We start from the raw sequence: 55,665 nt of genomic DNA on the forward strand, positions 1-55,665 counted from the left end.
ACGGACGGCGACATCAACGACAACCGGGGTGCGGGCAGCTTCACCTTCGGTGTGCGCGCGACGAACCTGACCACCACCACCGGTTCCCTCGTGGTCCGGAATGCGGGCGTGGACTTCGGAACCACGACGGTGAACAATACGACCCCTGCGCTTCGCACCGTCATCACGCTGCGCCGGGCGACGGCCAGCGGCACCATCGGCGGGCAGGAATTCGACGTGAGCTACGCCGCTTACGGCGCTCCGGCCGGCAGGGACTTCAAGTTCAGCGACTACCTCTTTAACAACACGGATGCCCTTGCTGGCAACGTCTTCGTCGGCAACCTGAACGCCACCACGCTGCCCCTGCAGCCCCGCATCACGGTCGTCGCTGGCAACACCACGTCCGCGGCCGTGGCCGGTGCGGCGACGACGGGCACTGGCACGCCCTTCGCCGGTGTGCGCGCCGCCGTGAAGCCCAACGCGGACAGCACCTTCGCGGTGTCCTACGCCACGGGCGTGGGCAACCGTTCCGCTCTGGGAACCGACTACAACCTCAAGTTTGGCGCCGTGAGCGTCAAGGGTGAGGGCGTCCTCAGCGTGCCCAACAGCGGTGCCAACAACGTCCTGGCCGGTGGACTGCAGCGCGCCATCACCAACGGTAACCGTGCGTTCTACACGGAAGTTCGTGCAGACCTCGGCGTTGCCAAGTTTGGCGTGAACTTCCGTGCGGTTGATCCTGCTTTCGCTCTCTCGACGGGCAACTACGCGGGCCTGTCGGTCACCGACTCGATGCCCTACAAGCCGAACCAGGTGGGCTTTGGCGGCGCGCTGGGCACCAACCTCGGCCCGATCGCACTGGGCGCCTATGCCGACAGCTACGTTCCCTACACCGGTGGCACGCGCACCACGGCCTTCGGCGTGAAGGCGGGCGTCAAGCTCGCGGCGCTGGAACTGGTGGGCTTCTATAACCGCGGCACGGTGGGCAATGCGGTGCAGGAGTCTGTGAACAACGGCGACCTTGCCCCCGTGGGCATGGGCATCTCCGACGTGCCGCTGACCAACACCAGCACCTTCGGTGCGCGCCTGCGTCACGACGGCAGTGCCGACAACGCGCTGGTGAAGAACCTGAACTTCACCATTCAGGACGGCTACTACTACAGCAGCCGCACCAACGACTTCCAGGCGTACGCCGACTACTCCACCACGGTGGGCGGCCTGACCCTGCAGCCCCTCGTCCGCTACCACATGAAGAGCAATGCCTCCACCGACGTGTCGGGCGAAGGCACCACCTTCAAGGCTGGCGTGAAGCTCAGCACCGCGCCCTTCGCGGGCGTGCCCTTCCAGCCCAGCTTCTACGGCAACGTGGTCTACCGCACGACCAACCCCGTCGCTACGACGGCCACCACGACCGAGCTCCTGGCGCAGACCGGCCTGGCGTTCAACGAGTTCCTGGCCGCCAACACCTCCGCCCGGATCGGTTACTCGTACTACGAGGGCCGCAACCTGGCCAACGCCGCTCTGGTGGGTGACACGAACGACGTGAGCCCCTTCAGCGCTGCTGACGACCGCGTGTACAACGCAGCCACCGGCACCAACTCTGCCCGCGTGCAGGGCGTCTACGGTCAGCTCGGGTACAACGGCCTGAACGCCAACTACGGCGTCTTCCGCTACACCAACATCGCCACGGGTGCCCAGACGGTTGCCCAGGGCTTCAAGGTCAGCTACACCTTCAAGTTCTAAACCCTCTCTCGCTCAAAGGGACCCTTCGGGGTCCTTTTTTTTCGTTTGGTCACCGGCCTTCTCGTGTCTGTCCTTCTGGGCCCGCGGCTTTGCCCTCCACGTTAGAATTCCGGAATGCTTCCTGTCTTTGGCCACACCAACCCCGACACCGACGCCATCACCTCCGCGCTGGTCTATGCGCGGCTGCTTACCCGGCAGGGTGTGGAGGCGCAGGCGTACCGGCTGGGTGATCTGAACTTTGAGACGCCCTTCGTTCTGCGAGAAGCGGGGGTTGAGGTGCCTCCCCTGTTGCCCCCTCTGGAAGCGGGAGCAGCGGTGGCCCTGGTCGACCACAACGAGAGCTCTCAGTCGGTGGCCAATTTGCAGAACCTGACTGTGACCCGGGTGGTGGACCACCACAAGCTGGGGGACCTGACCACCACGCAGCCGGCTTACCTGCGCTTCGAGCCGGTGGGCTGCACAGCGACGCTGCTGCTCAAGTTGCACCACGAGGCGAAGTTGCCGGTGGAACGCACGGACGCGCGGCTGATGCTCAGCGCGATTCTGAGCGACACGCTGCATTTCCGCAGTCCCACCACCACCCCCGAGGACCGGGAAGCGGTGGCTTTTCTCGCGCCTATCGCTGAGGTCAACGATGTGGAACGTTATGCCCTCGCCATGTTCGCTGCCAAGAGTGACCTCGGCGACACCCCGGCTGAGACCCTGCTGAAGATGGATTACAAGGCGTTTCCCTTCGGGGACTCAGCCGACCCGGAGTACTGGGGCATCGGCGTGATCGAGACGACCAACCCCGCCTATGTGCTGGGGCGCCAGGAGGAGCTGCGCGAGGCCATGGCGCAGACCCGGGCGCGTGAGAACCTCAGCGGCATCCTGCTTTCCGTCGTGGACATCCTGAACGAGACGAACGTCACGTTGCTGGCTTCCGAGGCGGAGGAGAAGGTGGTGGGGGAGGCCTTTGGCGTGCTTGCGCAGCAGGGCCGGGCGGATCTGGGCCACCGAATCAGCCGCAAGAAGCAGATTGTGCCCACCCTGGAAGCGTATTTCGAGCCACGGGCATGATCCATGGATGACGGCGCGGTAACGGGAGATCTGGCGTGGCTGTTCGCGCGGCAGCGGTTTGGCGTTCATCCCGGCCTCACGCGCGTTCGGTCCCTGCTCGGCCGTCTGGGGGAGCCGCAGAACGCCTTCGAATCCATTCTGGTGGGGGGAACCAACGGCAAGGGCAGTACCGCGGCCAGCCTCGCGGCCATGCTGACGGCGTCCGGGGAGCAGAGCGGTCTGTTTACCAGCCCCCACCTGACCCGCTTCTCGGAACGCTTCACCGTCGGCGGGCGAGAACTGCCGCAGCAGACCGTTCTGGCCGCGCTGCGCCGGGTGCGCCCGGCAGCCGAGGCGGTGGAAGCGTCTTTCTTCGAGATCGTGACGGCCCTGGGCTGCCTGCTGTTTGCTGAGGCGGGGGTGCGGCGCGCTGTCATGGAGGTGGGACTGGGAGGCCGGCTCGACGCCACCAACGCCCTGGAACCGGCGCTGAGCGTGATCACCAACGTGGATCTGGACCACACGGACATCCTGGGCGCAACGCCCGAGGCCATCGCCCGTGAAAAGGCCGGCATTCTCCGGCATGGGCGGCCGGCCGTCACGGCGGTGGACCACCGCCTGTTGCCCCTCCTGGAAGTTCACGGCGCCGACCTGTGGGTGACAGGGCGAGAGATCGAGGTGCGCGCGCTTCCGCTGGCCTGGGAAGGCTGGGCCCTGGGTGTCAGGGTCCCTGGCCTGGAACTGGAGGTGCGAACTCCTCTGCTCGGACGCCACGGTGCGGCGAACGCAGGACTGGCGGTGGCTGCGGCTGTGCGGCTGGGTTTGACCAGGGAAGCGGTCCGCGCGGGCGCGCAGGCCACGCACTGGCCGGGCCGCCTGGAGCGTCTGCCGTGGCGTGGCGGTCACCTGCTGCTCGACGGAGCGCACAACCCCAGCGGGGCAGAGGCGCTTGCGACCACACTGCGGGAGCTGGGCGCGGGTCGGGTGCCCCTGATAGTGGGCGTGGCCGCAGACAAGGACGCCGCCGCGGTGGCGGCCCACCTGTCGCCGGTGGCCTCGGAGGTGATCCTGACCCGGGCGCGTCTCAGTCCACGCGCCGCTGATCCTGGGCACCTCGCGCCCCACTTTGCGGACGTTCCTGTTCGCGTCGTCCCCGATCCCGCTGCAGCTCTGGCATTGCTGCCGGCTGGAGGACTGGCGGTGGCCTGCGGCAGCCTTTACCTGATCGGGGAGCTGCGGCCCTTGGTTCTGGGCGGGGAGAGTGAGGCGTATGAGCGGTGGCAGTGATGGCCGCAGCTCCCCAGTGTGGACTGGCCGCCTGAACAATCGAAGAGAACCCAGAGAGGGAGCGGAAGGAGGTCACAGGCCTTCTGCTCCCTCTCGTTTGTTCTGAACTAGACGGCCTGTCTGCGCTCGGCCTGCGTCACCAGGTAGGCGCGGGTGGCACCGAGCCACGCCTGGGCCAGGTGACTGTGGGGATGCTGCCGGTCGCGCAAGGCGCCCACACTGACGCTCAGGTGGCGCTCAATCTGACGCACTGCGCCCAGACCGCCCTCGTTTTCGGCCTCAATGAGGGTATTCAGGACGGTGGTCGGATGAACGGAACCGAGACGCAGGCTCTCGGCAATGGTTTCCAGTGCGCGCATGGGGCCCTCCTGGGGCGGGAAAGAATCAGGAAGCGTGAGCCAGGCTGATAGGGAGATGGTAGCAGGCTCTCTTGTGAGAGGCAAGAAGCGGCGTCCTTTATTCTGTATTGACCGTATCCAAAAGGGGTGTTACACTCCGACTGGGAGTGCCGTATTCTGCCAGTAGGCAAATGCACTCTCAGGCGGCACGCCTGCTCTCCACTGCGCGGAAGAGGCAGGTGCAGTGACGCCGCAGCCAAGGAGGTGAAACATGAAACTGCACGAACGACTTCGTGAACTCCGCAGTGAACGTGGGCTGCGGCTCAAGGATGTGGCGGAGAGCGCGAGCATCAGCGTCCCCTACCTCAGCGATCTGGAGCGCGGCCGGACCAACCCCAGCCTGGAAACCCTCCAGACGCTGGCTTCGGCCTACGCCATCACGGTCCATGACCTGCTGCAAGGGGTGGAGTTCTACGGCGACTCCACCGAGGGAGCGCTGCCCAAGGGGCTGGCCGATCTGGTGGCCGACGCCACGCTCGGCCCGCAAATCACGCCAGACTGGGTCAGGACCCTCTCCCGCATCGAACTGCGTGGGAAGCGGCCCCGTGATAAGCAGGACTGGTACGAGATTTACCTGCATCTCAAGCGCATCCTGGGATAAGGAAGACGCTTTCTCAACTACGCCGGACCGGAAACACACTGTTTTCGGTCCGGCGTGCTGTTCACTGCTTCTGGAACCTGGCGAAGGCGGCGTGGGGACCGGATCGCAGGCGCCCCGCGCATTTGTCTGGACGGCGCTGCGCGTGGAAGGGCAGTCCTTGCGGCGCCATTCTCCCCCATGTGCATTCAAGTTCGCTCGCCGGGCCCGGTCAAAAAGAAGTCTGCACTTTGTGCTAATGGGACGCGGAGCGTTCCCCCCCAGTCTGTGTCAGAAGCAGGGTGCCCAGCCCCCACGCTCCACCGGTGAGCGCCAGGCCCAGCGCCAGCGGGGGCCAGCCCAGGCTGAGGGCGACGGCAAGCATTCCCAGGACTGCTCCCGTCCGCTCGGGCTGTGGAAACCGAAGCCGGTGGCTGACCGTGCGGCCCAGGTCGTAGGCGCTCACGCTCAGGCCGGTGGCGACGAGCAGCAGGGCAAAGGCCGCCGCCAGCAGTGCCGGGGCGAGCAGGCCGGTCAGGGCCAGCCCGAGGGCCGGGGCCAGCAGGGTGGCGAGCGCCAAGACGCCCAGCGCCAGCGTCCGGACCGGGGCATGCCGTTGCCGCCGCGCCAGCAGGGGGGCGGCCCCGACGAGAAACAGCAGCAGCAGCATCGTGCCGGTCAACATTCCGAAGACGGGGCCCCAGGCGGCTCCGCCCAGCCAGCCCAGCAGGGGGCGAAAGGCCGAGGCTGTGGCGAGGTTGAGTCCCTTTGGCGGCGCGGTCTGCAGGGCAGCCACGTCCCCCGAGGCGTGCCCGAGCAGGGCGTTGACCCGGCCGCTCACCCGCGCCCCGTCTTCCCGGCGCACGTTCCCGAACAGGGTAACGACCTCGCCATGAACTGAGGCGTCGCGCGCCAGGGTCACGTCTCCGCCAACGGCGATCACGTTGCCGGGCACCTGTCCGTGCACCGTCACGTTGTGGCCCACCGTGACCCCGCTGCGGGCGAGGGCCGCGTAGAGGGGCGGCAACGTCAGGGCGGCCGAAAGGGCAAAAGCCGCGACGCCGAACTGCTGCACCCCCCGGGTGGGGCGCCAGGCGACCACGAGGCTCGCGGCCAACAGCAGCGCCAGCCCCACGCCGGCCAGCGGCGAGACCTGCGTGACCAGCGCCTGCAAGACGGTGGCGCCCGCCGACAGGTTCGGCCAGGCCTGCGTGAGCCCCAGCAGCGTCAGGCCGGTGAGCAGGCCCAAGACCAGAAGGAGGGGTGCGGGATTTCGGGCCGGGCTCTGGTTGGAACGCTGAATCAGCCCTGTCTGTGAACTGCGTTGTTCGGGCATGTGAGGTTCCGGGACCGAGGCTCCCAGTTGGCCTTCACGTTCCTGCCGGATGCGCTGCTGGAGCCCGGCAGCGACCGATCCTGCCGGCGTTCGGGCGGGAACTTGCAGGCGTGCCGCCCAGGCCACTTCGGACGCCACCTCAGCCGCGAGGGAACGCGGCAGGGGCGGAGCGCTGCTCAATTGTCGGGCCGTCCGGACCCCCAGCACCACCTCGGGAGCGACGGCCCGTGCGGGAGGTGGGACGCCCTCCCGCGTGAGCCGGGCGCTGAGGGCGACCTCTGCGGCGACGGCCGCCGCCACCGACCGGGGAAGAGGGACGGTCAGGCAGGCGCTCCAGCGGACATCGGAGGCCACCTGGGCCGCCTGCCGGTGAGGCGGCGGCAGGGACGGGAGGGCCGTCAGGGCGAGCTGGACCCGCTCCAAGCGTGTGCGGGCCTCCAGAACTTCGGGAGACGCCATAAGGGCGCCAAGCTGTGCCCGCTCGGCGGCGCTCAGGTCCTCCTCCGCCTCACGGTGCAGCAAGTCCACCCAGGGTTCATCCCACGTCACGCCCATACGGTTCCTTCTACGTTGAAAGGACTGGCAAAGTTCCCTCCCACCCGGAGATCAAGCCGCGGAAGCTGATCCGGGTCCGGAAGAGGCCTGGGCGCTCCCGCGCGGGAAAGGTAAAGGGCGCAAGTCCTCTCAGGCGCCTGTGCCCTCAGGCATCCCAGTGGAGTCAGGAGCGACGGCGTAGTCACCACTCTTGCCGCCCGTTTTGCTCAGGAGACGCACCCCCGTGATCTCGATGGCTTTGCTGGCCGCTTTCAGCATGTCGTACACGTTCAGGGCCGCGACCATCACGGCGGTCAGGGCTTCCATCTCGACGCCCGTGGGCGCGTTCGTATGTACGGTGGCGCGAACGCGAATCCCCGCTTCCTCCAGCGTGATCTCCATCTCTGCCCCGGTCACGGGAATGGGATGGCACAGCAATACGAGATCGGCGGTCCGTTTGCTGCCCGCCAGTCCGGCAAGTCGGGCGACGTCCAGCGGATCCCCCTTGGGATTGCCGCCCGCGAGCAGCGCAGTCCTCGCCTCTGCTGGGAGCCGGATCCAGGCCTGTGCAGTGGCCGAACGCCGCGTGGCCCGCTTGTCGGTCACGTCCACCATACGTGGCACTCCCTCCCGAAAGTGAGTCAGCTGGGGAGCGTCGTCGTGCAGTTCACTCACGTCGGTTCATTCTTCGGGCAGCTTGAAGTCGCGCAGGGCCGCAAAGGGGGTTTGTTTGGCATGAACAGTTCCCTCCGGGACCCCGAGCTCGTCGTCGATTTCCTCGACGGGAACCTGCGCCCCATGCTCGCAGGGACCCTCATTGAGGTCGTGCCCACAGACCTGACACAGGCCTTTGCAGTCGGGGGCGTGCAGCACGCTCAGCGGCGCGGCGAGCAGGGTGGTTTCCGCGAGATAGTCGCTGAGGTTCAGGTCCGGGTCACCGAAGACGAGCACTTCCTCGCCTGTCTCAGCCTCTTCGAGATAGGGAGATTCCACAGACGGGTCGTGCCGCATCAGGGTACCCAGCTTGATTTCCAGCGGCACTTCCACGTCCCGTAGGCAGCGGGCACATTCCATGATCAGGGCGGGCTCGAACAGTCCCTGCAGGTACATCTCTGCACCGCCCAGAGGATTGACATCCACGGAAAGGGGAGCGGGGCGGGCAAAGCGCAGGGTCTGCGCCCTTCCTCCCTGTTCGTAATCGAGGTGATCGAGTTCCCCCTCCGCAGAGGCGTCCGAGGACGTGCGGAGCAGCGAACCCAGGTGAAGGCGGGGCGTATCCATCATCCGTCCATGATAGGCGCTTCTCTCCCCCTTCACCGGGAAGAGAAGCACGGTCTGCCCAGGGGTACCGGGTTCAGGCGAGCTCGACCACACTGGCGTCAGACAGGGTGAGCTTATGGGTGCTGGGAACCCGCCGCCCCCCACGCACCTGAGCCGCCACGCCAATCAGACAGTCCTGCAGGCGGGTGTTGACAGACTCGATTTGCGCCTCGGCGTCCACCACACTGTGTTCCACCTCGGCCTGACGAATCAGGCTCCCAGGACCGATGCTGGTGAAGGGGCCAATATAGGCGTCCTCCACCACCACGCCCTCGCCGAGCAGCACCGGGCCGACGATCTTGCTGCGAATGACCCGCGCGGAAGCGGGCACGATGACCCGCCCCGTGATCCGCGACTCGGTGACCTCGCCCTGCACATCCGCGGTAATCTGTTCCAGCAACAGCCGGTTGGCGTCCAGCAGGTCTGCCGGACGTCCGGTGTCCTTCCACCAGCCCCCCACGCGTTGCCCCACCACCCGCTGTCCCCGTTCGATGAGGCCCTGAATGGCGTCGGTAATCTCATATTCGCCCCGTGCCGAGGGCGGCATGCCGTCGAGCACCTCGAAGATCTCGGCCGTGAAGCAGTAGAGCCCGGCAACGGCCAGGTTGCTGGGCGGGACCTTGGGCTTTTCGACCAGCCGCGTGATGCGGTCACCCTCCATCTGCGCCACCCCGAAGGCCGTTGGATCGGCAACCTCGACCAGGGCGATGACGGCCGCCGGGCACTCCCGTTGAAACTGTTGAATAAACGGCGACACGCCGTGCTCGAACAGGTTGTCTCCCAGGTACACGCAGAAGTCTTCTCCCGCAATCCACTCGCGTGCGGTGAGGACGGCGTGGCCCAGGCCGAGCTGCTCATGCTGATCGATCAGCGTCACCTGGGCGTCCGGCACTTGCTCGAGGGTCTGTGCAATTTCGGTTCGCGTGGCGTCCGACACCACGATGGCCACCTCATTGATGCCGGCTGCCAGGAGGGAGCGGAGGGCATGAACGATAATCGGGGCGCCAGCCACGGGCAGCACCGGTTTGGGCCGCGTGTAGGTGAGGGGACGCAGGCGGGTGCCGAGCCCGGCAGCAGGGATGACAGCTTTCATGACATGCATTCTAGGAAGATTCAGCGTCTCATGAAGCTCAGGGCTCCTTTACGGAAGTGGTCCGAAGGTCCCCGTCTTCTTTCGGCCAGGCGTGAGAAAACAGCTTTGTAGGCTTCGGCAGGACAAATGTCATGCGGAGCCTCTCCCCCCTATTCTTTAAGTTCCGTCAGAAGAACGTGAGATGAGCGGGTAGACTGACGAGCAGAGCAGTGGCGTTACCGCAGGTTGGAGTTCCCAATGATACAGAAAACAGGTGATGAATCGGTGGTGTTAAAGCTTCGTCGGGGCATTCGAGATTTTGGGACGGCGCTTTCTGCGGGGACGCAGAGATGACGTTGACGAATTTCTTCCCAGTTATTCTCGCAGGAGGAAGCGGGGAGCGGTTTTGGCCTCTCTCACGCAAGCATCGTCCCAAACAGTTTTTGACGCTCGACGAGACGGGGCGGAGTCTGCTGCAGGCGACCAGCGACCGCTTGACGCAGATCAGCGGAAGCCCGGAGCAGGTCATGGTGGTGACGGGTGGGGAATACCGGGCGCATGTTCTGGAGCAGTTGCCGGAGATGCCGCTGGACAATCTGATCGTCGAGCCTGTCGCGCGAGATACGGCGCCCGCCGTGCTTTATGCGGCCCTGCGTCTGGCTCAGGAAGTACCTGATGCGGTTATGGGTGTCTTTCCAGCTGACCACCGAATTACCTCGCCAAAAGAGTTTGACTCGGTGGTACGGCGTGCAGTTGAGGTTGGGCAGACCAGCGATTATCTGGTGACCCTCGGCGTTACCCCAACCTTCCCTTCTACAGGCTATGGGTATATTCGAAAAGGGCAGCTCTTGGTGGATGGCGCTCTGCCTGTTTTCCGCGCTGCCCAGTTTACTGAAAAACCTGATGCTGAACTGGCCAGAGAGTTTTTGATCGATGGCAATTACAGCTGGAATAGCGGAATGTTTGTCTGGACTGTTCAGTCCATTCTAAATGCCTTCAAGAAATACCAGCCACAAATGTATGACGCTCTTTCTCTTGCTATGACCAGGCGTCGGTCTACAGGCGAGGTTAAGGCTGTGTTCCCGACTTTGCAAAAGATCAGCATTGATTATGCGATACTTGAGAAATCGGATCAAGTTGTGGTTATACCAGCAGAATTTGGATGGGATGATCTAGGAGACTGGAATGCTCTGGAGCGATTGCTCAAGGGCGAAGGTCAAAACGTCTCCGTAGGGCGTCATATTGGCTTGGACACCGATGGCGCCATTCTTTATACCACTCAAGGTGATGATTTGATCGCCACCATAGGATTGGAGGATGTGGTGGTGGTTCGGACGCCTGAGATAACGTTGGTTGTTCGCAAAGATAGAACACAAGACATAAAAAAAGTTGTTCAGCAGCTTAAATCCCACCCCGAACTGGAGCGTTTTGCGTGAGTGCTTATCAAAAGTCTGGTGAAGTGCCCGTTGGATCTTCGCATCTTGAGAAGGAAATGGAAATAGACCTTGGATCGCTGTGGCAAGGTATTCGGCGGCGACTTGTCTGGGTATTGCTCACTGCTGGTGTTTTAGGAGTAGGCGTCTATTTTTGGTCTAAATTTCAGCCGCCTGCTTATGAGGCTTCCTCCAGCCTTGTTACCGCAGGTAACACCAACCTTAATAATCTTCGTGAAGCTCTCGTCACTGCGTCACTGCTACCTGAGGGCGCCTTGCAGGAGGCCCTGCAGGGCCCGATTGTACTTGGTGAAGTTCTAAAGAAGATTAGATTGGACGCTTCTATTCCTGGCAAGGCGAGGGAAGACATGGCACTCAAGCTCCAGAAGGAGCTGAGTGATAGGAAGCTCGAGACTATTAAATTGTCTCCTCGTCTTGATCTGAGCGGTAATGGCGTTTATACGGTTTCTGCAAGGGGGCCAACACCCCAGGCTGCTGCTCGACTGGTGGACACAACCGTCTCTGCTCTACTCAATTGGGATCAGAATAGGGCTTTGAGAGGTGTGCAACGCGCAGAGCGGAGTTTGCGTGCTCAACTCGCCGAAATCGATCGGCAGTTGGCAAGTGATCAGAACACCAGGCTAGAGCGGGACACGTTGATTGCCGCCCGCGCTACTGCTCAAAGGAATTTGGCTCAAGCCCGAATCCAGGCAGAAGGCATTACTGGCTCTCTTGAGCTGGTGGCTCCTGCCGTTGTGCCTCTCAGACCTGTAGCTCCAAAACCTTTAAGGAATGCAATTCTGGCAACAATGCTGACCTTGTTCCTTGGGGTTGGTGTGGCCGCTTTGCGAACAATTCTCGACAGGACTGTGCGAAGTGAAGACGACCTCCTGGCCTTTGGTCTTCCTACATTAGGGACAATCCCTCGTTTGCAACGTCGTGATATTGTTTTCAATGGCATTGTACGGGCCGCTCGTGAAGCAGGTCTATACGAGGCTGTTGGCTTTCTCAGAGTCAATTTGCTTTCGCGCTTGGGTAGTCGCTCAGGACAGTATGTCATGATTTCTTCCACAGTTCCTGGAGAGGGTAAAAGTAGTCTGACAGCTACCCTTGCCGATGGGTTGGCGACAAGCGGACAGAAGGTCCTGATTATTGACGCCGACTTACGTCGTGGTACACAGGAAGAAGTTTGGGATAAGTATGAGCGAGAGCATACCTGGGTGCAACTTGTCGGTGTTGAAGGAGCAAGAACGTTTCGGGAGGCCCTGATCCGTCCTGAGAACGTTCAAGTCATGCAAGCAGAGCCGAACGTGTATGTTTTACCTGCAGGCCCAGGTCTGCATGACAGTTTAGGATTGCTCAACCGTCCGGATCTGAACCAGATTTTGCGTCAGTGGGGCCAGGGCTTTGATGTTGTTTTGGTAGACAGTGCACCACTGCTTGCGCTGGCAGATGGACTTGTCCTGGGCAAATACATGGACGCAGTTCTCCTTGTAACGGAATCGGGTAAGACAAGTATTCAATCCGTGAGGCAGGCCTTACGTCGAGCCCAGGGTGCAAGGGTTCCTATTCTTGGTTTTATCATAAACAAAATCAACTTTTCCAATTCGGAAGCCCGTCTCTATGGCTATAATTATGCTTATTCTCCCCGTAATAAGGAAGTGCGCTGATTTATGGGCATGCGATTGTCATCAGAAAGAGTGGCAACGCGAGCGGGTCGTGCCCAGGTAGCCCTGAATTTTCAAATATCTTTTGCACTTCAGGTGCTGGCACTTCTGATTGGAGATCTCGCGTCTGTTCTGTTGGCATATGGGGTGTCTTCTTTAATTGTAAAAACGATTGGCGGACCATCTCTTCGTTTGGAAGCAGTTATAACGTGGATGGCTCTCTGGATCTCCTGGAGGGCTTATCAGGGACTGTATCCAGGATATGGGCGCTCTCCACAAACTGAGTTGCGACTTCATACTGTCGGTACTACCTTGATCGCTCTGACACAATTGGCGGCTTCTTTTGCTGCACATTCCTTTCCACTAAGTGCGCGAAGTGTAATTATTGAATGGTTGGCAGTGCTTTTTGTTGGTCTCTTTGTCAGATACTTTATTCGTAATATACTCATACGATCTGGGAATTATGGCCGACCTGTTAGTATTATAGGCGCAGGCTCGACCGCATCTCTTATAATCACACACTTAAAGAGGCACCCCGCCTATGGACTCAATCCTGTGGCCGCTTATGATGATAATGTCGTCTTGCACGGATCTATGTTGTGTGAGATCCCTGTTCTTGGGTCTATAGAGCTTGCCTTGACCCAACCGGCAACTCAACACGCCCTCATATCAATACCGAGTGCAAGATCTGAAGTGCAACAGCGCCTGATTAATAGCATCTATGCCGCTTTTCCTATAACCTGGGTTATCCCTGATCTATTTAATGTTCCTAATCAAGCTCTCCAGTTTCATAATATTGGGACCGTTGCAAGCCTAGAACTCAAGAACAATCTAAGAAGTATAAGATCGAGATTGGTTAAAAGGAGTCTTGACCTGATAGGCTCAACTCTCGGTCTTATTATCCTGTTGCCAATCTTGGTTTTGATCGCTCTTGCTATTAAGATAGACAGTCCTGGCCCAGTGGTGTACCGTGCTCGTCGTCTTGGTAGGTATGGAAAAACATTTGATTGTTTCAAGTTTCGCAGTATGCATCGTAATGCAGAAGAGAAGCTTCAGAGGATGCTGGACAATGACCCTTCACTAAAAGAGGAATTTGACTCTACACATAAGCTGAAAAATGATCCTCGTGTGACACGTGTCGGGCGTTTTTTGCGTAAAACCAGTTTGGATGAACTTCCCCAGCTTATCAATGTCATCATTGGTAATATGAGCCTTGTTGGTCCCCGCCCTATCGTTGAAGCCGAAGTTTCTAGATATAAGAGTGTTTATGAAGTGTATAAGCAGGTTCAGCCGGGTATGACGGGATATTGGCAAGCCAATGGCAGAAGTGATACAACGTATGACGAACGAGTTGATATGGATAAATTTTACATTACGAACTGGACAGTCTGGCTTGATCTAATTATATTGCTTCAAACGGTAAGAGTGGTGCTTATGGGTCGGGGAGCGTATTAGATGGGTGCAAAGCTTGGAAAATACTTTGTTCTTTATGGTGCCCATGGACTAAAGCTGTTCTCATTTATTATTCTGATACCACTTTTTACTAAAATTTTCCCCAAGTCGTTGTGGGGGCAGGTGCTTATAGTCCAAGCCCTGGCATTGTGGTTGCAGATGGTTATCGAGTACGGATTTAACCTCTCTGCCACAAGAGGGATGGCCAGGGTAAGGAATGATACCGATGCGCTCTCGGCGCTGGCCTCGGGAGTCATCGGTGCAAAAATCATTCTTGCTGTCATAGTTATAGTAATTGCGTTCTTTGTCGCATCCTTTGTTCCAGCTTTTCATGGTTTGGGCAATTTGGTCTTCTGGTCAACTCTGTTCGCTGTTGTGCAAGGCTTCAATCCCATCTGGTACTTCATGGCCACTGATCAGTTTGGGAAATATGCTTTAATAGACTTTGCTTCACGGGCAAGCTATCTTCTGCTTTGCTTTTTTCTGATAAAATCACAAGGAGATGCCTACAAAATTTTTGGTGTGGGTATCTTGACTGGGATTTTTACCTGCTTTCTGGGCTACGAAAGAATGTACAGGCAGATGAAATTTAAGGCCCCGTCACGAATAGAGTCGATCGCGGCGCTGAGAGATGGTGCCAGCCTCTTCTTTTTTATGGCGGCCACCAGTATTTATACAACTCTTAATCTTCCAATACTAGGATCATCTCAACCAAGTGCCGTCGTTGCTGCATATGGTACTTCGGACAGGATTGTTCGGGCAACCAGTGGGTTGCTTGAGCCACTGAATCGTATTGTTTATGCTCGACTTTCCTATCTATACAAGAATAAGTTTGAGGATGCAATTAAGTTTTTGAGGACTGCCGCTTTAATTGTGATTCTTGGTGGACTTATACTATTTATTTCATTTGAGATACTTTCACCTCTATTAATAAAAATTGTTGCTCCAAGCTACCCGGAGGCAGTGAAGTATATCAGGGGTCTCCTTATTGTTGTTCCCATTGTAGCAATAAATAATGTTCTTGGGTTTCACGTAATGCTTCCACTTGGTTTGGATAAAGCATTTAATACAATATTTATATCGGTCAGTGTTATAAGCGCACTGGCCATGCTCGTCTTGACCCCTAGGTTTGGCACCTATGGAATGACGCTGGTAACAATATCAACAGAGGTTCTTGCTTGTCTAGCGATGTTGTATTTCATTCGTTCGAGCGGTGTGCTTTTGAGGAAGACGGTTGCGCGATGAATTAATAGGTGATTCGATAAGTAATCGGCAGAGATAGTAGTTTCTAGAAGATTATTGGAGGTGTCTGGCATGTTGAGAAGAGTTGTTCGGGTTTTTGATGAGAAGGGCGGGACATATTTTATTCGGCTTATTTATTCAATTGTTAGATCAAGATATATGGTGAAAAAATATGGATATGGAGGAGGTTTAAAGCTATCGGAGAGTGCTTATATTTCTGGACGTAGGGATATTATTATTGGGAAGGACGTTACTATCGGTAAGCGATCTCGAATTGAGGCAATATCTAGGCATGGTGAACGTAGATATATACCACACTTATCGATTGGAAAAGGTACTGCTATAAATGATGATGTCCATATTGCCTGCATTTCTAGAGTCAGCATCGGAGAAGATGTTCTGATGGCAAGTAGGATCTATATTAGTGACCACAATCATGGGATATACAATGGATCAAATCCAGATAGTCCATATAATCCACCCAATAATAGACCTCTGTCTATCCAACCAGTGCATATTGGAAGTAAGGTCTGGCTTGGTGAGGGGGTCTGCGTGCTGCCAGGAGTTTCTATAGGAGATGGTGCAATAGTTGGAGCGAACAGTGTTGTAACCCGGAATATACCCGCCAATTCTATAGCGGTCGGGGTCCCTGCTCAAGTGATTAAAGTCTTTAAAGAAGAACTAGGCACCTGGATTGGAGTAAAAAAAGATGGCTAAGCGTTCAATATTCACAATAGTCAACAATAATTATATCCACTTCGCTCAAGCCCTGGCTGAATCAATCTTCAGGAATTCGCCGGGCCAAGACTTCTTTATTATACTTCTTGATGATAAAGAAGAATATTTGAATTTTGATCCAAGAATTAAAATTATACGTGCCGAGGACCTCCGAATAGAGGACTTTGTCCATAGAGCATTCTATTATGACATTACAGAGCTGGCAACAAGCATAAAGCCGGATGTATTTCTTCACATGTCCGACTTAGGATATGACTCTGTCATATATTTTGATCCAGATATTTATTTATATGAAAATCTGGGCGATTTATATAGTTTGATCGAAGATAATAATATCGTTGTTACTCCTCATTTACCTGCTCCCATAAACACACCTGATGGACTGCGACCAAATGAATTGGACATTTTAAGAACCGGTGTTTACAACCTTGGCTTTATTGGTATTCATCTTACCGATGAATCGATTAGGTTTTTGAGGTGGTGGGCATCGCGTCTGAAGTACTATTCATTTGAGTCGTACGATAGCGGGCTCTATACCGACCAGAAGTGGATCAATATAGCCGCCACGATGTTTAGTGGCCTCCGTGTGCTGGATACTCCTGGGTACAACCTGGCTTATTGGAACTTACACGCACATAAAGTAACTTCCAATAAAGATAAGCATTTTGTAGATGGAAAAAAACTCATTTTCTTTCATTTTAGTGGCTTCAAGATTGACGCTGAGCAGATATCAAAGAATCAGAACAGATATAGTTTCACAGATAAACCAGAGCTGAAGGTCATATTTGATGGATACCGTTCTGAGGTGTTGAAATTCTATAATAAAAAAAGAAGTCTGGTATATAAATATGCTAATTTCTCGACAGGAAAATCTATATCCAGTTTTCAGCGATCGACTTATTTTATGATTTATTGTAAAAAGAATCTTACCTTCAATCCCTTTGACTGCGACTGGCATGGAATCATAGATCAAGCTGTTGCATCAGAGGACGCGGTCAAGATAAAAATACATACAACGGACAGTCTGAGCCGATATGTGAAATCAAAACTTATAAGATCGAGTGCAAGGTTGATGGTTCGACGAGGAATGGGAGTAAATCGTTCGTTCAGTTCGGTCATCCATAACATACACTTAATGACAAATAGGCTTAACTATAGCAACTTGCTCTCTATTCTGATACTTACTGGGGAAGACTGAGTGCGTGTACTACAGCCCTGGTGGATGGCCATATATAGCTTTATGGCAATAGTGTTATTTTCCCTATTGCCTCCCTCAGTCTACTCTTTTTATACAAAAGAGAGAGACATAATGTACTTGAATGAAAAATTCTATGTCTTTGCTCTGGCGTGCACTCTCGTTTTTTGCCTTATATCATTGATCTCTGCGAGGCTAACCTCTGTTCTTCCTGGCTTCAGAATAATTAGACCTTATCGAGTATTTTATTTTCTTTCAATATTAAATGTAGGCCTCTCTTTAGTAAAGATTGCCTACATTCAAATCTCCTTTGGTCTGGGACAGATCTTTTCGTCTTACTTTGGTAACACGGCAGGATATACTGTAAAAGACGAATTAAATGAGGTGATAGCCGGAGGGAAAATTGGATGGATTGGCGATGCTACTTTGGGAGCAATGTGCGGGATACTATGGATTTATTTCTACCTCTTGAGGCGCAGAAAAACCGATACCACTATTCTACTATTTAATATACTACTTTTCACTATTTCTGCGTTTCTCTCGCTCGCTCGAGATTCTCTCACTACACTTGTAATTGTAGGATTTATTGTTTATCTTTCCTCGATTGATGGGAATAGCTTGAAGAGGTTGTATAAATCGGTAAGAGCAATTCTACTATCACTAATTGTTGTAACAAGTTTATTCTATGTAATTGATTCTGCCAGGAATAAAACTAGCGGGCAGAATGAATTCATAGCACAATTAATTGGCTATTTTCCTGCCTCTGTTAATAGGGGGGCCGCAGTGGTAGGAGGACAATTGGTATATCCCAATAATAATTCTGGGTACTACTCTACCCAGTTTATATGGGATCTGCCCCTTATGTCTCGATTGCTTGCGCTTCCCGAGAACGCCCGTCAGGTTGGTCTTGATATACCACTAACGCCTGGCGAGAACTGGAAGGAACAATTCGCACACGTTCGCAGTTATGGGTTTAATCAAAGATACATATGGGCAACAATATATGGTTTTACGTTTAACGATTTTAAATGGGGTTCAATAATATATTTTGGGCTATACGGCGTTATTATTGGGTTACTCTACTCCAGCTATAGAAAAAATTCAATTTTTGGTACTTTTTTATATCCATTTGGATTGGCCACAATAGTAAAATGGGTGAGCGTCTCAGCTTTTTCTCAAAGGGTCACGCTTATCATTCTGGCGCTGGTCTTTTTGACTCTTTGTATAGATAGAATTAAGTTGACAAGAAAGGTTTACGATGAGAAAAGTTTCTCTGCTGGCCTTTGAAATTGTCTATTCCTCTGTAAAGAAGGGGGGAGGGTTGGAAATTAAGCGTCGACACAACGCTCTACTTGGGGAAAACATAGAATCAGCTGTTTGGAGCTATTCAAGACGCACTGACAGGACGACTGGACCAGAGTACGAAACCCTATTACAGCGTACGCCTTTTTCCATCTTGGCCTTCCTGCTACCCTATCCTGTTGTCTCAAGGTCTCCCTCTGCCCAGGTCGTAGAAGTTTTCAATCAGACTGGAGAGGAGGGAGGTATAAATCTTATAGAAGGAATTCAATCGTCCCTGCTGGTTTTAAAGTTGAATAAGACGGCTCTCCGGAGGACGATACTCAGAATTCACAATTGGGAATCGAAATATCACCTCGAAATGTCCCTTGCCTCCCATGGAATTAGAAAACTCTTACATTATATTGTTTCAAAGCAATATCTATTATACGAAAGACACCTACTCAAGCGTGTGGATTGGGTATTCCACATCTCTGCAGATGAGTTAAAAGGAATGCAAAAAGCGTTTTCTGCTCCCGTCTACCAGGCAAAACATGTACTGTGCCCACCCATCGCCAAAGCAGTTATAAATCCAGATTTTTCTAAGAAAACTGGAGAATTTGATAGTATATTTATCTTCGGTGATATGGGTATTCCTGGAAATGCGATAGGTATTGAGTGGTTTGTTGAGAAGGTGTGGAGCATACTACACAAGGAGTACACAGAATTGACTCTGCACATTGTTGGCCTGGGCTCTGAAAAAATACACGCAGATGGCGTGGTGGGTCATGGTTACGTCGATAGCCTCGAAGAGTTCATTTCTGGAATCAACTGCCTTTGTATTCTGCCAATCGCTTATGGAGGAGGGGTAAAAATTAAAACGATAGATGTTATGGCATCCGGTATGCCCACAATCTATTCTACGAAAGCTCTTGAAGGGATCGTTGGGGTCTCTGAAATTTCTCCCTATGCCTTCGAGATTTTCGATGTTGACGACGCGACTACAATTTGCAGAATGGCTTTGCGCATGCCTGATGCTATTCGCAATAGATCTCGATATGCTCAGGAGCACACCCAAAGATTTTACAGTGAACAATCCTTCTTAAACTTGCTTCACAGTACTTCAAAATCAATGGAGAGTGTTAATTAAGATGAGAGTTTGTGTTATTGTGCCAACATTAAATCCTAGTTTGCTCGAGCTGTCCCTTCTCGTTTCGAGGGTAAAAGCGAACAGAGAGCATGATGTTCGGGTACTGTGTATCGACTCCGGCTCCCGGGAGTCGGAGATCATAAAGTGCTTTGCAGACGAATTTATTTCTATCTCTCCAAACGAATTCGACCATGGGGGCACCAGGAACAAAGCCGCCCTACTGGCACAGGATGCGGAAATTCTAATATTTATGACGCAGGATGCCGTTCCCATTGATGAGTCAATGGTGGCGAGGCTTATTGAGCCTCTTGGAGATGATGTCGTCGCCGCTTATGCTCGACAGCTCCCAAAGCGAGATGCCAAGCACCTAGAGGCGATTACCCGCTTGACAAACTATCCACCTGTATCTCAAATCAAGAATATGGACTCCCTAAAACTGCTCGGCGTAAAGAACTTTTTTTTCTCTAACGTCTGTTCGGCAGTAGATAGGGATCAGTTTTTTTCTTTAGGGGGTTTTCCTGAACATATTATCATGAATGAGGATATGGCTTTCGCTGCAAACGCCATTAGAAATGGCAAATCAATACAGTACGCAGCCAATGCGGAAGTGTACCACTCTCACAACTATTCCTTATTGCAGCAATTTAGAAGGAATTTCGATGTTGGTGTTTTTTTTCGAGACTACGCACGGCAGGTCGAGGCTGGTAAAGTAGGGACGGCGGGAGCAAGATTCGTTTTGGATCAGGTTTCTGCTCTCGCGAAAGATGGTCGCTGGTCTATAATTCCTGAAGCGGTGCTTGAAGCGGGAGTAAAGTTTCTAGGCTTTCAGTTCGGACAAAGGTACAGTCTTTTTCCAGTAAAGGTGCGGAAAAAGATGAGCATGCACAGTTTCTACTGGCAGGGGAGGAAGTAGATGACACCAATCAAGAGAATGCTCGTAACGGGTGGTTGTGGTTTTATCGGCAGTAACTTCGTACGCTACTGGCTGAAACAGCATCCTGAAAGCCAAGTGGTGGTCTACGACAAGTTGACCTACGCCGGACGCAAGGAGAACCTGCATGACCTCTGGGAGAACGACAACCTGAGTCTGGTGGTGGGGGATATCGGCGATTTGACACTTGTGCGCCGAACCTGTGAGGAGCGGGAAATCGACCTGATCGTCAACTTTGCTGCTGAAACCCATGTGGATCAGAGCATCCTGGGCCCACTGGTCTTTACAGACACGAATGTGCGGGGCACCCACGTGCTCCTGGAAGTCGCGCGGGCGCTGGGCATTCGGCTGCACCACATCAGTACCGACGAGGTGTACGGCCATATCCCGGACGAGCACCAGAGCGTAGAGACCGACGAGCTCGCGCCGCGCAGCCCCTACGCAGCGAGCAAGGCTGCGGCAGACCAGCTGGTTCAGGCCTACTCCATCACCTACGGACTGCCCGTGACCATCACGCGTGGGGCCAACAACGTCGGGCCCTACCAGTACCCGGAAAAGGCGGTGCCACTATTTAGCACCAACGCCATTTTGGGAGAGCCACTTCCGGTTTACGGAGACGGGCGTCAGATGCGTGACTACGCACACGTATACGATCACTGCACGGGCATCGAGGCGGCACTGCTGCGGGGTGAGATCGGGCAGGTCTACAACGTGGGGACCGGGCGCGAGATGACCAACCTGGAGATGGTGGACATTGTTCTGGAGACGCTGGGCAAGGACCACAGCCTGGTCAGACACGTAACGGACCGTCCTGGGCACGACCGGCGCTACTCCATGAACGTGGACAAGCTCAGGGCACTGGGCTGGGAACCAAAGTACGATCCCCGGCAGGCGGTCGCTGAGGCCGCGCGCTGGTATGCCGAGAACAGTTGGTGGTGGGAGCCGATTCGCAGCGGGGAATTCCGGGAATACTATGAGCGGCAGTACGCCAAGCGTCTCATTGGGACTGCGCCCCGATGACGGTGCCCACAGGAATTTCCCGCCGGGGCATCATCCTGGCTGGGGGGAGCGGCACACGGCTGTACCCAGCGACCCTGGCCGTGTCCAAGCAGTTGCTGCCCGTGTACGACAAGCCGATGATCTATTACCCGCTGTCTACATTGATGCTGGGCGGTATCCGGGACATCCTGATCATCTCGACGCCCGAGGACACCCCCCGCTTTCGCCAGTTGCTGGGCGACGGAAGCCAGTGGGGACTGCACTTGGAATATGCCGTTCAGCCCAGGCCCGAGGGTCTCGCACAGGCCTTTCTGATCGGCGAGGATTTCGTGCGTGGGCATGAGAGCGCCCTGATTCTGGGCGACAACATCTTTTACGGCAACGATCTCTCGGACCTCATGGCAGTGGCGAGTGCCCGGGAGAAGGGTGCGACGGTCTTTGCCTATCAGGTCAGCGACCCGGAGCGTTACGGCGTGGTGGAGTTCAACGATGCGGGCCGCGCGCTGTCCATTGAGGAAAAGCCGGCGCAGCCGAAGTCCGACTTTGCGGTAACTGGGCTGTACTACTACGACCGCAACGTGGTGGACATCGTCAAGGGAATTCGGCCCTCGCCGCGCGGGGAGTTGGAGATCACCGACGTGAACAACGTGTACCTGTATGAGGGGCTGCTGGACGTGCAGCTGATGCGCCGCGGCTTCGCCTGGCTGGACACCGGGACGCACGAGAGCATGCTGGAAGCCAGCCTCTTTATTCAGACCATCGAGCACCGGCAGGGACTGAAGGTGGCCGCTCCCGAGGAGATCGCCTGGCGCAACGGCTGGATATCGACCGACATGCTGCTCGAGCAGGCTGCGCGCCTGGCCAAGAACAGGTATGGGCAATACCTGCTGAAGATCACCCGCGAAAAGGGAGGACCCCATGACTGATATGCCGGCCACACAGGCGCAACACCGCATCCAACTCGCCCCAGCCTTTACCCAGGCCCTGAAGTTCGAGGCTTATCCCGCCTCGCCCCAGATTGAAGGGGTCTGGACACAGGCGCTCCGCAAGAATCGCAGCGAGAATGGCGCATTTATGGAGTACCTGCGCCTGGATGAGCAGGGCGTGCAGCAGTTGCCGGGGCAGCTTGTTCCGCGGCAGATCAGCGTGTCCTGGGCAGCACCGAGCCGCATCAACGCCTTCCACATTCACGTGAAGGAAGAGCAGAACGAAATCTGGTGTGTGATCAGCGGTCAGCTGACCGTCTGGTTGGTCGATTGCCGAGCGGGCAGTCCGACGCTGGGGGTGCAGCGCAAGCTGGTGCTGAGCGGTGAGCAGCCTACGATGGTGCATATTCCGAGCGGTGTGGCCCACGGCTACCAAGCGGGTGACGCTGGGGCCACCCTGATCTACACCATGGACGCCCAGTTCAACCTCGCCGATCCCAACGAGGGCCGCTTGCCCTGGAACTTCTTCGGCGAGGCCCTGTGGGCGGAGGACCGCGGGTGAAGATCCTGCTGACCCGGGGGGGTGGGCGGTTGGGCACCGAGTTGCGCGCCCTGCTGCCCGGGATTGTCGCTCCGTCCTCGGCGGAGATGGACGTGACAAACGCGGCGCAGGTCCTGGCGGTGGCCGAGCGGGAACGCCCGGACGTGGTGGTCCACGCAGCGGCCTACACCAACGTGGGGGGGGCCGAACGCGAGCGGGACGCCTGCTGGCGCGTCAATGTGGTGGGCACCCGCCACGTGGCGGCGGCGGCGGACGCGGTAGGCGCGAAGCTGGTTCACATCAGCACCGATTACGTCTTTGGCGGTGAGCGCGGCAATTACGGGGAAGAGGACACGCCGGGTCCGGTGGTCAACTACTACGCCCTGACCAAGCTGGTGGCTGAGGAAGCCGCTCGCGCGGCCAAGCGTTTCCTCATCCTACGGACCAGCTTTCGCCCCAGAGAATTTGCCTATCCTGTGGCGTTCAGCGACGTGTTCACCAGTCAGGACTACGTGGACATCATCGCGCCAGAGATCGCCCTGGTCGTTCAGCACGCTCGAGAAGTCGGGGAGCCGGTGCTGCACATCGTCACCGAGCGCAAAAGCGTATACGAGCTGGCACGCCGCCGCAAGCCCGACGTACAGGAAGGGACACGGGCGCAGGCTGGGGTGACCCTGCCCGGCGACGTGAGTCTGAATACGGACCGGTGGCAGGTCCTGCGGCAGGAACTGCTGTCCAGGAGCTGAGGTGAAGTTCTGGACCAGGGGCTTCCAGGTCAACTTCGTCTCACCAGCCTCCCAGTTCGCCCATGACTTTCCCGAGCCCCGGCGTTCCCCCTCGGCGCGCCGAACTGCATTCGGCGTTGCGGACCGACGGACCCGAATGAACGTTGGTGGAGGGACCATCAACGTTCATTCGGCGATCAAGGGGGCGTTCCCGCTTGAAGTCGGCCGGCCCGAAACAGCAGGCGGTAGATCAGAGCCAGGAGCAGGAGGGTAAGGGCGGCCGCCAGGGTGAGCGCTCCGTGGGGAGAGAGCGGCGGGGGTGACGTCAGTTCCAGGCGCTGGACGTAAAAGGGGGCTGCGCCGTACAGCCGTTCAAGCTCGGCCACGCTGTCATTGGGCGTGGCGCCCCGTGGAACACCGGACGTGGCGGTGATGGTCACGCGGTGAAGCCGTCCGTCCAGCGCCAGGGGCACCCGTCCGGAGAGGAGGGGACTGGGTCCCGTCGGTTGGAGGACTTTGACGACCTTGTCATCCAGGCGGATGCTCAAAACCTGCGCTTTTTTAGCGGTGACCAGGCTGTAGGCCAGCTCTCCGGGGCCCCGCTTCGTGGAAAAAAAGGTGACCTGGCCAAAGGGAGCGGGCCAGTACGCCTTCGGACCCGGCGATTCGAGGGTTCCGTAGAAAGAAGGCTGAGCCGGAGAGGTCAACCCGCTTACTGGGGCAAAGGAGAGATCAAAGAACGCGGTGGAGAGGTCGCTCGGGTCGCCTGGAGCGAAGGGAGTTCTTCCTGGGAAACGGTTGCTGCCGTTGGTTTCAAAGCTCAGTTCGTTGAGACCGCGCTTCAGGAAGAGGGGCAGTTGAAGGGTGAGGTGTTTTTTCTCCTTCTGAGGTGGAATGGAGCCGGCGGACGTGCCGTTGAGCCGAATCAGAAGAGACTGGTTCTGGGCCGGCAATTCGAATTCCAGGCGCAGGGCAACCCAGCCGTCCCCCTCGGCCCTGAGCTTCAGGTTGCTCTTGAGGCCGAGCATCCAGCGGCCCCAGGGTTCCGGAGCACGAAAATGATTGAGCGACTGGAGCGAGAGGTCTGGCAAAACGCCGTCGAGGTGCGGGATGGGCTTGGCGCTCTTCATGGGGGGGCCTTCACCTTGATTCCTGCGAGAGTCAGGCCGACGGCCACCCACCACAGTTCAGCAAAATGTTGACTGGGAAGGGCAATCACCACGTCGACCATATTGATGGCTGTAAATCCGTACAAGATGGCCACGGTCAGCGCGTCTCTCAGGTGGGCTGACCACCACAGGGCGTAGCCCACCACCAGGGCCAGGCCAGCCAGACCGAGAACTCCGGTTTCAAGTAACCACTGCAGCCAGGCGTTGTGGGCAGTCAACCAAAGGCTGCTCCAGCGGACCAGGGAGGCGGGGCAGGCGACGCCGTTGCGTTCCAACGTCGGGGTGAGCAGGCAGCCGTCTTTGAGGAGAAAGGTCAGCCGTTCTCCCCCCTGGTAAACGCCCACTCCACCGATGGGAGAGGTCTGCCAGGCCTGAATGGCGTCCCGCCAGATGTAGTTCCGCCCCGTGGTCTGATCGTTGAGCAGGCGTTCCACCGGGAGGATGGGCAGCTCGGCGCCCTGGGTCAGGCTGGCGAAGCCCAGGCCGACGATGGCCGGCAGCAGGAGCCACCAGCGCCGCTGCCGGCCAGCGAAGGCCAAGACCGCCAGGCTCCCCACGGTCAGGGCGAGCAGGGGTCCCCGGCTCCCCGTGGCCAGGAAAGTCGCCACAACGAAGAACACGGCGGGAACGCGCCACCACAGCGCGCTTCCCTGCCAGAAGACGATCAGCCACAGCGCCACCACCGCCACGAGCCCAAGAGACACGATGAAGTAGTAGGGATGGCCCAGCCGTTCCTGTACCCCGCCCAGCCCCTGGGTGCTCAGCGTGTACACCCAGGCGGTCACACAGACGGCCAGCTGTCCCCAGAGCAGGGGGCGGAGGTTGCGGCTGTCACGCAGGTAGGCGCCCGCTCCGATCATGGCGAAGATCACCAGCGTCCGCGCCGCAGCCAAGCCCAGGGACAGCAGGGGGCGTGGCGTGAAGAGGGCGGCGATCAGCTGCGTCGCCGCGAAGAAAAACAGCACCTGCCGTGCCCGCAGTGGCAGGAAGCGCAGCAGCGGAAGGCTGCCGAGAGCGGCGGCGTAAAGCGCCGGAAATACGGGAATGATGGCGAGAAACCAGCTGACCCAGCGCGGCGGTGTGAAGGAGGGAGCGTCTGGGGAAGAACTCACGCCCGTCAGTATAGAGACGGCGGCTCCAGGGGGACCAAAGGAAAAACTCCCGCCACAGCGTGAGCTGAAAGCGGGAGACTTTCTTGGTGACCCCAACGGGATTCGAACCCGTATCGCTACCTTGAAAGGGTAGTGTCCTAACCGTTAGACGATGGGGCCACACCACTTCAGTTTTGCGAGCGCTGGAGCGCATTTCGCTGACTGCCTTTCAAGGGGTGCCGTTTCCGGCACGCACAGAAGAATACGGGAGGAACTCGAATTCGTCAAGCGTGCGTGGCCACCCTGAGGCTTGTTAGAGTGGGGAAACGGAGAATACATGCCCATTAAATTCGGAACAGACGGCTGGCGCGACATCATCGCGGAGGACTTCACGTACGAGAACGTGATGCGGGTGGCCCGTGCACATGCCCAGGCGCTGCGCGCCACGGGTGGAACGTCGGTCGTCGTGGGCTTCGACACCCGCTTTCAGGGAGCTGGCTTCGCCCGCGTGGTGGCGGAGGCACTGGCCGAAACTGGGCTGAACGTGCTTCTGGCAAGTGAATATCTGCCCACGCCCGCTCTGTCCTTTGCGGTGGTTCACCGAGGCGCGGCGGGGGGCGTGATGCTTACCGCCAGCCACAATCCACCCCAGTACAGCGGCTACAAGATCAAGGGGGCGTATGGAGGCAGCGCAACGCCCGCCCTCGTGGCCGAGGTGGAGCGGGCGTTGCGGGAGCCTCAGCCGCATAACGGCCCGCCTGGGTCCATTCGGTCCTTTGATATTCGGGAAGCGTATTACGCCCAGCTGGACCGCCAGCTTAATCTGGCTGCCCTGCGGGCCTACGAAGGTCACGTGGTCCACGACGCGATGGGTGGGGCAGCGTGCGGTTGGCTGACGGGGTACGCGCAGCACGCGGGGCTGAGGGCCCAGGTTACCGAGTTGCATGGTCGGCCGGACCCCATGTTCTACGGCGTCAACCCCGAACCCATCCCCCAGAACCTGGGCGAATTGATGGGCGTCATGGCGGGCGAGACGGGCACGGCGCTGGGTGTCGTCACCGACGGCGACGCAGACCGGGTAGGGGCTGTTACGGCGGGGGGCAGGTTCTTCAACAGCCACCAGATTTTCGCGGTCCTGATCCGCCACCTGCATGGACGGGGGCTGCGGGGGCGCGTGGTCAAGACCGTCTCTGGCAGCCGGGTGATCGAGCTGCTGGCGGGGCATCTGGGCCTGGAACTGCTGGAGACGCCCGTGGGCTTCAAGTACATCACCGACGCCTTCCTGGAGGGGCAGGCGGACGACGCCAAGGCAGTGCTGATCGGCGGTGAGGAATCGGGCGGCCTGTCCTCACGCGGACACATCCCCGAGCGTGACGGCCTGCTGAACAGTCTGCTGATGTTGGAGGCGGTAGCGGCAAGCGGCAAGAGCCTGGACACACTGTTCGCTGAGATTGAGGCCGAGGTGGGCTTCCGCCACGAGTACGACCGGGCAGACCTGCACCTCAGCCCTGGCTTCGATAAGGAAGCGCTGATGCGTGAGGTTCAGACCTACACCGATGTTGCGGGGCATCCGGTGGAAGGCAAAAAGACCATCGACGGCGTGAAGCTGCTGCTCTCGGGCGGAGCTTCCGCGATGTTCCGTGCCTCGGGCACGGAGCCCGTAGTGCGCGTGTACGTGGAGGCCCAGACGCCAGGTGACGTGCAGGCGATTCTGGGCGAAGCGACGCGGCGGGTGCTGGCGCTGGACCCCGGACAGCGTGCCTAAGGAAGCAAAACACAGGAGCGGGAAAGCCCCCGCCCCTGTGTTTTGCTGACCGCTACATGTGCAGCGCGCGCTTGTCCGCGGCCAGCGCCGCTTCCTTCACCACTTCGCTGAGGGTGGGGTGGGCGTGGACGGTGCGGGCGAGGTCTTCGGCGCTTCCGCCGAACTCCATAATCGCCACCGTCTCGCCGATGAGTTCAGAGACGTTGGGACCGATCATGTGGACGCCCAGAATCTTGTCGGTCTCGGCGTCGGCGACCACCTTCACGAAGCCGCGTGGATCACCGTGGCCCAGCGCGCGCCCGTTGGCGCTGAAGGGGAACTGTCCGGCCTTGACCTTGAAGCCCTTGTCCTTGGCCTGCTTTTCCGTCAGACCCGCCCAGGCGATTTCAGGCGAGGTGTAGATCACCCAGGGCACCACGTCGTAGTTGACGTGTCCGGCCTGCCCCGCGAGGAGTTCGGCCACGGCCACGCCTTCTTCTTCCGCCTTGTGCGCCAGCATCGCGCCGCCCACCACGTCGCCGATGGCATAAAGGCCGGGAAGGTTGGTGCGGTAGTGCCCGTCCACCTTCACGAAGCCGCGCTCGTCCAGTTCCAAACCAACCGCCTCGGCCCCCAGACCCTTGGTGTGGGGCACGCGGCCGATGGAGACGATGAGCTTGTCGAACTGCGCGGTTACGTCACTTCCCTTTTCCTCATAGATGACGGTGACGCCCGCTTCGTCCTGCTTCACATCCTTGATCTGGACGCCGAAGTGGAACTCCAGGCCCTGCTTCTGGAATTGCTTCAGGGCTTCCTTGCTGACAGCGTCGTCGGCAGCCATCAGGAAACCGGGGAGGGCTTCGAGAATCGTGACCTGCGCGCCGAGGCGACGCCAGACGCTGCCCAGTTCCACACCGATCACGCCCGCGCCGATCACGCCGAGGCGTGCGGGCACCTGCTCGAAGGCAAGAGCGCCGCTGTTTTCCACGATGTGCCCACCGAAGGGGGCGAGGGGCAGTTCGCGGGGGCTGCTGCCCGTCGCCACAACCACGTTCTTTGCCCGCACCTCAGTTCCGGCCGCGTCCACGATCCAGCCCTCTCCGTCCTGCCGCACCAGGCGGCCCAAACCGTGAATGCTGGTGACCTTGTTCTTGCGAAACAGGAAGGCCACGCCGCCGGTCAGCTTGTCCACCACGGCTTCCTTGCGGCCCAGCATTTTCGTGAGGTCCACCCGCGCGCCGTCTACCTGGATGCCGTGTTCGGCCGCCTCGTGGTTGATCATCTCGAAGCGTTCGCTCGAATCGAGCATCGCCTTGGAGGGAATGCAGCCCACATTGAGGCAGGTGCCGCCCAGCGAAGCTTTGCCGCCCCGCTCGAAAGCGTCCACGCAGGCCGTCTTGAAGCCCAGCTGTGCGGCGCGAATCGCGGCCACGTAGCCTGCCGGGCCGCCGCCAATCACCACTACGTCGTATGCGTCCATAACCGTTCCCGAGCGTACCACCCGGTTCTCACGGAGATTGCGGCGCGTTCCTGCCGTAGGGACAGGGCGTGAGGTCCAGTAGGCTAAACCGCCTGCCTGTTCAGGGCAGCCAGGCGGTCAGCCTTTCAGATGGTCAGGCCGGCGCTGTTGCCAGTTGTGCAAAAGCCTCCGCCACCCGCGCTGCCACGGCCGCGTTGTGGCGCACGAGGGCGATGTTCGCCGCGAGGCTGCGGCCCTCCGTAATCTGCACGAGGCGGCCCAGCAGGTAGGGCGTGGTTTCCTTGCCTGTCAGGCCCAGCGCGTCCATGTCCTTCAGCGCCTGCTCAATATGGGGCGTGATCTCGGCGGCGGGAATCTCGGCCTCGGCGGGGATGGGATTGGCGAGCAGCACGCCGCCGGACAGGCCCAGCGTCCACTTTGCGTGCAGCACGCGGGCGGCTTCGGCCTCGGTGGTGACGGACAGGGGAGAGGCAAAACCGCTTGAGCGCGAGTAGAAGGCGGGGAATTCCCCGCTGCCCAGCGTGATGGCGGGCACGCCTTGGGTTTCGAGCACCTCCAGCGTCAGGCCGATGTCGAGGATGCTCTTGACGCCCGCGCTGACCACGCACACGTCTGTGCGGGCGAGTTCGGTGAGGTCCGCGCTGATGTCCATCGTCTGGCCAGCGCCCCGGTGAACGCCGCCTGTACCACCGGTGGCAAAGACGCGAATGCCCGCGAGAGAGGCGATCCGCATGGTGGAGGCGACGGTGGTGGCTCCGTGTCCGCCGAGGGCCACAGTCACGGGGAGGTCGCGGGTGCTGATCTTCTGAACAGCCTTATCGGTGGCGAGGAGCTCGAGTTCATCTGGCGTGAGGCCCACCTTCAGGCGGCCGCCCAGCACAGCGATGGTGGCGGGGGTGGCCCCATTCTCGCGGACAACGTTCTCGACGCCGTTTGCCATTTCCACGTTCTGCGGGTACGGCATGCCGTGGCTGATGATGGTGCTTTCCAGGGCCACGACGGGCCGGCCCGCGTCGAGGGCCGCGGCGACTTCGGGGTGAAGGTCCAGGTGATGGGCAATTTCGGGGCGGATGGTCATGGAAACTCCTTGAGAGGGGCAATGATCTTGCTGGCGACTGAACCCTGGCGGCGGGCGACGTCTACTCCAGCCTGGCCTGCACTGCCACGAGCGTGAGGCTGGGGGAGACGGCGTGCGTACTTTCAACAGTGAGGGCAGCGGCGGCGTGGCCGTGGCGGGCCGCTTCGGGAGCGGGAGCTCCGCTCAGCAGCGCGGCGAGGTAGGCGGCGAGCATCGCGTCGCCTGCGCCCGTTACGTCCAGGACCTGGGCGGGAAGGGCCGGGATTTCGGTCACGCCTTCCAGGGTGGACAGCAGGCTGCCGCGCTCACCCCGGCGAATCCAGACGGTCTCGATGCCCCGCGCGTGAAGTTCATTCGCCGCTTCCCCCAGCGCCTCCGCCGTATCTGCCACTTCCCGCCCCAAAAGTGCGGCAAGTTCCGCCACGTTGGGGGTGACGGTGTGTGGGGCCAGCCCACGCGAAAGTGCGCGCAGGAGGCGCGCGGCTTTGGGCACACTCACAGGCTCAAACACCACGGGCACGTTCGCCTCCCGGCAAAGGGTCAGCAGGTGCGTCAGCGTTTCTGTGCCCAGGTTGCCATCGGCCACGACCCAGGCCGCACCTCTGAGCACGCTTCGGCGTTCGTTCAGCGCGGCGGGCGTGAGGGCGTCCATCACCTCCATCGCGGCCACCGCAATCACGAGTTCACCCGCGTGGTCCAGCACCGCCGTGTACGTGCCGGTAGGAACGTTCGCGCGCAGCATTGCCCGCACGTCCACGCCCGCCGCTTCCGTACCGCGCAGCAGCAGATCACCGGGAGGATCGCGCCCGATGGCAGCGATGAGTTGCGCCTGCACCCCCAGCCGTGCCAGGTTCTCCGCAATATTGCGGGCGACGCCGCCCGGCGCCTGCGTCGCCTGCCCAGGATTGCTGGTACCGGGAATGGCGGCGGCCAGCGTGCGCGCCTTGATGTCGAGGTTCGCGCCGCCAATCACCACCACCCGGCGGCTTTCCTCAGGAGCCACGACGTAGCCCCGCCCCAGCAAGGCTCCCTTGCGGGTCAGACTGCTGACATGCACGTTGACGGCGGCGCGGGAGGTGCCCAGGCGGCGGGCGAGTTCTTCGGGGGGGCTGAGGGGGAATTCACGAATAAGAGCGAGGAGGGCGCGCTCGCGTTCGGTCAGGAGCATGTCTTAAGTATTTTAAGGATCTTTACTAGGATAAAGCAAGGGAGATGAGGAGGTGGGAGCTCGCCTTCAGGCAAAGTGAGGGCGAGTTGCGCTCGCCGCACCCCACCCCTTCTGGGCAGCTCTACAGGAGGGGGAAAGCGCCTACTTAGCCTGCTGTTCCCTGCGTCCACAGCGCGAGCACCTCGGCGGCCTCGTCCGCGTGCATCTGCTCGACAAGTGCGCCCCCATGGGTGGCGACGCTTTTGCCCTCTGCACGGGCCTGGTTCCAGGCCTGCAGCAGCGCCCGGGCCGTTTCCACCTCGGCGGCGGTCACGCCGAAGGCCCGGTTCGCCGCTTCCACCTGGGAGGGGTGAATCACCGTCTTGCCTGCAAAGCCCAGGGTGCGGCCCTGCCTGCACTCCCGATCGAAGCCTTCTGGGTCACGTACATCGTTGTACACGGCGTCCAGGGGCACTTTGCCGTAGGCGCGGGCCGCCAGCACCACCGCCGACAGGGCGTGCAGCAACGGCAGGCGCTCGGGGTGGGGGCGGGTCCGTAAGGCGCGGGCGAGGTCGTTGGCCCCCACGATCAGTCCCGCAACGCCAGGCACCCCAGCGATCTCTGCGGCGTGTAGCGCGCCGAGGGGCGTTTCGATCATGGGCCACAGGGGCACGCGCAGGTGCAGCGCGCCCACGGTGCGGGCGTCCTCCACTTTGGGCAGGACCAGGCCGTCCACTCCGGTAAGCAGGGCCATCTCGCGGTCCGCGTGTTCCCAGGGCGTGCCCAGGCCATTGACCCGTACGAAGACGGGGCAGGGCCAGCGGTTTGCCAGCGCGCCCCGTACGTTCTCGCGCGCTGCGTCCTTGTGTTCGGGGGCGACGGCATCTTCGAGGTCCAGAACCACGGCGTCGGCCCCCAGTGTCCGGGACTTGTCGATCGCGCGCGGCTTGTCGCCCGGGACGTACAGCACCGAGCGCAGCGGCTTAACGCTCATGCCGGGCGTCCTTGCGGCGGCGCTGGGCAGCGGTGGACGCGAGCAGGAAGGGGAGCAGGACAAGCAGCAACTTCAGGGGACGGGGCATGGGGTCAGGGTATCCGGATTCAACGGTGGGTGACCCAGCGGTGGCCTCCTCGGGCTGGGCCAGCGCCTTGTGCATGGGCGGTGTTCGCGCCGCACAAGACCCAGACGCTCATAGAAGGGCAGGGCATCGGGGCCGGAATCCAGAACCACCTCGGGGAAGCCGCGCCGCCTGGCCTCCTTCTCGGCCTGGGCCATCCGCTGCTGTCCGGTGCCCTGCCCACGGCAGTCGGGGCGCCAATCAGGCCCAGCAGCCCGGTATTCATGTACGTGCCCACCGGCGCGAAGCCCTGGGCCACTTGCCGTTTCGGCCGCTCCAGGTAGGTGCTCAGGTCCACATGGCGTTGAAGTTCATGCGTGGGCCTGAAGGCCGAGGGAAACGCTGCAGGTTCGGGGCGGCGCAGGGTGACGGCGGGAAGCCTGCTCACGGCGCGCTTCACTCTCCAGAGGCCCGTTGAAGCGGAGAGGAGGTGGAAGGCAGGCCGATCTCGGGGTTCCCCGTACCTTCTTGAACGTCACTGACGATGAATCTCCGGCGCGTTCCAGCCTCAGATGCGTGCTGGAATTGGCTCCAGCACGTGTTGCCCTCCGGGTCCTTGAAGTGCACGCTCTTGCCCCGATTCCCCAAGGTGCGGCGGGCGACCTTCAGGCCGTGACCCCCAGCCGCGCCTGCCGGGCGTTCGTCTCCTCGCGGGTGATGCTCAGGCAGACGTGGTCGCCCGACTTTCCCGTGTGCGGCGGCACCTCGCCGGGCTACGCGTTTGCCCGTGAAGATGCGGAGCATGGAGCCTTTGAGCTGGTCAAACGGATGCCGCCCCTACACTTGCCCGTACGGCGTCAGGCCGAGGACCTCCGAATAGAAGGTCCCGGACGGGGTGAGGTCGCGGGCATACAGGCAGGCTTTGGGAGCGCGCCTGCGGAGGGGGGCCCCTTCAGGCGGGCAGCTCAAGTCCGGCGTAGGCGCCCAGGGCGCCATACAGGGGGGAGACCATCGCCGCCGGGGTGTCCGGCCGCAGGCCGAAGTCCACTGACCGGCGGAACCCGAAGCGTGGGTAGTAGTCGGCGTGGCCCCACAGCGCAGCACCACCATCGGTTCGGCGCAGGCGCGTACCCTCTCCAGCACGGCGGGCGTCAGGGCGCTCCCGCTTCCCCGCCTCTGAACACCGGGGAGAACGCTGATGGGTCCCAGCAGCAGGACACGCCGGGGTCGCCCGGGACGCGTCAAATCTCCCCGCGGGTCCGTCGGGGCGACGATGACGTGACCGACCACCTGGCCCTCCACCTCGGCCACCAGCGAGAGGGCGGGCAGGAAGCGGCCCGAAGCGCGGATCTGTTCAATCGTTTCATTCTCCCGCAGACCACCGTTGTAGGTGAAGGCCAGGCGCGTCACCTCAGCGGTGGCCGCGGTGTCGGCGGGACGTTCGGGGCGGAGATGAAGGTTCAGGGCAGCACGACGCGCGGCGCCGGACCCTGACCTGCCGCCCGCCGCTGCACTTCGCGCAGGGTCGTTTCGCCGTCTGCCTGGATGCCGTGCTTGCGGAAGCTGGTGGCGAGGCTCTGGGCGTCGCGTCGCAGCAGTTCGGTGAAGTTGGGGTTCTGACGGGTCGTCAGTTGCGGGAAATCGATGATCGTCACGGTGTTCTCCCACCACAAGAGGTTGTAGGTGCTGTAGTCGCCGTGGGCGTAGCCCAGCCGGAGCAGATCGGCCATGCCCTGTACCGACTGCTTCCAGGCGTTGCGCGCTTCTTCGGGGGTGAGTGGAGCGTCGCTCAGGCGGGGGGCGGGCTGGTCCTCGGTGCCGATCAGCCGCATCAGGACGGCGGGGGTGGTCGCGCTGTATTCAAAGGGACTGGGGCCGACGAGGGGTTCGGGAACCTGAAGTCCGGCGCTCCAGAGGTGCCACAGGTGCGCGTACTCGGCGCTGACCCAGCCCGCCTGGAGCATTTCCAGGCCCTTGCGGCTGCGGCTCGCCATCGCGCGGGCGGCCCGTTGGTCGAGGATGACCTGTCCCTCGCGGTACACGCCGTCACGCTTGAACGAACGGGCTTCGAGGTCGCGGTAGAGCTTGACGAGAACGCTGCCGTGTGGGCCGCGCGCCACGTAGGCCGTGGCCTCCTTGCCGCTCTTGAGTTCGGCCACCACCTCGGTGATGTGCCCGAGCGCCATCAGTCGGCGGATGATGTCGTCGCCCGCCTCGCCCGTTTCGGCGTCGGCGGTCAGTGTCTCCAGGCGTCGGCGGCCCAGGGGCTTTTTCGCCTTGTGCTTGGTTCGCCGCTCGGCTTGGATACCGGCGCCGTTCAGCTCGTCTTCGAGCCAGCGGGCACTCATGGGTGCCCCGGATGAAATTTAGTGGCGGCTGAAACCTCGGAAGGCCAAGACGTGAACAGTCTTTGCTGGTGGTGCGGCACGGTGGCTCCTATCTGCGGAGACGAAAATTCCTCGTTCGGTCGCGTTCAGGCTGACAATGATGTTGATGTCGGTCATGCACAGCACCTCCTTCCGGTGTTGAGCCCACGGTAGCAGGGGAATGCGGCGTGAGGAAGCCAATCTGCCTACGCTAGGCCACCATGCTTAGGGGTACGTCGCAACGGGCGTGGCAGACACCCCCGCCGCCTTCCCCCAGCATCGCCGGACCGCACCGCACCGAACGGGAGCGGCGGCGTAGCATGAGGGCCGGGACACCATGAACCGCACCTACCTGTTTGACGCCGACGGAGATGACCACGAGGTGACCCTGAGTGCCGAGCAGGTGCGGGGGCTGCGCGAGGACCAGCTGCTGTGGGTGGACCTGTCGCGCGGTGACGCGGGGGAGACCCAGCAACTCGCGGCGCTGCTGGACCTGCCGCCCCGCCTGCTCGAGCGGCAGCTGAACGATTCGCCCCACCCACAGGTGGTCAGCGACGGCGGAGCCTTCCGGGTGGACGTGCAGTCGGTGCGTGTGGATGAGGGCGGGCGGCTGACGGGCATGGGGGTGAGCGTCTTTGTCGCGCCGAATGTCCTCGTGACCGTTCACCAGGACGGCATCGACTTCCTGAAGGAATTTGCGGCGCAGCAGCGCAGCAACGGCAAGGTGGGGCGGCTGTCCTCGGGGTTGTTTCTGGCGGCGCTCCTGGGGTGGCACCTCACAAGCTACCTGCGTGAAGTCGAGCGGTTGGAGGAACGGGTGGACCGGCTGGACGAGGCCATCTTGCGCTCGGCGCCCGAGCGGGATTTTCTGGAGGACTTGGCTGCCCAGCGCCGCCACATGGGCGAGCTGCGCCGCCTCCTCACTTCGCACCGCGGTGTGTACGCCACCCTCTCGCGCCCTGACTTCAAGGCCCTGGCCGACGGTGAGACGGCCGCCGCTTTCGACGCCCTGGAACAGCGCTTCGAGCGGGCCGTAATGTCCGTAGAGGGACTCCGGGACGTGATTCTGGGCTCCTTTGACCTGTACATGTCCAGCCTGGGTCGGCGTACCAACGACATCGTTCGCCTGCTGACGGTGGTGACGGTCCTGACGGGCGTAGGGTCCCTCATCGCGGGGCTCTTCGGCATGAACTTCGAACTGACCTTCGAGAAGTCGGGCTGGCGCGGCTTTGCCTTGGTGGTGGGTGCGCTGCTGCTGCTGTTCGTGGCTGTGCTGTGGGCGGCGAGGCGGCGGCGGTGGGTGTAAGGCTGGCGGGTTCGTAAGGGATCACACCGCTGGACAGGAGGGTTAAAGCCAGGTGGGGACGCCCAACATCCGCCGCTGCCTGCCAGGCACGACGCTGGGATGCCCAAGGAGTCCCCCGTGCCCAGACCCAGTAGAGACATGCAGCGGGCGCAGAGAATCGCCCACGAGATTTTCGGCTATGACCGTCTCCACCCTGCCCAGAAAGAAGCCGTCGCCTCGGTGCTGCGGCGTCAGGACACCCTCGCCATCATGCCCACGGGCAGCGGCAAGTCGGCCATCTACCAGATTGCGGCGCTCTCGCTGGGCGGCCCGGCCATCGTGGTATCGCCGCTGATCGCGCTGCAACGGGACCAGGTGGACGCGCTGGAAGCGGCCCTGCCCGGTCACGCGGCCCTGGTCAATTCCACCCTCAAGCCCCCAGAACGGGAGGAGGCGTTCGCCCGGCTGGAAGGCGGCGCGCTCGACTTCCTGTTTCTCGCCCCCGAGCAGCTGACCTCCGAGGACACCCTCACCCGGCTACGCGCCGCGCAACCCGCCCTGTTCGTGGTGGACGAGGCCCACTGCGTCTCCGAATGGGGCCACGACTTCCGGCCCGAGTACCTGCGGCTGGGGCACGCGGTGGAGGCGCTGGGCCACCCCACCGTGCTGGCGCTGACCGCCACCGCCGCGCCGCCCATGCGCGCCGAGATCGTCGATCGGCTGGGGATGCGCGACGCGCAGGTGCTCGTGGGCGGCTTTGACCGCCCCAACATTCGGCTGGAGGTGCGGCAGTTCGGAGACGCAGGCCACAAACGCGCGGCCCTGCTCGAGGAGGTCGTGGGGACCGAGAAACCGGGCATCGTCTACGCGGCCACGCGCAAGGCCGCCGACGAACTGGCGCGCGATCTGGGGGAGCGGCGTGTGCGGGCGGCGGCTTACCACGCGGGCCTGGGCGCGGCTGTGCGCGAGGAGGTGCAGGCGGCCTTCATGGCGGACGAACTGGAGGTGATCGTCGCCACCACGGCCTTCGGCATGGGCATCGACAAGCCGAATGTGCGCTTTGTCCATCACCTCGACATCTCCGGCTCGGTCGACGCCTATTACCAGGAGATCGGGCGGGCCGGGCGCGACGGAGCGAACGCGGAAGCGGTTCTCTTCTACACGCCCGCCGACCTGGCCCTGCGCCGCTTCTTTTCGGGCAGCTCCCTCATCGACGCCGATCAGGTGGAGCGGGTGATGCGCGCCCTGGAGGAACGCGGCGGGCCGCTGGACCCGGTAGAACTCGTGGAGGAAACGGGCCTGTCGCGGACCCGGCTTCTGGGTGCCGTGAACCGTCTGGAGGAGGTGGGCGCGCTGGACGTGCTGCCCGGCGGCGAGGTCACGCTGCTGGAGGGCACGGACGTGGAGAACGTGGCGGCGCAGGTGGCCCAGGCCCACGCGCACCACCGAAGCTTTGAGCGTTCGCGGCTGGACATGATGCGCGGGTATGCGCAGACGCCGGGCTGCCGCCGCGAGTACCTGCTGAACTACTTCGGTGAAGGGTATGCGCCGCCCTGCGGCCACTGCGACGCGTGCGAGTCCGGGCGGGTGGGGAAGGAAGCCCAGGCCGAGAATGTGCCCTTCGAGATTGGCCTGCGCGTGGTGCATCCCACCTTTGGGGAGGGCCAGGTGGTGCGCTACGAGGGCGAGAAGGTCACGGTGCTGTTTGACCGGCAGGGGTATCAGGCGCTGGCGCTGGGCGTGGTGCTGGAAAACGAACTGCTGAGACAGGCCTGACGCAGGGGTTGAGATCCAGCGTGTTGGAAATTCCGGAAGGGCAGCAGCCCGCGGAAAGGCGCCACCGAGACGCGGAGCTTGCCCTCTCCCTTGCCGTAGCGTATGAAGTTCCAGCCCCGTTTCAGGGAAAGCGTGATGGGCGCGCTCAACTCACCCGCACAGCAGATTCCCCGTCAGCGTATCGCCCCGGGGAATGAAGAGGGGCGCAAGCGGTGAGCCGCCCTCCCCGCTGATGGAGGGCAGGAGCCTGAGCGCCACGCCGCCCTCGCTCGTGCTGAAGTCCGCTGTGGTCAGCATCACCGCTCGGGCGCTGTGGTCACGCTCCGGAAACGTATCGGTGCAGGCTGTGGCCAGCACCTTGCGCGCAAGGCGCGCAGGGCGCGCAGGGCGTGGTGGCGAGGGCCACCTACCCTGCGCCTCCCCCGGCAACGTCAGGGTCCCGCGTCCCAGGGCGTTGCCGGGCCCTGCGGTCACCACGGCGCCCCCGATTGTCCAGCGTAAAGGCCCGCTGCGCCACGTCGTCCACGCCTGGAATGGAGGTGTTGGTGGCCGAGCCGCCGCAAGCCGAGAGGAGCAGGGAAAGCATCAGGCTGCCCGTCAGGGTCTTGAGCAGGAAGCTGTGCATGGCTCCGCGGTGGGGACCCGGCCGTCAAGAGGGCGTCAAACCCGGGGTGGACGCGGAACGTCGGAAACCCCTCCGTTCCGAAAGCAAGAACCGATAAGCGGGCGTGAAGGTGGACCGGATTCAGCTCAGACGGTGGCCCAGATAATCGACATCAGGAGGTAGGCGAACGTGGCGAAGCTCAATCCCATCCAACTGCAAAAGTACCTGGGGGGCGTGGATTACCCCGCCAGCAAGGAAGATCTGGCCCGTCAGGCCGAACAGAACGGGGCGGACAACGATGTGCGTGCCCTGCTGGACCAGTTGCCGGATGGAGAGTACCAGACGCCCGCCGACGTCAGCAGGGCGCTGGGCGGTCTGGATGACGACGGGAGCCGCGGGGAAGAGGGCCGGTCTCCGGGCAGGGGACGGACGGCGGCCAGTGGCGGCGATGACGAAGGTGGCAATGACGCCCAGGGCAGTGGCGAGATCAACCCCATTGAGCTTCAAAAGCACCTGAAGGGTGTGGACTATCCGGCCAACAAGCAAGACCTGACCCGCCAGGCCGAGGAGAACGGCGCAGACGGGGGCATGCGCGCCGTGTTGGACCGCCTGCCGGACGGGGAGTACCAGACGCCCGTGGACGTGAACAAGGCCATCGGGCAGCTTAACCGGGACGGCGAGTAAGCGGTGCGTCGGGAGTGGGCAAGGAGCGGGGTGCGCTCGCGCGCCGCCCGCTCCACGGATGGGTCCCCCTTAGCGAACGGTCTTGCTGACCAGGCCGTTCGTGTAAAAGGTCTCCGCCTTTGCCCCCGCGGGCAGACTGCCCTGCTTGACCAGGGCGGCGACGGCTTTGGTCCAGGCTGCCGGATCGCTGGCTCCCAGGCCGTGCGTGCGGGTATAGGCGCTGCTGATCAGGGGCACGCTCGCGCGCAGCACCTCCAGCGTGCCGCCGCCTGCCCCGAAGACCGGTTGCGCGAGCTTGAAGGCGCGGGCGGGGTCTGCCACCGTGAATTTCATGCCGCGCTGGCTGCCCCGCACCACTTTTTTGGCCAGATCGCCCGTCAGGTTCTTGTCCACGGTGATCAGGCCGACGCCCACCATCGGATACGCGGCGGAGACGTCCAGCGTGTAGACCTTCTGCCCGGCCCCCCGCAGCTGCACCACCTCGTTGTTGACGTACCCCACGGCCGCGTCTACCCGGCCCGCACGCACCGCGTCGAGTTGGGTAAAGCCGATGGTGGGCAGCTTCACGTCGCGCCCCTCCTGCAGCCCCGCGCTGTCCAGCAGGGCGCGCACGGCGGCGTAGCTGCTGCCGAACGGGCCGGGAATGCCCAGCGTCTTGCCCTTCAGGTCTGCCACGCTGCTGATGGGCTTGGTGCCAAATACCGTCACCGGGGCCTTCTGGTACATCGCCATCACGTAGCGTACAGGCGCGCCCTGGTTGCGCGCGAATACGGCGTCCTCGGGGTCTCCGACGATAAAGTCGAGCTTGCCCTGAAGCAGCAGCGGCATCAGTTCGGTCACGTAGCCGTGCTGAAACTTCACGTTGAGGCCCTCGGCTTTGTAGTAACCCAGTTTGTCGGCCAGGTAAAAGGGCGTGAACTGCACGTTGGGGATGTACCCCAGGCCGATGGTCACGGTTCGGGTGGACGGCTGCGCGGCGGCGGTCTGCACGGAAGCCAGGGCAGGCAGCAACGTGAGGAGGGCGAGGGCGCGTTTCATAGCGGCGAGTATAGGAGCCGGGCCCCAGCCCAGACCCGGACCCACCTCATACTTTGGGAGCAGCCCGTCCAGACCGCCTCAGGGTGGTAGACTCGGGGGTACGCCTGCGCGTCCGATGTGCCCAGGCCCCCCCTGGAAGAGCACCTGGAGACCAAAGACAGCCCATAAGGGAACCCTTGTAGACGTGGCTGGCCGCGCCGCAGAGCTCGCGCCAGCAGGCACGGAGCGCAGGGAAAGGAAGAACAAGATCATGACCGACGACACCAGGACGCAGATGCAAGGCGACACGCACGGCACGCACGATCAGGACCAGCACGACGCGAGCGGGGCTCCCGCCGAGGTCCAGGCCATCCTCCCCGAACTGCAGGGTGAACTCGACGAGGACCCCGTGCTCGATGCGCAGGAAGCCCACACGGAGGGCCTGAGCGCCGCCCTCGACAGCGGCAATGTGGGTGACGACGACACCGGCGCCGAAGACGGCGAGGAAGACGAGTACATCGACGCCGACGATCTCATCGAACTGCTAAATGAGATGAAGGAAATGCTCGAAGCGCAGGGCAAGGAAATCCGAGGTCTGCGCCGTGAGATGCGCGAACTGCGCGAGGGCCAGGGTGGGCAGGGCGGCGGCAGCTTCCGTCCCCGTGAGGACCGTGGCGGAGATCGCGGCGGGTTCCAGGGCGGCGGTGACCGCGGCGGCTTCCGTCCGCGCGAAGACCGTGGTGGGGACCGTGGCGGCTATCAGGGTGGGCAGGGCGGCGGCTTCCGTCCCCGTGAAGACCGTGGTGGAGACCGCGGCGGGTTCCAGGGTGGCGGCGACCGCGGCGGCTTCCGTCCCCGCGAGGACCGCGGCGGCTTCCAGGGTGGCGGCGACCGTGGGGGCTTCCGTCCGCGCGAAGACCGCGGTGGCGACCGCAACTTCGGTGACCGCGAGTTCCGCCCGCGTGACGGGGGTGCCCCCGCAGGCGGCAACAGCGAGGGCGGTTTCCGTCCCCGCGCCCGCGCCGACCGCGGGTGGGACAACAAGCGCCGCGACGAGTAAGGCGGAGGGCGCCGAGCGCCGAAAAGTTCCGTAAGCGCGGGCCGGGAATGTGTTTCCCGGCCCTCCTCTTTGCAACCGGTACGGTTTCCGGATCATCCGTTACATCCCCTGCGCTCCCCTTCCCTCCGCTTCCGCGCTTCTCCGTTCCCGTTTGCCTGCTCGCGCCGCTCGGGTTGGCCCGTTATTTCATCACGGATGAACCGGAATCCTTGTGGGAACCTGCGGTCCTACGCCCTCTGCCCCCCGAGCCACTGCTCCAGCCAGCCCAGATACTCTTCCAACCGCTGCACCCGGCGGTCAGGGCGGCCCGAGCGTGAAAGCTCGTGGTCCTCGCCGGGAAAGCGCACAAAGCGGGTAGGCACGCCGTGTAGGCGCAGCGCCGCATACCACTGCTCGGCCTGCTCGACCGGGCAGCGGTGATCCAGCACCGAGTGGACGATCAGGGTGGGCGTGCGGACGTTTTCCACCACGCTCAGCGGACTCATGGCCCACAGCCGCATGGCGTCGGCACTCCGGTGGAAGTTCAGGCCCAGCTCGTCGTCCCAAAAGCGCATGCCGATGTCCGAGGTGCCCCCGAACGAGATCAGGTTGCAGATGGAGCGGTCCGTGATTGCCGCCTGGAAGCGGTCGGTGTGTCCGGTGATGAGGTTGGTCATGTAGCCGCCGTAGCTGCCGCCCATCACAGCGGTGCGGGCGGCATGCAGCTGCGGATGTTGCTCCAGGCAGGCGTCGAAAAAGGCCATCAGGTCCGCCTGGTCCACGGTGCCCCAGCGCCCATGGATGGCCGAGGACCACGCCTGTCCGTAGCCCACACTCCCACGCGGGTTGCTGTAGCACACCCCGTACCCACGCGCGGCGAGCAGCTGGAACTCGTGCGTGAAGGCGTGCCCGTAGGCGGTGTGCGGCCCGCCGTGGATGGTGAGCAGCGCGGGGGAGGGACCCTCACCTTCGGGGAGCAGCACCCAGCCTTCGCCCTCGCCCATCTCGTTTGTGAAGGTGACGCGCTGGGGCGTGCGGGCTGGAAAGGGAAGGCGCTCATGCAGGCGCGTGAGGAGCACCCCGCCCAGTTCCATCTCGGGAAAGCGGTCGGCCCGCTCGCGAATCACCGCCACCTGCCCGCTCCGCGCTGAGAAAGCGGAGATCACGGCCTGCGGGTCGTGGTCCTCGGGAGTGACGGTGCCGTCCAGCGAGACGCGAAACAGCCCGCAGGAGCCGCCCACGGTGCTGGACACGAGCAGCGTCTCTGGGTCCAGCCACACGGGGCGCTCGGGAAAGGCCCCCACATGGCAGTCGCCGCCCACGAGATTGCCGATGGGATGGTCCCAGCCTGCGTCCAGCCGTTGCGCGCTTTCGCCGGGCGTCACCAGAAAGAGGTGGGCGTCCTCGTTCGTGCCCTTGCCCTCGGGACGGCCCACAAGCGCGAACCGCTGCCCGTCCGGGTGGGGCGTGACCGAGCTGATGGCCGAGTTCCAGCGGGTGACTCGGGTACGCTCGCCGCCGAGCAGCAAGGTGTCCACCTCCTGCCGCCACTGGGCCGCGTCGTCCTCCGTGGCGCTGCAGATGAGGAGCACGCCCCGGCTGTCGGGCCACCAGGCGTAACCGCTCACTTCCACCTCGGGGGCCAGCCACTCGGTCAGCTTCCCTGTGCCCACCTCGTAGCGCCACAGCCGTCCCGGGCGTTCGGGCAACCAATCGCGGCCATTGAAGCGGTAGCGCGGGCGGGTGATCACGCGCGCCTCACCCCGTTCGTCGCGGGGGTCCTCGTCGTCCCCGAGGCTGAGGAAGGTCAGGAAGCGGCCATCGGGGCTCCACTGTACGCCCTCCACGCCATTCTTGAAGCGGGTAACGCGCCGGGCTTCCCCGCCCGGGAGCGGCAGCAAAAAAAGTTGTCCGTCGCGCACGAAGGCCAGCGTTTTCCCGTCCGGGGACCAGCGCGGTGAGGCGTCGCGGCCCTCGCCCTGGGTCAGCGCCCGGGGCTTGCCCCCGCCCTCCGAGAGCCACACCTGCGAGCGGTAACGGGGCCGGGGAAAGTCGGGGTCCGGTTTGCCTGGGTCTTCCTCCTCGGTGCGGGTCAGGACGAAGGCCAGCGCAGCGCCTTGCGGACTGAGCTGCGGATCGGAGGGGAACACCAGGTCAAGCAGGGTGGCGGGGCCAGGCGCGGCGTGAGGTTGGGCCATACACGGCAGTCAAGCACAACTCGCGCGACCCGTTTGAAGGCTGGAACGCGGCTCATGATCCTTCGCTCAACGCCGGATGTGCCCTGCCTACCCACGCTGTCTAGAGAAGCCTTATCCTGATCTGACCGGAACCCCGGCTTCTGCTTTTCCCCGACCTGGGGAAACGGCTTCCCTTCTGGTTTTTTCCTTCTCTGGAGGCACAACAATGCACGAACTCTCCTGTACGTGGGTGCCCGGAACCATCAATCTGGTTCGCCTGAAAGTCTCGGGCCGCACCCTGGAACTCACGAGCACCCGCCTGGCCCGCATCTTCGGTCCGCAGGCGCTCAATGACCTCTACCTCAAGGGCCGCGCGGTCCTGAAAGCCGATTCGGAACAGCTCGCCCTGCTGGCGTGAGCCCGCCCCGTTTCTTTGCGCCCTGCCCCTGCGGTGGGGCGTTGCCTTGTCGGTGGCGCGGTCCTTCCCACCGAGGCGGGTAGCATGGCCGTATGTCATCCAGCCCTCAACCTGCCGGACCGCCGGCCCCGGACCTTCAGGCCATGCTCGCCGATCTGCGCGCCCTGGTAGAGATCGAGTCGCCCTCCACCGATCCGGTGGGCGTGGGCCGCGTGATGGACGCCGTGGAGGGTTGGGCACGCGCGCTGCACGGTCAGGCGCACGCCCTGCCCGGCGGAACCCGTCAGTTCAACTTCGGAGTGGACGGAAGCGCGCGCCCGGTGCTGATCCTCACGCACGCCGATACGGTGTGGCCGCACGGCACGCTCCAGACCATGCCCTTCCGGGTCGAGGGGGACCGCGCCTATGGTCCCGGTACCTACGATATGAAGGGCGGCATCGTGGCGGCGCTGCACGCCCTGCGCGCCCTGAACGGCGAATGGCCGCGCGGCGGTGTCCGGATGCTGCTCACCCCCGACGAGGAGACCGGCAGCGCGAGCAGCCGTGGACACATCGAGGCGGCAGCGAGGGGCGCGCGGGCCGTGCTCGTCGTCGAGCCGCCCGTGGCCAATTCACATGCGCTCAAGATCGGGCGCAAGGGTGTGGGCGACTTCGGGCTGGGTTTTCGGGGCGTCGCGTCCCACGCGGGCAACAAGCCGGAGGAAGGCGCGAGCGCGATCACCGAAGCGGCCCACGCCGTCCTCGCCGTGCAGGCCCTCGCCCAGCCCGAGATCGGCACCACGGTCAGCGCCGGGCTGATCCGGGGGGGCAGCGCGGGCAACGTGATTCCCGCCGAATGCAGTTTTCAGGTGGACGTGCGTGTCAGCACCCTGGAGGAAGGCGAACGCGTCACGCAGGCCATCGAGGCCCTGAAGCCCCGCGACCCCCGCGTGCATCTGACGGTCACCGGCGGGCTGAACCGACCCCCCTTCGAGTTCGGGCCAGGCACGCGGGCGCTGTTTGCCCAGGCGCAGGCCATCGCCGCAGAACTGGGCTTCACGGTGGGCGGTGAGGTGGTGGGCGGCGGCAGCGACGGCAATTTCACCGCGCCCCTCGCCCCCACGCTGGACGGCCTCGGAGCACCTGGTGACGGGGCGCACGCCGCCCACGAACACGTCCGGCTGGACCGCTGGTCAGACCATGTGCGGCTGCTGACGCGTCTGATCGGGGAGGTCTGAGCATGTTCGGTCTGTTCGGCAAGAAGAAGGCGGGCGGCCCGAACCCGTACGTCAAGCGGGAGGACGAGCATACCTTTCGCGTGCGGATCAGGACCCGGCGGCACGGCGACGTGGTGGAGTTCCGCTTTACGAAAGCGGCCCATATCGGTGCGGACGAAGGCGGCGGTTACCTGTTTCGCAAGCCGGTGGTCAGCGCGCAGCATTTTGACCGCGGCGAACTCGTGGTGCGCTTCGACTCGCGCTACAACGTGACGGCCACCGAGGGCGAGGACGTGGATTTCATCCCGGTGGGCGAGTGGGAGGAGGAGCAGCCTGATCGCCCGACTGGCTGACCATCAAAGCGCCGAAATACGTTCCTCCCTGGCATTCGCTGCGCTCCCCAAGTTGGAGTGCCGTAGCTTCGCCTACCATCCTGGCCGTTCGTCAACGGGGCCTAATGCTTTCTCTATTCCTACTTACGAACGGCTAAAGGAAGAAGGGGTGTTACCCGGGCGCCGGGCCTGTCAGGCTGCATGGGCCAAACCAGGAGGTTTCCCCATGAAGAAGCGACTTGCCCTGTCCGCCCTGATGCTCTCGCTCGCCCTGCCCTCCGCTACCGCCCTCGCCGGCGGCATGGAAGGGATGCCCATGGGCCCGGTCAGCACCGCCCAGGTGTCCAACGACAGCGACGTGCTGTTTATGGAAGTCATGACCATGAGCAACCTCACCGAGATCACGACCTCGCAGCTCGCCCTGAAAAAGAGCAGCAACGCCGAGGTCCGGGCCTTTGCCCAGACCATGATCAACCACCACACCAAGGCCCAGGCCGAGCTCGAAGCCCTGGCTGCGAAGAAGGGGGTGCGCCTGGCCGACAAGCCGGGAGCCGATCAGCGCCTGCAGTACAACAAGCTCAGCACCCTGTCCGGCGCCGCCTTCGACACGATGTACAAGAAGGTGCAGGTGCAGGGCCACACCATGACCCTGGACCTGATCAAGACCTACCGCACCATTGGGAAGGACGCCCAGGCCCTCGCCTACGCGGCCAAGAGCGAGCCCGTCGTCGCCATGCACCTGGAGATGGCGAAGAAGCTGCCCTGAGCGTCAGGCAAAAGCAGCGTGGGATGGGGAATTTTTCCCCATCCCACGCTGCTTTTTTTGGGCGTTTTACCCTTGCACCTCGTGGAACGTCTCCTGCGTGATGCGGTGGGCGAAGTGGCGCAGGAAATCCACCGTGCTCAGCGCCTGGGTGCGGTGGCAGCCGATGGCCCGCAACTTGCGCCCGGTGTGGTGGGTCACGTCGCGGAGGATGTTTGGGGCCAGCCACTGCTCGCGCAGGGCCCCGTTCTCAGGGGGTGTGGGGTTGGCGTAGTACCACAGGCGGGGGCGCTCGGCTCCGGGCAGGCTGTCCCAGGCCTGGCGTACGGCCCGGTGGGTGGTCACGTGGTCTGGGTGCCCGTTGCTGCCATTGGGGGGAAAGGTCAGCACCGTCTCGGGGCGGTGGCGGAGCATGGCGTCCCGCGCCACCTCGGCCAGGGTGTCCAGCGGCTGGTCCTTGAGGTATTTGTCGGGAAAGGCGTGCTGCTCGCGCACCTGCACCCCGATGACGTCCAGGCAGGCGCGCAGCTCCACCGCCCGCATTCGGGCGAGTTCCTCGGGGCCGTCACACAGGCCCAGCGTCCGGCCTGCCTCACCCCGGGTCAGGGTCACGAGGCCGCAGCGGTGGCCTTCCCCGATCAGGTCCATCATGGTGCCCGACGCTCCATACACCTCGTCGTCGGGATGGGGCACGATCAGCAGCAGTTTGAGAGAAGCCTCGGTCATGCGGCCCAGCATAGGGCGGGGTTGCCGACTGCGCAGCGGGCATAGCGCAGTCGGCGGATGTGCGCTCACCCTCCGCTGAAGCACGATGACGCCATGACCTCAACTGTTGCTCCAAAAACATTTTCCATGCGTGAACTTCGCAAGCCGCAGGATTACCCCGACATCGCCGAGGTGCTTACCGCCTCTGACCCCGCCTGGCCCGTGACGCCCGAGCTGCTGCAGGTCTGGGAAGAAGCGCGGGACCAGGCGCTCTACCACACCGATGCGGTGGCCGAGCAGGGCGGACGCGTGCGGGCCGTGGGCCGCGTCGGCCACGACGACTTCGCCTTCGAGGAGTGGCGCTACTGGGGCAATCTCAACGTCCACCCTGATGCGAGGGGTCAGGGCATTGGCTCGGCCCTGTACGGCGAGCTGCTCTCGCGGTTGCGTGCACGCGGCGCGCGCGAGGTCCGCACCATGCTCTCGGATCAGCCCCACCATGCCCCGGGCCGCGCCTTTCTGGAACGCCGGGGCTTTCGCGTGGCCTGGGAGCGCTACGAGTCGCGGCTGGATACGGCGGTGGCGAATCTGGGCAAGTTCGACGACCTGATGCAAGGCGTGGCGGCAGCCGGCGTGGAGTTGCGGAGCGTGGCCGACCTCGCCTCCGATCCGGCGCGGGATAAGCGGCTGTGGGAACTGGACTGGCTGCTCTTTCAAGACGTGCCGATGGGCACCACCCTCACCCGGCGGCCCCTGGAAGCCTGGGTCCGGCAGGAGCTGGAAGACCCCACTTTCGAGCACGAACTCTCCTTTGTGGCCGTGCGTCCGGACCTTAATGATCCCCTGACGGGCCCCTACGTCGGCTACTCTACGCTGATGCGCAATCCGGGCGGCTTCTACGTGATCGGCATGACCGGCGTGCGGCGCGAGGACCGGGCCCGGGGCATCGCCAAGGCGCTGAAAGTGGCGGCCATGCGGGCGCTGGCCACGCGGGGCGGTGGCGAGATTCGCACCTTCAACGATCCGCCCAACAAGGCAATGCTGGGCATGAACGTGGCTCTGGGCTTCGTGCGCGGCCCGACGCACCTGCGCTACGAGTTGCAGTTGGACGGGCCGTCCAGCGGTACTGACGGGGCTGAGGCGGGAGGCGAGGCGTGAGCGCGCCCTCCCCAGCCTCCACCTTTACCCTGCGCGAGGCGGACCTGTCCGACGCTCCCAGCGTCGCCACCCTGCGGAGCGCCGTCTGGCCGGAGCATCCTGCCGATGCGGACAGTCTGGTCCACGAGACGCAGGAGCTGCGCGCCCACCCCCTGAAGCTCCACGTCTGGTGTCTGGTGGCCGAGCGGGCGGGCGAACTGATCGGCCTGAGCGACGTGCGACAGCACCCCGGCATGTTCCACCCGGACCGCTACCACGTGGAAGTGATGGTGCACCCCGCCGCACAGGGGCGGGGTGTGGGCCGCGCACTGGCCGAGGCCACAGAGGCGCATCTGACCGCGCGCGGTGCCCAGGAACTGCTGTCGGGCACCCAGGAGGACCACCCACGCGGCCTGGACTTTCTGGCCCGGCAGGGGTTCGTGGAAGCCATGCGCTTTTTCGACAACGTGCTTGACGTGACGGCTTTCGATGCCTCGCCCTGGAGGGCCGAGTCCCGGCTGCCGGAGGGTCTGCGGCAGGTCTCGCTGGCCGAACTGATCGGCGAAGTGGGCGAGGACGCTGCCTGGGAGACGTACCACTCGGCCTTTTCCGAGATCCGTGAGGACGTGCCCCGCACGGGTGAGGCCACGCCGCTGACCCTCGAAGCCTTTCGCAAGCGTGGCAAGCACCCGCAGGCGTTTGCACAAGGCGTGCTGTTCGCCCTCACGCCGGAGGGCGAGATCGCGGCCCTGACCGAGCTGTACCGGCAGCCCAACGATCTGGGCCGCCTGAATACCGGTCTGACGGGCACCCGCCGTGCCTACCGCCGTCAGGGGCTGGCCCTCACCCTCAAGCTCGCCGCCATCGAACTCGCCCGCACGCAGGGAGCCGTGAGCATCTGGACCGGCAACGCCACCACCAACCGCCCCATGCTGACGCTGAACGAACGCCTGGGTTTTGTGAAACAGCCCGCCTGGACCGAGATGCGGCGGGGCAGGGTATGAGCGTCATCCGCTCCATCGGGGAGGGCGAGTGGGAGGCAGCGGCCCGCTTGTGGAACGCGGCGGTGCCCCACGACCCCTTCAGTGCCGAAGACTTTCGCAAGCGCGACGCCGAGCAGCGCGGCTGGGGCTTTGCCACCTTCACGCTGGTGGCGCTGGACGGCCCGGAACTGGTGGGGCTGACCTCCGTGTACCAGAATCCGGGGATGTACCACCCGCACCGCTTCTCGCTGGAGTGCGCCGTTGCCCCGGCGCGGCAGGGGAGGGGCGTGGGGAGGGCCCTTTGGAACGCGCTGCACAGGGAACTGACCCAACTGGGCGCCCAGGGCGTGCGCACCCTGGCCCGAGAGGACCATCCCGTTGCTCCCGGCTTTCTGACCCGGCGGGGATTCACGCCCGGCAGGCGCTACTTCCTGAGCGCTCTGGACCTGGGAACCTTCGACGCCGCGCCTTACGCGGCGCTGGAGGAACGGCTGGGGGCGCGGGGTTACCGCGTCCGCAGCCTGGCCGAATTGCGCCGGGCCGGAACGCCGGACCTGAATGCCCGCCTCCACGCCCTCATGAACGGTGTACGTGGGGACGTGCCCCGTTCCGAACCCGCCACGCCCTTGTCGCGGCAGGTGTTCGAGGAGGCGGTGATCGGGGACCCCGGCCTGATTCCAGAGGCTTACCTGGTGGCCGAGGACCGGGACGGCGCGTGGGTGGGCCAGACCTCCCTCTTCCGCACCGAGGCCAGCCCGGACCTGCTGACGGGACTGACGGGCGTGGTGCGCTCCGCACGCGGGCAGGGCGTCGCCACACTGCTCAAGCTGCGGGCCATCCGCGAGGCGCAGGCCCTCGGCGCGCCCCACATCCGCACCGACAACGAGAGCGGCAACGCGCCCATGCTCGCCATCAACGACAGGCTGGGGTTTGTCCGCGAACCGGCCAGCGTGAGCTATGGGCTGGAATTCTGAAGTGGGCGAGCCCCAGCGGTCAGCCGGGCAGGACGTTCCATGCTGCTGAGCATCGACTGGGACGCTTTTTCGGGAACGCGGGAACTGGTGTTCGACGCCCCCATCTGGGGCACGCGGGACCGCGACGTGGACCGGCTCGAAGCCTGGCGCGAGCGGGCGCGCCAGCGGGACGGCGCTGCGCCTGACTGGACACCGCTGGAGGCGGACTTTCCCCTCTACCCCGGCTGGGAGACCCTGGAGCGCTACGCGGGCGTGTCGGCCCACGTCACCCTGACCCATGCGGATGGCTGGGACTGGCTGGAGGCCTGTCCGGGAGGGGACATCCTGAACCTGGACAGCCACCACGACCTCGCCAGCCGCAGCGGCGACGGCAAGCGCGTGCGCCCCGGCAACTGGGCGGGACTGGGGCTGCGGGCCGGACGGGTGGGGCGCTACACCTGCCTGTACCCCGAGTGGCACGCGGGCCTGCCCGTTGCGGAAGGGTTTGACCTGGACCGCACCCGTTCCGAACTGGCGCCGCTCTTGCCGCCCGATGTGCTGGAGCGGGTCACGCTGCGCCGCATGCGCTACCCGGCGGACGCCCTGCCCGATCCGGCGGACGTGACGGCGCTGCTGCTTGTCCAGTCGCCCGCCTGGACGAATCCAGCCCACGATCCCAAGTTTCTCTGGCTGGCCGAGGTGCTGGGAGCGCAGACGCTGACCCCGCCACTGCTGCGTGATTTTTAGACGGAGGGTCAAGCCGCGCCGTAGAGCCCCAGTTGGCCCCGCGGGCAGTGGCGGCGTCAGAGCGAGGAGCGCGCCCAAAGGGTGATGTGGCACCAAGCCACCGGGGAGAGGGCTCCAGCGTTGCCCGACAAACAGGGGCCGGACGAACGCACAGGGCCAGGTCAGCAGCGGGCGGCAGGACGGACCGCACGCTTCAGGCTGGGCTCCGGCTGCTACTCTGGCGGGCGGTCCGTGACCTGTTTTGTCGCTGTGGCTGGAGGCTCCACATGAACCCGTCCCCGTTTCCCCGGTCCGCCCTGCTGCTGACCGCCCTGTACGCCGCGAGCATCCTGGCGGCCAACCTCACGCTGAATAACTTTATTCCTCTGCCTGTGTTCGGTCAGCTCAGCGTGGGCACCGTCTTCTTCGCCGCCGTGTTTACGCTGCGGGACCGCATTCACCGCGCGGGTGGACTGAAGGCCGTGTATTTCGCCATCGCGTGTGCCCTGATTGTCAATACGGCCGCCGCCATGCTGACGCACACCCCCTGGCGCTTTATCGGCGCGTCTTTCCTGGCAATCCTGGTGGGCGAGCTGGCCGACACCGCCGTGTACCAGCGGCTTATCGAGAAAAGCTGGTGGACGCGCGTGCTGGCGAGCAATGCGGTGAGCGTGCCCCTCGATTCCGTCCTGTTCACGCTGCTGGCCTTTGGGGGCGACGAGAGCACCAACTTCATCCTCCAGATCATCTTTGCCGACATCCTGGCGAAATACCTGATCGCCGCGCTGTTCGCCTTTCGGGTGCGCCACGCCTCGGGCCCCGCCGCCCTGTGAGGAAGGTGCTGGGACCGCACCCGAAGGCGCGCGGCTGGGCACCACCGCCAACGCCCATCCCGTACTTCACACCGTCGCCGAACACCTGCTTGAGCTGCGTCCCAACACGGGCCCTATCCTGCCCCCGGTCGTTCCCCGCCCCTGCGCCGTGTGGCGGGCGAGCGGGTGCTGGAACTGTTCAGCCTGGACACATACACCGACGCCTTTGTGGGGCATCAGGTGATGCGCGACATGGAGAGGTTCGTTCAGACGGTGGCCCAGGACGCGGCGGTGGTGGCGGTGCCCGGATTGCATTGAGGGCAAGCGTGGGCGAGTACGCTGGTACATGTCGAAACTTTTCCCACCCGGTTTGCGAAAATTCCTGGGGAAATTGACGGGCGCGGGGGTAAAGCGGTTTTCGCCTCCCCGGCGCGGGCGAGATGAGGACGAGGGGCTGGGGGTGCCCGTTCCCGCCGGCCCCCAGCCCTGGAAGGGAGGCGCGCACGCCAAGCTGCCGCCAGAATTGGAACTCACGGGCAAATAGAGGAAGGCGGGGAAGCGGCGTCCAGCGCTTCCCCGCCTTTATTTGCCCGTTTGCCCGCACGTTACAGCCCCAACATCCCCTTGTAGGCGTCCACCAGTGAGCGGCCCCAGATCAGCGCCACAAGCGCGCCGAGGGCAAGGTAGGGACCGAACTTGATGCGGTTCTCGCGCTTCATGGCGAGTTGCGCCAGACCCAGGATCGCCCCCGCAAACACCGCCACCACGACCGCCACGAGCAGCCGTTCCCAGCCCAGAAAGGCCCCGATCACAGCGGCGAGCTTCACGTCTCCGAAGCCCATCGCCACCGGATCGCCGTGTTCGTCGTCACTGCCTTCGGCTTCGGCCTCTCGGCGGTACTGAATCCACCAGTACACCCCGGCCACCAGCGACACCGCCCCCGCCCCGCCCAGCGCTCCCTGAAGCATCAGGATCAGGCCGGGGCCAAAGCCCGAGCTGCCCAGGGTCAGGCTGACCAAGCAGCCTCCCAGCGTCAGCAACTCAGGAACACGAACGACGCGCCGGGCCGCGAGGTTGGCCGCCACCGACAGCATCGCTACCCCAAGGCCCCACCACGGCCCGAGCCATGCCCCCGCCAGCAGGCCCAGGCTGATCTGCTGGTAGCCGATAGGCAGTTCCGGGTACTGCCGCTCGCGAAGGCGCCGCATCACCCACGAGCCCAGCAGGTTGATGGTCACGAGCAGGCCCGCGCCCATCAGTGCGCCCTGCACCGCCTCGGAGAAGCTGGGCAACACGCCCTGCGCCGTACCCGAGCGTGTATTCAGAAGCGCGAACAGCAGTCCCAGCGCCACGCCCGGCAGCGTCAACTCGTCGGGCAGGGTATAGGTATCGAGGTCAATCGCACTGCCGACCAGCAGGAGGGTGAACAGCACCATCAGCCCCAGGGTGCCCCAGCCGAATACCGCGAAAGGAAACAGGGCGGCGATCACCGCGTACCCGAGTCCTGTCAGCAGTTCCACTGTGGGATAACGCGGCTTGATGGGTGCGCCGCAGTAGCGGCACTTGCCCCGCAGCGCCAACCACGAAAAGACAGGCACGAGGTCCAGCACGCCGAGTTGATGGTTGCAGTGCGGGCAGTGACTGGGCGGAAAGGCGATGTTCTCCCCGCGTGGCAGCCGCCAGATCAGCACGTTGGAAAACGAACCCACCAGTAACCCGAGCACGGCGGCGAACACCACGAAGAGAACGTCGAGACTCACAGGGGAAAGTGTAAGGGGCGAAGGCTTACACAGGCTGTTGGCTCTTGCCCCGAGCTGTGGGCCAACGGCTCACGGCACTTCCAGCATCCGTTTCCGGAGGTGGTTCACGTTCCAACCTGTCAGGTGCGCGAGGTTCTGGGCCTGCGTTTCGGCGCGCGCTTTCAGTTCGGTGCGGTAGGCGGTGGCCGCCTTGCAACTCGACGTGCCGCTGAAGGGGCGGCGCAGGACGTAGCGGCCCTGGAAGGCGTCCTGGTTCTGTGTGATTTTGAAATAGAGGTCCTGAGGGAAGGTGGCGCGCGTGGAACGGACGTGCAGCCGGGTCAGGAAAACGGGCCGAGCCGGGCCCTCGGCTGGGGAAGCCGCCTTTCTGGAAGCGGAAGGGGCCACGGGACGGGGACCGGGCCGCCGAAGCCTTCTTGCTGCTTCCAGAACACACCTGCCGCTTTCAGTTCCTCCGGAGAGGGCGGGGGTGAGGAGCAGGGACCGCAGCTGCCCGTGTTCCAGGCGTATTCCATCAGCGCCACACTTTTGCCCTCACGGGCGTAGACGTGGCGGTAGAAGGGCGCGGACTGGTCTTTGACGAACAGCGGCGCCTCCTGATCCGTGGGCACAGGCGCGGTGCGGTAGTTGCTGGTTTCCACCCGGCCCTGGGGCGAGAGGAGGTACACGGTGAGGTCCTGCTCACCGGGCGAGTTCAGCGTGCCCAGGCGGATGGGCAGCGTGAATTTTCCCAACGTGTACGGCAGCACGGTGGGCCGCCGAAAGCCGCCGCCCCTGGCGAGCGCGCCACATTCACCCGCACCACGAAGAACTTCATGCCGCCCCGGATGTAGTCGCCCAGCATTTTGTCGGCCCCAGGCGGCAGCCTGTACCCCTCGCCGCGCAGGTACCTTGCCAGCCCGCGCTGCTCCTTGGCGCTCAGAATCGGGATGTCGTACTCGCCCACTTGGTAGCTGGCCTCAACCTTGACCCCATTGGCCTGGGCGCGAGCGGCTGCGGGAGTGGGGGCGGGTGTGGCTGCGGCCGTGGTCGCGGCGTCTGGCATCACCGCTCGCAGCACCACTGGCGCGCACGGGTCCTCGTCGAAATACTCCACCAGCCGGGGCGCGCTGTTGGCGTCGAGCTTCTTGGCGACGCTGGGGTCGCCGATGCGGATGTCCTGCCGCTTGGGCACCACCGGAATGGGCACGATGCGCACAGTCCTTCACGTCGCCCACGTAGTCGTGCATCATCGTGAACACGCTGCGCTTGCCGTCCCGCGCGATGACGACTGATACGGATTCCGAATAATCAGTTATAATAATGAGATCAGAACGGTTACTTTCCAACACACGGCCGAAGACTTCTGGGGCATCTACGGCCGGAGTAGCTGCGCGGTGGAACGACGACGCAGTCACCTCCTCGCGTTCCTGGCAGAAGGGAAAAGCGCTGCTGAAGCCCTGAAGCTCACGGGCTACTCGTATCAAGGTGCAGACAAAATCATCGACGCGTACCACCAACATGGTCTGGCGGGGCTCAAAGATCAGCGACACCAGAACAGTGGTGCACCGACCCTGCTCAGCGACGCCGAAGTGCTCCTCCTGGCGCGGACGATTCGTGCAGACACCGCCAGCGGCGGTGTCTGGAATGGTGCACGAGTGCAGTCCTGGGTAAAGCAGGAATTGGAGAAGGACGTGCATCTGAGCCGCTGTTATGCGTTTTTGGATGCGGTGGGATATAGCCTCCAGGTCCCTCGGCCTCGACATGTCGAGGCCAACCAGGTCACTCAGGAAGCGTTCCAAAAAAATCCTCCCAGCCGTGGTCCAAGCAGCTACGGCGCGTACTGAAGCAACTGGACGAGCGGTAGAAGTCTGGTGCATGGATGAACACCGTGTGGGATTGAAACCCCTCGTCGGCAAACAATGGTCCGAGCGAGGCAAAGCACCGACCGTGCGTGTCCAACACCGGTATGAATGGCTCTATGTCAGTGCGTTCGTCTGTCCTCAGACGGGAGAGAGCCAGTACTGGTTGTTGCCGACGGTCAATACGGCGGCCTTCCAGGCTGTGCTCGATCGCTTTGCCCTCGACACACAGGCTGGAAAGACCCGGGAGATCATCTTGGTCTTGGATGGTGCGGGGTGGCATGCCACCCCGCAGTTAAAGTGCCCACCGGGCATCGAGCTCGTCTTCTTGCCGCCCTACTCCCCAGAGTTGCAACCCGCCGAACGCCTTTGGTCCCTCACCGATGCTCCCTTGAAGAATCGTCACTTCGAAACCCTGGAAGACCTGACCGTGTTGCTTGCGGAGCAGTGTCGTCGGTTGGAACAGCAGAGGGAGAGAATCCGTTCTCTCACCTTCTTCCATTGGTGGCCTTGCATAACAAATTAATCGGAATCCGTATTATTGGTGCGGTTAAAGAGCTTGGAGTCGCCCTTCGCCACGAAAAAGCCGCAAAACGCCGCCGAGGTGAGGGCGAGGCCGGTCCAGCTAAGCCGGGTCATCCGTATGGGCACTCCTTTTTAAGCAGTCAACGTTCAGCGGTCGTCTGTCGGAGGAGAAGGGGGGACGGGAGCAGCATAACGGCCCGGCCCCTCGCCCGGAGGCAAGGTTGCGGGGTAAAGAAAAATG

At 62.4% G+C, this 55,665-nt stretch carries 57 protein-coding genes, 1 tRNA gene and 1 pseudogene (1 of these 59 only partly in view); 35 read left to right on the forward strand and 24 right to left on the reverse strand.

Going from position 1 to position 55,665, the window contains the following annotated elements; genetic code table 11:
• The 3 genes from B9A95_RS16380 to B9A95_RS16390 all read left to right on the forward strand — a co-directional run.
• On the forward strand, nt 1-1,719 hold the 3' portion of the coding sequence (locus B9A95_RS16380) for an S-layer homology domain-containing protein (protein WP_084050775.1). 933 nt of this gene lie to the left of the window's left edge; 1,719 of the gene's 2,652 nt are visible here — the last part of the coding sequence; its start codon lies off the left edge, out of view; its stop codon occupies nt 1,717-1,719.
• A 114-nt stretch (nt 1,720-1,833) separates the two neighbouring features.
• Entirely contained in the window at nt 1,834-2,778 is a 945-nt protein-coding gene (locus B9A95_RS16385; RefSeq protein ID WP_084048282.1) for a manganese-dependent inorganic pyrophosphatase, read from the forward strand.
• Nucleotides 2,779-2,781: 3 nt separating this feature from the next.
• A complete protein-coding gene (locus B9A95_RS16390) occupies nt 2,782-4,044 on the forward strand; it encodes a bifunctional folylpolyglutamate synthase/dihydrofolate synthase (protein ID WP_084048283.1) in 1,263 nt (420 codons plus the stop codon).
• 107 nt (nt 4,045-4,151) lie between these two features.
• On the opposite strand, the gene B9A95_RS16395 is transcribed toward B9A95_RS16390, so the two are convergent.
• Entirely contained in the window at nt 4,152-4,403 is a 252-nt protein-coding gene (locus tag B9A95_RS16395) for a hypothetical protein (RefSeq protein WP_084048284.1), read from the reverse strand.
• A 250-nt stretch (nt 4,404-4,653) separates the two neighbouring features.
• On the opposite strand from B9A95_RS16395, the gene B9A95_RS16400 reads away from it, so the two are divergent.
• A complete protein-coding gene (locus tag B9A95_RS16400; protein WP_084048285.1) occupies nt 4,654-5,043 on the forward strand; it encodes a helix-turn-helix domain-containing protein in 390 nt (129 codons plus the stop codon).
• 232 nt (nt 5,044-5,275) lie between these two features.
• Here B9A95_RS16400 and B9A95_RS16405 read toward each other — a convergent pair whose 3' ends face one another.
• From B9A95_RS16405 to B9A95_RS16420, 4 genes are all read right to left on the reverse strand, one after another.
• On the reverse strand, nt 5,276-6,910 hold the full coding sequence (locus B9A95_RS16405) for a polymer-forming cytoskeletal protein (protein WP_084048286.1): 1,635 nt from the start codon (nt 6,908-6,910) through the stop codon (nt 5,276-5,278).
• 129 nt (nt 6,911-7,039) lie between these two features.
• On the reverse strand, nt 7,040-7,564 hold the full coding sequence (moaC, locus tag B9A95_RS16410) for a cyclic pyranopterin monophosphate synthase MoaC (RefSeq protein ID WP_084048287.1): 525 nt from the start codon (nt 7,562-7,564) through the stop codon (nt 7,040-7,042).
• A gap of 6 nt (nt 7,565-7,570) precedes the next feature.
• Nucleotides 7,571-8,173: a YceD family protein gene (locus B9A95_RS16415; RefSeq protein ID WP_084048288.1), complete on the reverse strand. Its 603-nt coding sequence runs from the start codon at nt 8,171-8,173 to the stop codon at nt 7,571-7,573.
• 70 nt (nt 8,174-8,243) lie between these two features.
• Entirely contained in the window at nt 8,244-9,302 is a 1,059-nt protein-coding gene (locus tag B9A95_RS16420; RefSeq protein WP_084048289.1) for a glucose-1-phosphate thymidylyltransferase, read from the reverse strand.
• 329 nt (nt 9,303-9,631) lie between these two features.
• Between B9A95_RS16420 and B9A95_RS16425 the strand changes: the two genes are divergently transcribed.
• From B9A95_RS16425 to B9A95_RS16475, 13 genes are all read left to right on the forward strand, one after another.
• Entirely contained in the window at nt 9,632-10,717 is a 1,086-nt protein-coding gene (locus B9A95_RS16425) for a mannose-1-phosphate guanylyltransferase (RefSeq protein ID WP_084048290.1), read from the forward strand.
• Entirely contained in the window at nt 10,714-12,384 is a 1,671-nt protein-coding gene (locus tag B9A95_RS16430) for a tyrosine-protein kinase domain-containing protein (RefSeq protein ID WP_342744594.1), read from the forward strand. Before B9A95_RS16425 ends, B9A95_RS16430 begins: the two co-directional genes overlap by 4 nt.
• 3 nt (nt 12,385-12,387) lie before the next feature.
• On the forward strand, nt 12,388-13,836 hold the full coding sequence (gene wbaP / locus B9A95_RS16435) for an undecaprenyl-phosphate galactose phosphotransferase WbaP (protein ID WP_084048292.1): 1,449 nt from the start codon (nt 12,388-12,390) through the stop codon (nt 13,834-13,836).
• On the forward strand, nt 13,837-15,078 hold the full coding sequence (locus tag B9A95_RS16440; protein ID WP_084048293.1) for an oligosaccharide flippase family protein: 1,242 nt from the start codon (nt 13,837-13,839) through the stop codon (nt 15,076-15,078).
• 69 nt (nt 15,079-15,147) lie between these two features.
• Entirely contained in the window at nt 15,148-15,792 is a 645-nt protein-coding gene (locus B9A95_RS16445; RefSeq protein ID WP_139806830.1) for a DapH/DapD/GlmU-related protein, read from the forward strand.
• Nucleotides 15,785-17,011 (forward strand): glycosyltransferase family protein, encoded by a 1,227-nt coding sequence (locus B9A95_RS32390; protein ID WP_139806831.1) that lies wholly within the window; start codon nt 15,785-15,787, stop codon nt 17,009-17,011. Before B9A95_RS16445 ends, B9A95_RS32390 begins: the two co-directional genes overlap by 8 nt.
• Nucleotides 17,012-18,295 (forward strand): O-antigen polymerase, encoded by a 1,284-nt coding sequence (locus tag B9A95_RS32395; RefSeq protein ID WP_170928677.1) that lies wholly within the window; start codon nt 17,012-17,014, stop codon nt 18,293-18,295.
• A complete protein-coding gene (locus B9A95_RS16450; RefSeq protein ID WP_084048295.1) occupies nt 18,267-19,436 on the forward strand; it encodes a glycosyltransferase in 1,170 nt (389 codons plus the stop codon). Before B9A95_RS32395 ends, B9A95_RS16450 begins: the two co-directional genes overlap by 29 nt.
• Nucleotides 19,426-20,349 carry a glycosyltransferase family 2 protein gene (locus B9A95_RS16455; protein WP_139806833.1) on the forward strand — a complete coding sequence of 308 codons (924 nt, stop codon included), beginning with the start codon at nt 19,426-19,428 and terminating at the stop codon, nt 20,347-20,349. The genes B9A95_RS16450 and B9A95_RS16455 overlap by 11 nt, the downstream gene beginning before the upstream one ends.
• Nucleotides 20,350-21,387, forward strand: a complete 1,038-nt coding sequence (gene rfbB, locus B9A95_RS16460) for a dTDP-glucose 4,6-dehydratase (RefSeq protein ID WP_139806834.1) — start codon at nt 20,350-20,352, stop codon at nt 21,385-21,387. It abuts the gene before it with no gap.
• Complete coding sequence (gene rfbA, locus B9A95_RS16465) at nt 21,384-22,292, forward strand: glucose-1-phosphate thymidylyltransferase RfbA (protein WP_084048297.1); 909 nt, start codon at nt 21,384-21,386, stop codon at nt 22,290-22,292. The genes rfbB and rfbA overlap by 4 nt, the downstream gene beginning before the upstream one ends.
• Entirely contained in the window at nt 22,285-22,854 is a 570-nt protein-coding gene (locus B9A95_RS16470) for a dTDP-4-dehydrorhamnose 3,5-epimerase family protein (RefSeq protein WP_245808339.1), read from the forward strand. The genes rfbA and B9A95_RS16470 overlap by 8 nt, the downstream gene beginning before the upstream one ends.
• Nucleotides 22,851-23,579 (forward strand): SDR family oxidoreductase, encoded by a 729-nt coding sequence (locus B9A95_RS16475; protein WP_084048299.1) that lies wholly within the window; start codon nt 22,851-22,853, stop codon nt 23,577-23,579. The genes B9A95_RS16470 and B9A95_RS16475 overlap by 4 nt, the downstream gene beginning before the upstream one ends.
• A gap of 176 nt (nt 23,580-23,755) precedes the next feature.
• Here the strand turns inward: B9A95_RS16475 and B9A95_RS16480 are convergent, their stop codons facing one another.
• From B9A95_RS16480 to B9A95_RS16490, 3 genes are all read right to left on the reverse strand, one after another.
• Nucleotides 23,756-24,688, reverse strand: a complete 933-nt coding sequence (locus B9A95_RS16480; protein WP_084048300.1) for a hypothetical protein — start codon at nt 24,686-24,688, stop codon at nt 23,756-23,758.
• A complete protein-coding gene (locus B9A95_RS16485; protein ID WP_084048301.1) occupies nt 24,685-25,839 on the reverse strand; it encodes an O-antigen ligase family protein in 1,155 nt (384 codons plus the stop codon). The genes B9A95_RS16480 and B9A95_RS16485 overlap by 4 nt, the downstream gene beginning before the upstream one ends.
• Before the next feature lie 84 nt (nt 25,840-25,923).
• Nucleotides 25,924-25,998 (reverse strand) — tRNA-Glu (locus tag B9A95_RS16490).
• A 157-nt stretch (nt 25,999-26,155) separates the two neighbouring features.
• On the opposite strand from B9A95_RS16490, the gene B9A95_RS16495 reads away from it, so the two are divergent.
• Nucleotides 26,156-27,583: a phosphoglucomutase/phosphomannomutase family protein gene (locus tag B9A95_RS16495; protein WP_084048302.1), complete on the forward strand. Its 1,428-nt coding sequence runs from the start codon at nt 26,156-26,158 to the stop codon at nt 27,581-27,583.
• Nucleotides 27,584-27,635: 52 nt separating this feature from the next.
• Here the strand turns inward: B9A95_RS16495 and lpdA are convergent, their stop codons facing one another.
• The 8 genes from lpdA to B9A95_RS33840 form a co-directional block, all read right to left on the reverse strand.
• The gene (gene lpdA / locus B9A95_RS16500; protein WP_084048303.1) at nt 27,636-29,042 is read right to left on the reverse strand and encodes a dihydrolipoyl dehydrogenase; all 1,407 of its coding nucleotides are present in this window, start codon (nt 29,040-29,042) and stop codon (nt 27,636-27,638) included.
• 133 nt (nt 29,043-29,175) lie between these two features.
• Nucleotides 29,176-30,120: a pseudouridine-5'-phosphate glycosidase gene (locus B9A95_RS16505; protein WP_084048304.1), complete on the reverse strand. Its 945-nt coding sequence runs from the start codon at nt 30,118-30,120 to the stop codon at nt 29,176-29,178.
• Between the two features lie 61 nt (nt 30,121-30,181).
• Nucleotides 30,182-31,288, reverse strand: coding sequence for a carbohydrate kinase (locus B9A95_RS16510; RefSeq protein WP_084048305.1), 1,107 nt, complete (start codon nt 31,286-31,288; stop codon nt 30,182-30,184).
• A 145-nt stretch (nt 31,289-31,433) separates the two neighbouring features.
• On the reverse strand, nt 31,434-32,261 hold the full coding sequence (locus B9A95_RS16515; RefSeq protein ID WP_084048306.1) for an HpcH/HpaI aldolase/citrate lyase family protein: 828 nt from the start codon (nt 32,259-32,261) through the stop codon (nt 31,434-31,436).
• Nucleotides 32,262-32,333: 72 nt separating this feature from the next.
• Nucleotides 32,334-32,543 carry a hypothetical protein gene (locus B9A95_RS37205; protein ID WP_084048307.1) on the reverse strand — a complete coding sequence of 70 codons (210 nt, stop codon included), beginning with the start codon at nt 32,541-32,543 and terminating at the stop codon, nt 32,334-32,336.
• A gap of 619 nt (nt 32,544-33,162) precedes the next feature.
• Complete coding sequence (locus tag B9A95_RS34665) at nt 33,163-33,735, reverse strand: GNAT family N-acetyltransferase (protein WP_212648340.1); 573 nt, start codon at nt 33,733-33,735, stop codon at nt 33,163-33,165.
• A gap of 50 nt (nt 33,736-33,785) precedes the next feature.
• On the reverse strand, nt 33,786-34,673 hold the full coding sequence (locus B9A95_RS16530) for an RIO1 family regulatory kinase/ATPase domain-containing protein (protein WP_084048308.1): 888 nt from the start codon (nt 34,671-34,673) through the stop codon (nt 33,786-33,788).
• Nucleotides 34,674-34,691: 18 nt separating this feature from the next.
• A complete protein-coding gene (locus B9A95_RS33840) occupies nt 34,692-34,829 on the reverse strand; it encodes a hypothetical protein (RefSeq protein ID WP_170928678.1) in 138 nt (45 codons plus the stop codon).
• Between the two features lie 199 nt (nt 34,830-35,028).
• On the opposite strand from B9A95_RS33840, the gene B9A95_RS16535 reads away from it, so the two are divergent.
• On the forward strand, nt 35,029-35,997 hold the full coding sequence (locus tag B9A95_RS16535; protein ID WP_084048309.1) for a magnesium transporter CorA family protein: 969 nt from the start codon (nt 35,029-35,031) through the stop codon (nt 35,995-35,997).
• 117 nt (nt 35,998-36,114) lie between these two features.
• Nucleotides 36,115-37,752: a RecQ family ATP-dependent DNA helicase gene (locus B9A95_RS16540; RefSeq protein ID WP_212648341.1), complete on the forward strand. Its 1,638-nt coding sequence runs from the start codon at nt 36,115-36,117 to the stop codon at nt 37,750-37,752.
• Between the two features lie 150 nt (nt 37,753-37,902).
• Here the strand turns inward: B9A95_RS16540 and B9A95_RS16545 are convergent, their stop codons facing one another.
• Together B9A95_RS16545 and B9A95_RS16550 are read right to left on the reverse strand one after the other, a co-directional pair.
• Nucleotides 37,903-38,109, reverse strand: coding sequence for a hypothetical protein (locus B9A95_RS16545; protein ID WP_084048311.1), 207 nt, complete (start codon nt 38,107-38,109; stop codon nt 37,903-37,905).
• 49 nt (nt 38,110-38,158) lie between these two features.
• Entirely contained in the window at nt 38,159-38,377 is a 219-nt protein-coding gene (locus B9A95_RS16550) for a hypothetical protein (protein WP_084048312.1), read from the reverse strand.
• Between the two features lie 168 nt (nt 38,378-38,545).
• On the opposite strand from B9A95_RS16550, the gene B9A95_RS35505 reads away from it, so the two are divergent.
• Nucleotides 38,546-39,040, forward strand: coding sequence for a DUF2795 domain-containing protein (locus B9A95_RS35505; RefSeq protein ID WP_245808341.1), 495 nt, complete (start codon nt 38,546-38,548; stop codon nt 39,038-39,040).
• Nucleotides 39,041-39,109: 69 nt separating this feature from the next.
• Here the strand turns inward: B9A95_RS35505 and B9A95_RS16565 are convergent, their stop codons facing one another.
• Entirely contained in the window at nt 39,110-40,078 is a 969-nt protein-coding gene (locus B9A95_RS16565; protein ID WP_084048313.1) for an ABC transporter substrate-binding protein, read from the reverse strand.
• 250 nt (nt 40,079-40,328) lie between these two features.
• On the opposite strand from B9A95_RS16565, the gene B9A95_RS16570 reads away from it, so the two are divergent.
• A complete protein-coding gene (locus B9A95_RS16570; protein WP_425429953.1) occupies nt 40,329-41,117 on the forward strand; it encodes a hypothetical protein in 789 nt (262 codons plus the stop codon).
• 227 nt (nt 41,118-41,344) lie between these two features.
• On the opposite strand, the gene B9A95_RS16575 is transcribed toward B9A95_RS16570, so the two are convergent.
• On the reverse strand, nt 41,345-43,294 hold the full coding sequence (locus B9A95_RS16575; RefSeq protein ID WP_084048314.1) for an alpha/beta hydrolase family protein: 1,950 nt from the start codon (nt 43,292-43,294) through the stop codon (nt 41,345-41,347).
• 205 nt (nt 43,295-43,499) lie between these two features.
• On the opposite strand from B9A95_RS16575, the gene B9A95_RS16580 reads away from it, so the two are divergent.
• The 4 genes from B9A95_RS16580 to B9A95_RS16595 all read left to right on the forward strand — a co-directional run bounded on the left by B9A95_RS16580 (nt 43,500) and on the right by B9A95_RS16595 (nt 45,985).
• The gene (locus B9A95_RS16580; RefSeq protein ID WP_084048315.1) at nt 43,500-43,691 is read left to right on the forward strand and encodes a hypothetical protein; all 192 of its coding nucleotides are present in this window, start codon (nt 43,500-43,502) and stop codon (nt 43,689-43,691) included.
• 92 nt (nt 43,692-43,783) lie between these two features.
• Entirely contained in the window at nt 43,784-44,908 is a 1,125-nt protein-coding gene (locus B9A95_RS16585) for a M20 family metallopeptidase (RefSeq protein WP_245808342.1), read from the forward strand.
• 2 nt (nt 44,909-44,910) lie between these two features.
• The gene (locus B9A95_RS16590; RefSeq protein WP_084048317.1) at nt 44,911-45,240 is read left to right on the forward strand and encodes a hypothetical protein; all 330 of its coding nucleotides are present in this window, start codon (nt 44,911-44,913) and stop codon (nt 45,238-45,240) included.
• A gap of 205 nt (nt 45,241-45,445) precedes the next feature.
• On the forward strand, nt 45,446-45,985 hold the full coding sequence (locus B9A95_RS16595) for a DUF4142 domain-containing protein (protein ID WP_084048318.1): 540 nt from the start codon (nt 45,446-45,448) through the stop codon (nt 45,983-45,985).
• 66 nt (nt 45,986-46,051) lie between these two features.
• On the opposite strand, the gene B9A95_RS16600 is transcribed toward B9A95_RS16595, so the two are convergent.
• Nucleotides 46,052-46,708, reverse strand: coding sequence for a PIG-L deacetylase family protein (locus B9A95_RS16600; RefSeq protein WP_084050779.1), 657 nt, complete (start codon nt 46,706-46,708; stop codon nt 46,052-46,054).
• Nucleotides 46,709-46,801: 93 nt separating this feature from the next.
• Here B9A95_RS16600 and B9A95_RS16605 point away from each other — a divergent pair, with 93 nt between their 5' ends.
• The 7 genes from B9A95_RS16605 (at nt 46,802) to B9A95_RS16630 (ending at nt 51,842) form a co-directional block, all read left to right on the forward strand.
• The gene (locus B9A95_RS16605) at nt 46,802-47,845 is read left to right on the forward strand and encodes a GNAT family N-acetyltransferase (RefSeq protein WP_084048319.1); all 1,044 of its coding nucleotides are present in this window, start codon (nt 46,802-46,804) and stop codon (nt 47,843-47,845) included.
• On the forward strand, nt 47,842-48,828 hold the full coding sequence (locus tag B9A95_RS16610) for a GNAT family N-acetyltransferase (RefSeq protein ID WP_084048320.1): 987 nt from the start codon (nt 47,842-47,844) through the stop codon (nt 48,826-48,828). The genes B9A95_RS16605 and B9A95_RS16610 overlap by 4 nt, the downstream gene beginning before the upstream one ends.
• Complete coding sequence (locus B9A95_RS16615) at nt 48,825-49,781, forward strand: GNAT family N-acetyltransferase (RefSeq protein WP_084048321.1); 957 nt, start codon at nt 48,825-48,827, stop codon at nt 49,779-49,781. The genes B9A95_RS16610 and B9A95_RS16615 overlap by 4 nt, the downstream gene beginning before the upstream one ends.
• Before the next feature lie 39 nt (nt 49,782-49,820).
• Nucleotides 49,821-50,507 carry an arginase gene (locus B9A95_RS16620; RefSeq protein ID WP_084048322.1) on the forward strand — a complete coding sequence of 229 codons (687 nt, stop codon included), beginning with the start codon at nt 49,821-49,823 and terminating at the stop codon, nt 50,505-50,507.
• Between the two features lie 266 nt (nt 50,508-50,773).
• On the forward strand, nt 50,774-51,319 hold the full coding sequence (locus tag B9A95_RS16625) for a VUT family protein (protein ID WP_084048323.1): 546 nt from the start codon (nt 50,774-50,776) through the stop codon (nt 51,317-51,319).
• A gap of 150 nt (nt 51,320-51,469) precedes the next feature.
• The gene (locus tag B9A95_RS33845; protein ID WP_170928679.1) at nt 51,470-51,616 is read left to right on the forward strand and encodes a hypothetical protein; all 147 of its coding nucleotides are present in this window, start codon (nt 51,470-51,472) and stop codon (nt 51,614-51,616) included.
• 28 nt (nt 51,617-51,644) lie between these two features.
• Nucleotides 51,645-51,842, forward strand: a complete 198-nt coding sequence (locus B9A95_RS16630; RefSeq protein ID WP_084048324.1) for a hypothetical protein — start codon at nt 51,645-51,647, stop codon at nt 51,840-51,842.
• A 61-nt stretch (nt 51,843-51,903) separates the two neighbouring features.
• Here the strand turns inward: B9A95_RS16630 and B9A95_RS16635 are convergent, their stop codons facing one another.
• The 3 genes and pseudogenes from B9A95_RS16635 to B9A95_RS37210 all read right to left on the reverse strand — a co-directional run bounded on the left by B9A95_RS16635 (nt 51,904) and on the right by B9A95_RS37210 (nt 54,256).
• Nucleotides 51,904-53,058: a prepilin peptidase gene (locus B9A95_RS16635; RefSeq protein WP_084048325.1), complete on the reverse strand. Its 1,155-nt coding sequence runs from the start codon at nt 53,056-53,058 to the stop codon at nt 51,904-51,906.
• 69 nt (nt 53,059-53,127) lie between these two features.
• Nucleotides 53,128-53,445 (reverse strand): hypothetical protein, encoded by a 318-nt coding sequence (locus tag B9A95_RS16640; RefSeq protein WP_084048326.1) that lies wholly within the window; start codon nt 53,443-53,445, stop codon nt 53,128-53,130.
• Nucleotides 53,379-54,256 (reverse strand): annotated as a pseudogene (locus tag B9A95_RS37210) (DUF2330 domain-containing protein). The gene B9A95_RS16640 and the pseudogene B9A95_RS37210 overlap by 67 nt, the downstream one beginning before the upstream one ends.
• Before the next feature lie 178 nt (nt 54,257-54,434).
• Between B9A95_RS37210 and B9A95_RS16655 the strand changes: the two are divergent.
• Nucleotides 54,435-54,884 carry a winged helix-turn-helix domain-containing protein gene (locus B9A95_RS16655; protein WP_084048329.1) on the forward strand — a complete coding sequence of 150 codons (450 nt, stop codon included), beginning with the start codon at nt 54,435-54,437 and terminating at the stop codon, nt 54,882-54,884.
• On the forward strand, nt 54,802-55,425 hold the full coding sequence (locus tag B9A95_RS16660; protein WP_170928465.1) for an IS630 family transposase: 624 nt from the start codon (nt 54,802-54,804) through the stop codon (nt 55,423-55,425). Before B9A95_RS16655 ends, B9A95_RS16660 begins: the two co-directional genes overlap by 83 nt.
• Nucleotides 55,426-55,665 lie beyond the last annotated feature (240 nt).

The sequence above is a fragment of the Deinococcus hopiensis KR-140 genome (genome assembly GCF_900176165.1).
GTDB classification, from domain to species: Bacteria; Deinococcota; Deinococci; order Deinococcales; family Deinococcaceae; genus Deinococcus; species Deinococcus hopiensis.

Bases quoted from the DNA above. Each gene is read 5' to 3' on its own strand.
- B9A95_RS16590 (WP_084048317.1), top strand. From the start codon at position 44,911: ATGTTCGGTCTGTTCGGCAAGAAGAAGGCGGGCGGCCCGAACCCGTAC.
- B9A95_RS16470 (WP_245808339.1), top strand. From the start codon at position 22,285: ATGACTGATATGCCGGCCACACAGGCGCAACACCGCATCCAACTCGCC.
- B9A95_RS16625 (WP_084048323.1), top strand. From the start codon at position 50,774: ATGAACCCGTCCCCGTTTCCCCGGTCCGCCCTGCTGCTGACCGCCCTG.
- B9A95_RS16615 (WP_084048321.1), top strand. From the start codon at position 48,825: ATGAGCGTCATCCGCTCCATCGGGGAGGGCGAGTGGGAGGCAGCGGCC.
- B9A95_RS16415 (WP_084048288.1), bottom strand. From the start codon at position 8,173: ATGATGGATACGCCCCGCCTTCACCTGGGTTCGCTGCTCCGCACGTCC.
- B9A95_RS16445 (WP_139806830.1), top strand. From the start codon at position 15,148: ATGTTGAGAAGAGTTGTTCGGGTTTTTGATGAGAAGGGCGGGACATAT.
- rfbB (WP_139806834.1), top strand. From the start codon at position 20,350: ATGACACCAATCAAGAGAATGCTCGTAACGGGTGGTTGTGGTTTTATC.
- B9A95_RS37205 (WP_084048307.1), bottom strand. From the start codon at position 32,543: ATGGCCCAGGCCGAGAAGGAGGCCAGGCGGCGCGGCTTCCCCGAGGTG.
- B9A95_RS16530 (WP_084048308.1), bottom strand. From the start codon at position 34,673: ATGAGTGCCCGCTGGCTCGAAGACGAGCTGAACGGCGCCGGTATCCAA.
- B9A95_RS16605 (WP_084048319.1), top strand. From the start codon at position 46,802: ATGACCTCAACTGTTGCTCCAAAAACATTTTCCATGCGTGAACTTCGC.
- B9A95_RS16390 (WP_084048283.1), top strand. From the start codon at position 2,782: ATGGATGACGGCGCGGTAACGGGAGATCTGGCGTGGCTGTTCGCGCGG.
- wbaP (WP_084048292.1), top strand. From the start codon at position 12,388: ATGGGCATGCGATTGTCATCAGAAAGAGTGGCAACGCGAGCGGGTCGT.
- B9A95_RS16505 (WP_084048304.1), bottom strand. From the start codon at position 30,120: ATGACCATCCGCCCCGAAATTGCCCATCACCTGGACCTTCACCCCGAA.
- lpdA (WP_084048303.1), bottom strand. From the start codon at position 29,042: ATGGACGCATACGACGTAGTGGTGATTGGCGGCGGCCCGGCAGGCTAC.
- B9A95_RS16580 (WP_084048315.1), top strand. From the start codon at position 43,500: ATGCACGAACTCTCCTGTACGTGGGTGCCCGGAACCATCAATCTGGTT.
- B9A95_RS16550 (WP_084048312.1), bottom strand. From the start codon at position 38,377: ATGCACAGCTTCCTGCTCAAGACCCTGACGGGCAGCCTGATGCTTTCC.
- B9A95_RS16420 (WP_084048289.1), bottom strand. From the start codon at position 9,302: ATGAAAGCTGTCATCCCTGCTGCCGGGCTCGGCACCCGCCTGCGTCCC.
- B9A95_RS16510 (WP_084048305.1), bottom strand. From the start codon at position 31,288: ATGCTCCTGACCGAACGCGAGCGCGCCCTCCTCGCTCTTATTCGTGAA.
- rfbA (WP_084048297.1), top strand. From the start codon at position 21,384: ATGACGGTGCCCACAGGAATTTCCCGCCGGGGCATCATCCTGGCTGGG.
- B9A95_RS16515 (WP_084048306.1), bottom strand. From the start codon at position 32,261: ATGAGCGTTAAGCCGCTGCGCTCGGTGCTGTACGTCCCGGGCGACAAG.
- B9A95_RS16535 (WP_084048309.1), top strand. From the start codon at position 35,029: ATGAACCGCACCTACCTGTTTGACGCCGACGGAGATGACCACGAGGTG.
- B9A95_RS16495 (WP_084048302.1), top strand. From the start codon at position 26,156: ATGCCCATTAAATTCGGAACAGACGGCTGGCGCGACATCATCGCGGAG.
- B9A95_RS16620 (WP_084048322.1), top strand. From the start codon at position 49,821: ATGCTGCTGAGCATCGACTGGGACGCTTTTTCGGGAACGCGGGAACTG.
- B9A95_RS33840 (WP_170928678.1), bottom strand. From the start codon at position 34,829: ATGACCGACATCAACATCATTGTCAGCCTGAACGCGACCGAACGAGGA.
- B9A95_RS16440 (WP_084048293.1), top strand. From the start codon at position 13,837: ATGGGTGCAAAGCTTGGAAAATACTTTGTTCTTTATGGTGCCCATGGA.
- B9A95_RS16600 (WP_084050779.1), bottom strand. From the start codon at position 46,708: ATGACCGAGGCTTCTCTCAAACTGCTGCTGATCGTGCCCCATCCCGAC.
- B9A95_RS16575 (WP_084048314.1), bottom strand. From the start codon at position 43,294: ATGGCCCAACCTCACGCCGCGCCTGGCCCCGCCACCCTGCTTGACCTG.
- B9A95_RS16400 (WP_084048285.1), top strand. From the start codon at position 4,654: ATGAAACTGCACGAACGACTTCGTGAACTCCGCAGTGAACGTGGGCTG.
- B9A95_RS16630 (WP_084048324.1), top strand. From the start codon at position 51,645: ATGTCGAAACTTTTCCCACCCGGTTTGCGAAAATTCCTGGGGAAATTG.
- B9A95_RS16385 (WP_084048282.1), top strand. From the start codon at position 1,834: ATGCTTCCTGTCTTTGGCCACACCAACCCCGACACCGACGCCATCACC.
- B9A95_RS16570 (WP_425429953.1), top strand. From the start codon at position 40,329: ATGACCGACGACACCAGGACGCAGATGCAAGGCGACACGCACGGCACG.
- B9A95_RS32390 (WP_139806831.1), top strand. From the start codon at position 15,785: ATGGCTAAGCGTTCAATATTCACAATAGTCAACAATAATTATATCCAC.
- B9A95_RS16565 (WP_084048313.1), bottom strand. From the start codon at position 40,078: ATGAAACGCGCCCTCGCCCTCCTCACGTTGCTGCCTGCCCTGGCTTCC.
- B9A95_RS16585 (WP_245808342.1), top strand. From the start codon at position 43,784: ATGTCATCCAGCCCTCAACCTGCCGGACCGCCGGCCCCGGACCTTCAG.
- B9A95_RS16405 (WP_084048286.1), bottom strand. From the start codon at position 6,910: ATGGGCGTGACGTGGGATGAACCCTGGGTGGACTTGCTGCACCGTGAG.
- B9A95_RS16480 (WP_084048300.1), bottom strand. From the start codon at position 24,688: ATGAAGAGCGCCAAGCCCATCCCGCACCTCGACGGCGTTTTGCCAGAC.
- B9A95_RS16450 (WP_084048295.1), top strand. From the start codon at position 18,267: ATGAGAAAAGTTTCTCTGCTGGCCTTTGAAATTGTCTATTCCTCTGTA.
- B9A95_RS16395 (WP_084048284.1), bottom strand. From the start codon at position 4,403: ATGCGCGCACTGGAAACCATTGCCGAGAGCCTGCGTCTCGGTTCCGTT.
- B9A95_RS16660 (WP_170928465.1), top strand. From the start codon at position 54,802: ATGTCGAGGCCAACCAGGTCACTCAGGAAGCGTTCCAAAAAAATCCTC.
- B9A95_RS16425 (WP_084048290.1), top strand. From the start codon at position 9,632: ATGACGTTGACGAATTTCTTCCCAGTTATTCTCGCAGGAGGAAGCGGG.
- B9A95_RS16595 (WP_084048318.1), top strand. From the start codon at position 45,446: ATGAAGAAGCGACTTGCCCTGTCCGCCCTGATGCTCTCGCTCGCCCTG.